This window comes from Algicella marina, assembly GCF_009931615.1.
Taxonomy (GTDB): domain Bacteria; phylum Pseudomonadota; class Alphaproteobacteria; order Rhodobacterales; family Rhodobacteraceae; genus Algicella; species Algicella marina.
Genome location: NZ_CP046620.1, coordinates 697,501 through 755,171 on the forward strand (window position 1 = coordinate 697,501; position 57,671 = coordinate 755,171).

Consider the following 57,671-nt stretch of genomic DNA (forward strand, 5'->3'; position numbering starts at 1 on the left):
ATAAGCGGGGGGGAACCGGTAATAGGTTTTGATCCCCCGATTTCCGAATGGGGCAACCCACCTGACAGTTTGTTATAATTTGCCATCGGCAATTTATAATGGGCTGAACCAGGTACTTAGGACCTGAATACATAGGGTTTTAAGAGCAAACCCGGGGAACTGAAACATCTCATTACCCGGAGGAAAGGACATCAACAGAGACTCCGTTAGTAGCGGCGAGCGAACGCGGACCAGCCGAGCATTGATCGTGAGCAGAACCAGTTGGAAAGCTGGGCAATATGGGTGACAGCCCCGTATGCGAAGCGAGATATGACGTATCAAGTAGGGCGGGACACGTGAAATCCTGTTCGAAGATGGGGGGACCACCCTCCAAGGCTAAGTACTCCTGACTGACCGATAGCGAACCAGTACCGTGAGGGAAAGGTGAAAAGCACCCCGACAAGGGGAGTGAAACAGATCCTGAAACCGGACGCCTACAAACAGTCGGAGCCTCCTTGCGAGGTGACGGCGTACCTTTTGTATAATGGGTCAACGACTTGGTCTCACTAGCAAGCTTAAGCCGATAGGTGTAGGCGCAGCGAAAGCGAGTCTTAATAGGGCGAATGAGTTAGTGGGATCAGACCCGAAACCGAGTGATCTAGGCATGGCCAGGCTGAAGATGCAGTAACATGCATTGGAGGGCCGAACCCACATCCGTTGAAAAGGATCGGGATGAGCTGTGCCTAGGGGTGAAAGGCCAATCAAACTCGGAGATAGCTGGTTCTCCGCGAAATCTATTTAGGTAGAGCGTCAGACGAATACTCTCGGGGGTAGAGCACTGGATGGGTAATGGGGACCCACAGTCTTACTGATCCTAACCAAACTCCGAATACCGAGAAGTACTATCTGGCAGACACACGGCGGATGCTAACGTCCGTCGTGGAGAGGGAAACAACCCTGACCTCCAGCTAAGGCCCCTAATTCATGGCTAAGTGGGAAAGCAGGTGAGACGACCAAAACAACCAGGAGGTTGGCTTAGAAGCAGCCATCCTTTAAAGATAGCGTAACAGCTCACTGGTCTAGATAAGTTGTCTTGCGGCGAAGATGTACCGGGGCTCAAGCCATGAGCCGAAGCTGAGGATGCACGTTGTAAAACGTGCGTGGTAGCGGAGCGTTCTGTTCATAAACCCTGACCTCTTTATTGTCCTTCGGGGCGATGCGGAGGTTGAGGGTTTTGCTGTGAAGCATCTCTGTAAGGGGGTGTGGAGCGTTCAGAAGTGAGAATGTTGACATGAGTAGCGATAAAGGGAGTGAGAGACTCCCTCGCCGAAAGTCCAAGGGTTCCTGCTTAAAGCTAATCTGAGCAGGGTAAGCCGACCCCTAAGGCGAGGCCGAAAGGCGTAGTCGATGGGAACCAGGTTAATATTCCTGGGCCAGGAGGATTGTGACGGATCCCGGATGTAGTTCACTCTTATCGGATTGAGTGGGCTGCTGAGGGGTCCCTGGAAATAGCCCTCCATTGGATCGTACCCGAAACCGACACAGGTGGACTGGTAGAGCATACCAAGGCGCTTGAGAGAACTGCATTGAAGGAACTCGGCAAAATACCTCCGTAAGTTCGCGAGAAGGAGGCCCAGTTCTTACGCAAGTATAGACTGGGGGCACAAACCAGGGGGTGGCGACTGTTTACTAAAAACACAGGGCTCTGCGAAGTCGCAAGACGACGTATAGGGTCTGACGCCTGCCCGGTGCCGGAAGGTTAAAAGGAGATGTGAGAGCGTCGAATTGAAGCCCCGGTAAACGGCGGCCGTAACTATAACGGTCCTAAGGTAGCGAAATTCCTTGTCGGGTAAGTTCCGACCTGCACGAATGGCGTAACGACTTCCCCGCTGTCTCCAATGCAGACTCAGCGAAATTGAATTCCCCGTGAAGATGCGGGGTTCCCGCGGTCAGACGGAAAGACCCCGTGCACCTTTACTACAGCTTCAGACTGGCATTAGCCTCTCGATGTGCAGGATAGGTGGTAGGCTTTGAAGCGGGAACGCCAGTTTCCGTGGAGCCATCCTTGAGATACCACCCTTCGCGTCGTTGATGTCTAACCGCGGACCGTTATCCGGTTCCGGGACCCTCTGTGGCGGGTAGTTTGACTGGGGCGGTCGCCTCCTAAAGAGTAACGGAGGCGCGCGATGGTGGGCTCAGGTTGGTCGGAAATCAACCGTCGAGTGCAATGGCATAAGCCCGCCTGACTGCGAGACTGACAAGTCGAGCAGAGACGAAAGTCGGCCATAGTGATCCGGTGGTCCCGAGTGGAAGGGCCATCGCTCAACGGATAAAAGGTACGCCGGGGATAACAGGCTGATACTGCCCAAGAGTCCATATCGACGGCAGTGTTTGGCACCTCGATGTCGGCTCATCTCATCCTGGGGCTGGAGCAGGTCCCAAGGGTACGGCTGTTCGCCGTTTAAAGAGGTACGTGAGCTGGGTTTAGAACGTCGTGAGACAGTTCGGTCCCTATCTGCCGTGGGTGTAGGAGACTTGAGAGGAGTTGCCCCTAGTACGAGAGGACCGGGGTGAACGCACCACTGGTGGACCAGTTGTCGTGCCAACGGCAGTGCTGGGTAGCTATGTGCGGACAGGATAACCGCTGAAAGCATCTAAGCGGGAAGCCCCCCTCAAAACCAGGTCTCCCTGAGGGCCGTGGTAGACCACCACGTCGATAGGCTGGAGATGTAAGCGCAGCAATGCGTTCAGTTGACCAGTACTAATTGCCCGATAGGCTTGATACCGATCCAGTAGCGATACGATACGCTTCAGGATCCGAAGTCAAAAGACACCGTTCAGAAAATCTTGGAACGCCGACACGAACGGCGAAACAGACAGTCTCGTGTACCCCGGAACGGCCCAATGCCTCTCCGGGGATGCAGCTTTTACCGGTTTGGTGGTCATAGCATGAGCGAAACACCCGATCCCATCCCGAACTCGGCCGTTAAGCGCCATCGCGCCGATGGTACTGCGTCTCAAGACGTGGGAGAGTAGGTCACCGCCAAACCTGTAAAAGCTGCAGATGCTCCGTGAACAATCCAACAAAAACCCCCGCCCGCAGAAATGCGCGCGGGGGTTTTTGTTTGTCCAACACCCCAAACACTTGCCTCCACCCGCACCGCCTCCCCGCGCCGCCAACACAACCTCAGTAAACATCAATCAAAAACAACCTCAAAACCCCTCTCGAATGAGGGGCGGCAGTATAAGCCGATGCGCTTTCCTGAAAGTTCTCGTGTGGAAAGGATGTCTGTTGTATCTCTCGCCTGCGGAATGTCACATCGGTAAAACCAACACCCAGATCCGGAAGCTTCAGTTGAAACGTATTGCCATGTGGTCCGGCCCCAGGAACCTCTCCACCGCCATGATGTATTCCTTCGGCAACCGGCCCGATTGCGCAGTCTGGGATGAGCCCTTTTACGCGGCCTATCTCGCGGAGACCGGGCTTGACCATCCGATGCGGGAAGAGATCATCGCCGCAGGCCCGGAGACGGCGGCCGACGCCGCGGCGCTGTGCGCCGGCGATCCGCCGAACGGACGGTCGATCTTCTATCAGAAACACATGACGCAGCACATTCTGCCGGGCTTTCCCAGAGCATGGTTCGACGACGTTACGCATGTCTTTCTTATCCGCCATCCGGCGCGGGTGCTGGCCAGCTATGACCGGAAGCGGGAGAACCCCGGGCTGGACGACATCGGTTTCCGTCAACAGGCCGAAATATTCGCCGAGGTTCGGGGCTTGGGCGGCCCGGCGTTGGTGATCGACAGCGCCGATATCCGCAATTCCCCGGAAGCGATGCTGCGAGCTCTGTGTGACGGTTTCGATATCACCTTCGATCCGGCAATGCTCTCTTGGCCGGCAGGGGGGCACAGCGGTGATGGTGTCTGGGCGGCTCATTGGTACGATGCCGTTCACCGCTCAACCGGGTTTGCCGGACCGGAAGGCGACTTGCCAGATCTGTCCCGCCCATTGCAGGCGGTCTGTACCCAGGCGCTTCCATTCTACGAGACGCTACTTGAGCACGCGATGCGCCCAGTCTGAACCCATAGGTGTCATGCAAGCCGCCATACCGAACCCATACCAAACCCATATCGAATCCATACGATTTGACCATTTGGTAAAATCCAGTCGCCGCCACACCTTTTTCTCGCTTTTGTGACAAAAGAATTGTCCGCACCGCCTTGCAGTCCCCGAAGCCATCCGTTACATAACCCGGACTTGGCGCGGGATGGAGCAGCCCGGTAGCTCGTCAGGCTCATAACCTGAAGGTCGTAGGTTCAAATCCTACTCCCGCAACCAAATTTTTGGTCTTCGGACCGACCAGAAAGCCGCCCGTTTGGGCGGCTTTTCTGTTTCGGAATCAGCCGGCTCAGCGCAGCTCAAGCCGCAGCCAGATGCCGTTGCGCGCCCGCTGTGTCAACCAAGCTACCGGTTCTGGTTCCCGGCCTTCGATCGGGTGGATGACAAAGGTGCCGAGGACTTCCGCCATGATTAGAAGTGTTTCCTGTGTCGCGAAGGCAGCCCCGGAGCAGACCCGTGGTCCGGTATTGAACGGCACGTAGGCGGCACGCATAGAGGCCTTCCCTTTAGCAGTGGAAAATCTATCAGGATCAAAGAGTTCCGGATGCGACCAGTTGCGTGGACTGCGCTGAATCAGCCACGGAGTCACAGCTACGAGATCCCGTGTCTCGACGCTCTCGTTGCCAAGCGGACAGGCCGTTGCAACATCGCGAATGTAAGTCGTAACGGGGGGATACAGCCGTAGCGCCTCGCGCCAGATATCGCGGTTGTAGCGCAGCTTGCGCAAAGCCGAGAAGTCCGCCTTGCCTCCAGGAATTTCCCGCGCGATCTCTTCAGCCGCCAGCGCCTGCGCTGTCCTGTCATTCGCGATGAGGTAGAACGACCATGACAAGGCGCTGGCGGTGGTTTCGTGCCCGGCAAGAAAGAAGAAGGCAACTTCATCAACCAGTTCCTCCTCCGTGAACCTGTGGCCCGTTTCTGGATCTTCTGCATCCACAAGGGCGGAAAGCAGGTCCTCGGGGTGCTGACCTTCCGCCATGGCCCTAATCCGCTCCGAAATCAGTGGTCGCAACAGGGACCGGATGCGCTGGCCTTCCCGCCTGGCGCGTATCGCGTGCAGAGGCAGGCACCATCGCGGTAGCATAGCCATTTCAAGCCCAATGAAGGCTGGTGTCAGCGCCTGATAGCGTCGGAACGCAGCTGAAAGTTCGTCAACAAAGCCATTGGGCACTTGTTCTGAAAAGACGGTACGGCACAGGATATCCGCCGTAACCCGCATGGTTTCCTGTTCGATATCGACTGGTTTCCCCACTTCCATTCGAAGGCGGTCCATCATTTCATCTACGGCTGCCTGCATCAGTGGCAGAAACGCCTTCAGACGCGAAAGCTCCAGTGTCGGATCTACCATCCGCCTTTGGCGCGCCCAGTGACTGCCGTTGGTCAGGAACATGCTCTGGCCGATCAGCGGTTCCAGTAACCGTTGCATGACCCGGCTTTTGGGAAAATTGGCCTGCTCTTCGACCAGCACTCGACGGACAATATCCGGCCCAGTCGGCATGTGTACGCGCCGCCTGATCACCGGTACCGAGTAAATTCCGCGTCTATAGGCCCGTTCGGGAAAGTGAGAAAAATCTGAGCGGAGGACGCCACGTATTGCCTCCAATCGTGAGCCGCGAATCCGTGGAGGCACCGGCGCAACAGGGCGAAACAGCGTACGCGTTTTCATCGGTCTGCCATCCTTCCAACGATGCTGTCGGCCGCGCTTTCGAAATCCCGTTCTCTAACGAGGGACGGGCCAAGAATAATATCGTACCAGTTCCATGCTGCCCGATTTTTGCTGGCATGAAAAAAGAGGAAGTGTGCACGTATCATGTTTCGGCCAGACCATCTGAGGGTGGCCCTATCGAAGAGATCAATGAAATTGCACTCTGTTATCAAGGGCTTGTCCAATGGCTTGTTGTGCTTCATATCGCGCGCCTGCACTGGGCTTAACAAAGCGAAGGAAATCCAGTCCTTCGTGCTGCTAACGTCTATCCAGGCGAAATAGTCCTGCCCGGCGACGGTCAGGACTGCATTTCGCTCTGATTCAGCAGCAGGCTGCAACGTTCGGAGAGAGAGGTTCTGACCGACTGTAAGGACGGTAACCGGGGTATTGCCGGCATTCGCGATCGCGACACCATGATCGGCGATGCAGTGGATCGCCTGCATCGCTCCGGCCGAGTGGCCGACAATCAGAATTTCATCGTAGCATTCGCTGGCTCTGGCTTCTGCGATGGCGTCGGCAAGCATTTTGCGCCGTGCCTCGATTTCCGCATGAATGGGAAGGTCGCGACGTATCGAGAAGTCAAAATAATGAGTGAGCCAGAATACGTAATGCGCGCCGTCCACGGAACGCAGCCAACGGAGGAAAATGATAGCAACCATGATACCTGCAACAACTCCAGTGATCCGTCCGATCGGGCCGTCGGGGAACACCGCGGCAACGAGCCAAGCAAGGCCAATCGACAATGCGACCATCACGCATGCCATCCAGTAGGGATAGATCAAACAGGCAAACATCTTCTTGTCTGCCTGCCATACCCTTCGGAGGGTACCGCTACGGATGTACAGGACTCCACTTCCGACCAATCTACGGAATGTCTCCAGCAGACCGACGTCCATCCAGTTGCTAATAAGATCTCGCCAAACGAAGAACTCATAGTCGGTTTGAACGACCTGAGCATCGTGATGCAGAGTCAGTGGCCAGCGCTCCAAACAAGGGCCGGTTGACCGACGGCGACCCATTTCGAAAGCATCACCGGCGTATTTCTGGCCTTCTGACTTGAGGAGAGCCCCGTAGGTTCCGATGCTTCGAGGGTCAAAGCCCGGTACGAAAAAAACCCGACGACGGAATGGTCTGCTGCAATGTCCATCGGTCAAATTTGCATGCCTCTCAAAGCTTGTCGCTCCGGTATGTCAGCGTGCCGACAAGGGCGCAACTCTTCGTGAACCGCAACTGATCGCAAAGACAAAAAGAATTCAGGGATCCTTGTCTGCGTTTCGACTGGAATCCGATTGCTGCGAGCTTCATGAAAATAGGTTACCGTTGTAAGCACGCATCAAGCCGTTCACAAAAGGCCTACTTTCTTGACGCACGAACTGTACGAAATTCACGCTCCGGAATTCACCCGTCTTATCCATCGCAACGCCCGGATGGACATGCTCTGGGAAGGTGGCAGGTGGTGCGAGGGGCCGGCCTATTTTCCGGCGGGCAAGTATCTCGTCTGGTCCGACATTCCAAACGATCGCGTCATGCGGTGGGACGAGTGCAGCGGCACCGTCTCTGTTTTCGAGTCTCCATGCCGAAATCAAAATGGCCATTCCGTGGATCTTCAGGGCCGGTTGATTTGCTGTGAACATCGCGGCCGCTGCGTCAGCAGGATAGAGCATGATGGCCGCCGGACGGTGCTTGTCAGCCACTTTGAGGGCAATCGCCTGAATTCACCGAACGATGTGATCGTCAAATCAGACGGTTCAGTCTGGTTCACTGACCCAACCTACGGCATTGATAGCAATTACGAGGGCGATGCTGCAAAATCTGAAATCGGCACCAATAATGTATACAGACTCGCACCAGACGGAACGCTGAGCGTTGTGGTTTCTGATCATGTTCAGCCGAACGGCCTAGCTTTCTCGCCGGATGAGGATCTGCTCTACGTCTCAGATACCGGTGCTACCCACGTACCGGATCACGCACCTCGAATTCGTTCCTATCCACTCTCCGAGGCGGGTGACGAGGTGGCGCGCGGCACGGATTTCGCATTTTCTGACGCGGGACTCTTCGATGGTTTCCGGGTTGATACGGCTGGCAACGTCTGGTCCTCGGCGGGTGATGGAATTCACTGCTACGATCCAACGGGCAAGCTGATGGGCAAAATTCTTACCGATGAACCGGTAGCCAACGTGGTTTTCGGTGGCGTCAAACGCAACAGATTGTTCATCTGCTCGACGACGACTTTACGGGCGATCTACGTCAACGCACAGGGCGCTGCGCGTTGACGTCTGCCTGATCAGGCGTTGCTGTTTCCTGCCAGAAGGCTGGCATTGCCGCCTGCGGCTGTTGTGTCGACGCAAAGGTGGCGTTCCAGCAGGGCATGGGCCCGATCTGGCTCACCAGTAATCAAGGGAATAATGGCTCCATCGCGCTGAGCGAGCGCGATGGCGTACTCTCGGGCTGTGCCTGTATCACCCCACCACAGCAGGCCGCCGATGGTGGGCAGGTCCTGAATTGCAGATGGCGCCAAAATTCCTTCTACGGCGATCGCTTGTCCGCCTAGGTCCTTGACTGTCGCGACTTGTCGCTCGCAGGCGGCGTTTCCCGGACCAAGGCATAGTATCGGCGGTCGGGCTCGAGTCGCTAAGCGGTTCAGTTCGCCTGTTGGTCCCGGCAGCAGAACCGAACTGTGATTTGTCTGATCGCCATTCGAATTGATCCGCTTGTGCAGCTTTGAAACGTCGGCAGGACTGGACTGTACGCTCTGGCATTGCGAAATATTCTTCCCGACAAATCGCAGCAGATAGTGTGGTCCGCCGGCCTTGGGGCCCGTGCCGGAAAGACCCTCGCCGCCAAAGGGTTGCGAGCCGACGATTGCTCCGATCTGGTTTCGGTTGGTATAGATGTTTCCTGCCTCGACCCTGTCCGCAACCATTTGCACCCTGTCGTCGATGCGAGTGTGGATGCCGAACGTCAGGCCGTAGCCAGTGGAGTTGACGTCATTGATCACCTTGTCGAGGTCGCGCGCCCTGAATGTGGCAATGTGCAGGACTGGACCGAAAACTTCACGATCCAGTTTCAATACACCGGACACGGAAATGAGGGACGGAGGAACGAAATTTCCTTTGTCTGGGCAGGAAAGGCGGTGAATGAGTCTGCCTTCCCACTCCGCCGTCGCAACGTAAGCGCAAATGTCATCCTTGGCAGCCTGCGTTATGACGGGCCCGACATCGGTGGAAAACTCCCACGGATCTCCAATCTGCAATTCGTTCATGGCACCGATGATCATTTCCTGAAAAGTGTCGGCGACATCCTCCTGAACGTAGAGACAGCGAAGGGCTGAGCAGCGTTGGCCGGCGGATTGAAAGGCGGAGGCAACGATGTCACGAACCGCTTGCTCGGGCAGCGCGGTGGAATCAACTATCATGCAGTTCAACCCACCGGTCTCAGCGATCAACGGCGTCCCGGGCGCCATGTTCTCGGCCATGGCTCGTTGAATATGACGGGCAGTGGCGGTGGAGCCTGTGAATGCCACGCCATTCACTTTGTTGCTTGAGGTAAGAGCCTTGCCGACCTTGTCGCCATCGCCGGGAAGCAGTTGCAGGGCGGACGCCGGCACACCCGCTGCCAGAAGGTGGCGGACGGCCCAGTCCGCGATTGCAGGCGTCGTCTCGGCGGGCTTCGCCAAAACGCCATTGCCGGTCGCGAGGGCGGCAGCAATCTGGCCGGTGAAGATGGCGAGAGGGAAGTTCCAGGGGCTGATACAGGTGAAAATACCGCGCGCCGGCGTGTTCAGCCTTTTCGCTTCGCTGGCGTAATAGCGTAGAAAATCGACGGCTTCCCTCAGTTCGGCCACGGAATCAGCCAGCGTCTTGCCTGCCTCAGTCGCCAAGAGGGCAAACAGGGTGGCGAAGTCCTCCTCGTAGCGCTTCGCTGCCTTCTTCAGGACATTTGATCTCTCTTCGACACTGGCATCCCACGGACTTGAATTGACCGTTGCGGCCTCCACATCCGCCTCGGATGCGCTGGTGACTGTGCCGATCCTTTCGCCGGTGGCTGGATTGTATGCCGGTTCAGCTTCGCCACCCTGCACGTCGGTGGCCAATATCGGTCCGACGTGCCATTTCGCGGGCCTTTTTCGCTGATCCCAAACGTCGCGCAGCTCAGTGACATCGAAGAGGTCGATCCCCATGGAATTTGTCCTCTCCGGCAAATACAGGTCCGTCCCCGGAGCGACCAATGGCTCGAAATCGTCTCTAGGGCCGGCGAGCGCCGTGAATGGGCATGCCGCGACGGCTTCTGCCGGGACGGATTTATCGACGATCCGGTTTACAAAGGAGGAGTTGGCCCCATTCTCGAGAAGACGGCGTACAAGATATGCGAGCAGATCGCGATGTGCACCGACAGGCGCGTAAATTCGGCAGCGTGTGTCGTGGCGTTTGTGAACAATGTCGTGCAGGGCCTCACCCATCCCGTGCAGGCGTTGAAATTCGAAAGTTTCGCGCCCCAGATACTGCGCCATATCCAACACGGCCGCGACGGTGTGCGCATTGTGGGTGGCAAACTGAGGGTAAATCCGGTCCGTCATTCTCAAGAGCTGGCGGGCGCATCCGAGGTAGCTAACGTCCGTTGCTGCCTTGCGGGTAAAGACGGGAAAATCCGTCAGCCCCTGAACCTGAGCATGCTTGATCTCGGTATCCCAGTAGGCGCCCTTGACCAATCGAACCATTATTCTGCGATCCAGTCGACTTGCCAGTTCGTAAAGGCCGGTGATGACTTCCGGCGCGCGTCGACCATATGCCTGCACAACCACGCCGAAACCGTCCCAGCCTTCCAACGTGTCGTCGGCAAGGACCGCTTCGATCACCTTCAGTGAAAGAGCGAGACGGTCGGCCTCTTCTGCGTCTATGTTCAACCCCATGCCACCTTTGGCGGCCGCACGTGCAAGCTTGCGCAGGACTGGGACCAGTTCATCCATCACTCGCTCCGTCTTTGCGACTTCGTAGCGCGGATGGAGCGCTGACAGCTTCACCGAGATGCCTGGGTTGGACGCGATTTCGCTGGAATTGCATCCAGCGGCAATTGATTCAATAGCTCTTGCATAGCTGTCTGCATAACGGCGGGCATCAGTTGCAGTCATTGCTGCCTCACCGAGCATGTCGTAGGAGTAAGTGAAGCCTTGAGCTTCTTTCGTGCGGGCGCGTTCCATGGCGGCGGAAATATCCTGGCCCAGCACGAATTGACGGCCCATTTCCCGCATGGCCTGGCCGACAGCACGGCGGATCACCGGCTCGCCTAGCCTGCGGACCATACCGCGGAGGGTGCCGGCGACACCGGGCTGATCATCATCCAGCACTTTGCCAGTCAGAAACAAACCCCAGGTCGAGGCATTGACTAGTGGCGAAGAAGAATGCCCGATGTGGCTGCTCCAGTCCGATGGAGCGATCTTGTCTTCGATCAAAGCGTCGATAGTGGCGGTGTCCGGCACTCTCAGCAGCGCTTCGGCCAAACACATTAGGGCGACACCTTCCTCTGTTGAAAGTCCGTACTCGGCCAAAAACACGTCCATCATCCCGGGGCGGGCATCGCGACGAATTGCAGTTACGAGATCCGCGGCACTGGCGACAATGCGCTTGCGGGCGGCGGCATCCAGATCCGCAGACTGTTCAAGAGCGTGCAGAGCTACCGTCTCGTCCAGACGCTTGTTCATGTCCCAACGTGGATCAATATCAATCATGCGGTTGCTCCTGACCGAAAGTGGTAGGGGCGTGTGCCCCTGCAACCTGAGAATAGCAAACCTGGAGTAGACGCTTTGACCAAAGTAGGTTCATTTGGTGGGCAGAACGTCCAAGTTTTGAGGAGAAAATGGAGGAGAAGCTGAATCTAGATCCGATTGACAGGAAAATACTCCGGGAACTTTCATTGAACGCCCGCGTGTCTACGACCGAACTGGCGAGGCGAGTCGGGCTTTCGAAGACACCCGTGGCGGCGCGCATCAGGATGATGGAGGAAAGCGGTCTGATTACCGGCTTTCGCGTCATGCTCTCGCCCCTCCAACTCGGGCTGACACATGTGACCTATGTCGAAGTGCGTCTGACTGAGACGCGCGAAAAGGCACTCGCCGCGTTCAATCTGGCGGTACGCGGGATACCGGAGGTGGAAGAATGCTACATGATTGCCGGCGGTTTCGACTACCTGATGAAGATCCGATCCCGGGACATTCAAGATTACCGGCGCGTAATGGGTGAGCAGATCTCTTCTTTGCCATATGTGGCGTCGACATCAAGTTACGTGGCTATGGAGGCGGTCGTGGAGAATGCCCACATCTCGATCGATTAATAGGAAAAAATTCTTAAGATAAAGTTGCCGGATGCGGACCAGGCCGCATCCGGCAAGAGACCATCAGTGAATATCGAACCGGTCGAGATTCATCACCTTGGTCCAGGCGTTGACAAAATCCTGAACGAAAGTCTCCTTCGCGTCGTCCTGAGCGTAGACTTCGGCAATTGCCCGCAACTGGGAATTGGAGCCGAAGATCAAGTCAACACGCGTTGCCGACCATTTGGTTTCTCCGCTCTGCCGATCACGGCCTTCGAAGGTAGATTCATCTTCCGTCGTGGCCTTCCACTCAGTGCTCATGTCCAGCAGGTTCACGAAGAAATCGTTGGTGAGCGTGCCGGGATTGGAGGTGAAAACGCCATCTTTGGTCCCGCCGAAGTTCGCGCCGATGCTCCGCAAGCCACCGACAAGCACCGTCATTTCTGGTGCTGAGAGAGTCAGCAACTGTGCCTTGTCGACCAGCATCTCTTCCGGCGACAGAGAATACTGCTTTTTCTGATAGTTGCGGAAACCGTCAGCTTGAGGTTCAAGAACATCGAATGCGTCAGTATCGGTCTGCTCTTCCGTTGCATCCATGCGACCCGGCGTGAACGATGCTTCCACCGAGTGACCGGCATCACTGGCGGCCTTTTCGACGGCTGCACTGCCGGCGAGGACGATGAGATCGGCCAGCGAAATCTTCTTTCCGCCGGCTGCGGAGGAATTGAACTCCGTCTGGATGCTCTCAAGCACACCAAGTACCTTTGCCAATTGGTGCGGTTGGTTGGCCTCCCAGTCCTTCTGCGGGGCGAGGCGGATGCGGGCACCGTTGGCGCCGCCTCTCTTGTCGGAGCCGCGGAATGTAGAGGCGGAGGACCATGCGGTGTAGACCAGTTCGGCGACCGAGAGACCGGAGGCGATGATTTTGGCTTTTAGATCGGCGATATCGCCCGCATCGACCAGCGGGTGATCAACGGCGGGAATCGGATCCTGCCAGATCAGGTCTTCGGCCGGCACCTCCTGGCCAAGGTAGCAGTCCTTCGGTCCCATGTCCCGGTGTGTCAGCTTGAACCATGCCCGGGCGAACGCATCGGCGAACTGATCGGGGTTCTCGAAGAACCGGCGCGAGATCTTCTCGTATTCCGGGTCCATCCGGAGCGAGAGATCGGTCGTCAGCATCGATGGTGCGTGAGTTTTACCCGGGATATGGGCGTCTGGCACGCGGCCTGCGCCTGCGCCTGCCTTCGGAGTCCATTGGTGGGCACCGGCCGGGCTCTTCGTCAGTTCCCACTCGTAGCCGAACAGATTCTCGAAGAAGTTGTTGGACCACTTGGTCGGCGTTTCCGTCCATGTGACTTCAAGGCCGGACGAAATGGTGTCCGCGCCCTTGCCGGTACCGAAAGTTCCTTTCCAGCCAAAGCCTTGCTCGGCAATACCGGCAGCTTCCGGTTCCACTCCGACGGTGGCGGCATCGGATGCACCGTGCGTTTTGCCGAAGGTATGGCCGCCGGCGATGAGGGCAACGGTTTCTTCATCGTTCATGGCCATGCGGGCGAAGGTCTCGCGGATATCGCGGGCAGCGGCCAGCGGGTCCGGGTTGCCATCGGGGCCTTCGGGATTGACGTAGATGAGGCCCATCTGCACGGCGGCCAGCGGGTTTTCGAGGTCGCGGTCACCGGAATAGCGGCTCTTCGGATTGTCACTCTGAGCCAGCCATTCGTCTTCCGAGCCCCAATAGACATCAAGCTCCGGCTCGAACACATCGGCGCGACCGCCACCGAAACCGAAAGTCTTGAAACCCATTGATTCTAAAGCGACATTGCCGGTGAGGATCATCAGGTCGGCCCAGGAAATCGCGTTGCCGTACTTGGCCTTGATCGGCCAGAGCAGGCGCCGGGCCTTGTCAAGGTTGACGTTGTCCGGCCACGAGTTGAGGGGAGCGAAGCGCTGGCTGCCGGAACAGGCGCCGCCGCGGCCGTCAGCGGTGCGGTAGGTACCGGCGCTGTGCCATGCCATACGGATGAAGAGAGGGCCGTAATGACCAAAATCTGCGGGCCACCATTCCTGGCTGTCTGTCATCAGTGCATGCAAGTCGGCCTTGATGGCGCCGAGGTCCAATTTCTTGAATGCTTCCGCGTAGTTGAAAGCCTTGGGCATCGGGCTGGACAGCGCCGTGTTCTGATGAAGAATGGAGAGATTGAGCTGGTTTGGCCACCAATCCCGGTTGGATCGCGCACCGAATGTGTGCATTACAGGGCATTTGCTGACGTCCTGAAGTTCTGCTCCGTCCATGATGTCCTCTCTGGAGTTTCTGGCTTGCCGGATCGCCCGGCTGCACTTTGCTGGAAGTCTTGAAGCGGGCGGTTGGCCCGACTCTCTAGAATCATTCTAGCAAAGCAGGAGCATTAGAATAAGTTGTATTTTGTGATGGTTTTGATGCGCTTGGATTATCGTGGATGCGCAGAAATTCCAGCGACAGCGATGTGAAACGCCAGAAAATTCATAGTAAACAGTGTGTTGAGGGCGATTAGCCCGTTCCCCGACTATAGCGGGGAACAGGCGCGTACCTACTCGGCTTCGTCCATCTTGGATGCGTTGAGATGGGCGTAGTTTTGCGGGCCGATCTTTTCCAGAAGATCAAGCTGTGTTTCAAGAAAATCAATGTGGCCTTCTTCATCGGCAAGAAGGTCGTCAAACAAGTGCTTTGAAACGTGATCCCCGACTTCGTGGCAATACTCACGAGCTTCCTTGTAAAGGGCGCGGGCATCCTGTTCGGCTGCCAGGTCACATTCGAGCGTTTCTTTTGGATTCTGGCCGATGCGCAATGGATCAAGCTTCTGAAGGTTTGGATGGCCCTCAAGGAAAACTATTCTGTCCATGAGTTTGTCCGCGTGATGCATCTCTTCGATGCTTTCTTCGCGGCTTTTCTTGGCCATGTGTCCAAGACCCCAGTCTTCCTGAAGCTTGTAGTGTAGCCAGTACTGGCTGATGGCCGTCAGTTCGCTGCGAAGTGCAGCATTCAGGTAGTCTATTACTTTTGAGTCGCCTTGCATTCCTGGTCTCCCTGTGAGGCTCCGGCTCTCAGGTTCCGGAGTTGCATGGGTACAACCAAGTTATCGTTTTGGCGCATGGTCGCAAGGAAAAGCGGCATGCAGTCGCCACAATCGGCGGACTTGCCAAGAGCCCGGTAAAGTTTGCCCGGAGTAATCAGGGTTTCAGGGTCTGAGGCGCGCATCCAGTCGATGGCGTTGTTGATGTCGTTGTCGGAGATGTTCTGGCAATGGCATACGATCATTGGGAAAATCTACCTCCGGCACAGGGGCAAACCCGTTCAGTCGGCGCTGTCGCTGGCGTTCTTTGGCAAGGGAGTGTCGGCCTGTCGTCGTTCATCTCGGGGTAACTCGAGCCTTGTATTGTTACCTGCAAAGCGTTCTCTGGCTTGGTGTCGTCTGACCTGAATCGGGGGCCATGCCGACAGCTCAAAGCTGAGTGAAACAGTCGGGAAAGTCAATCCGAGTTTTTTACTCGGATAATCACATTTTGCCGATATGGGTTTGGTATGGTTTTGGTATGGGTTTGGTATGGCTGATCGTCGGAATAGCAGCGTGTTTGCCCCCAAAATGGCCTTTTTCGGAGAACACTGCGCCAGGTAATCGTTTTTCTTACCCCGCAGGTAGTGGTTTTGATTACCTGTCTCACGGCCACGACGAAGGACGGGCTTGACCGGGCCGGGGTGTCTGCGGTCAGTTTCGTCGCCACGGCAACGGGAGGGCGGTCTTGGATCAGGCGCGGACATCGGAGGGCGGCTGGCGCGGGCTTTGGCCGCGGCTGAGCTTTCGCATCGGCATCGCATCAGCCTTGATCGGGCTGATAGCCGTGCTGGCTGGAATGCTGACCGTAACGGGCGCGGCGGCGATTTCCGACAGGCTGGATGCGGCGTTGCGGTCCGAGCGACGGATCGAGCGCTATTCGCTGTTGTCGACACAGGTCACCGGTTTCCTGGTGATCGCCGTGGAGGCGTTCCAGTCGGGTGTTGATGCCGAGTTGCGGGATTACCGGATGGGCATCCTGTCCGACCAGATCGAGGAGACATTCGGACGCATCCGCGCCGATCTGGCCGATGCGGTGGAGGAGGCGGTGGACCTGGGGCTGGATGAGCAGAGCCGGCGGGCGACGCTGAGCCTGAACGTCGCGCGGATGGAGGCGCTGCTGAACCGGTCGCTTGTGGAACTGGAAGGCGCGCAGGCGCCAGAGGCGGTGCAGGGTGCCGTCAACGAGTTCCTGCGGGCTTTCGACCCGATGCTCAACGGTGCAATCGCGCAGGAACGGCGGACGCGGGACCAGATTCTGGCGTCGATCAGTTCGACGCGAACGGCGCAGAGCCGCGCAGCGCTGGGCGTCGGTGCGGTGACGCTGCTGCTGCTGGCCGGTGTCTGGCTCGGGTTGATCCGTCCGGCGATGCGGCGGCTGGACCTGTTGCGCCAGGCGTCGCGGGAGATCGCACGGGAGAATTTTGCGGTCGCGCTGCCGGAAACGGGCCGCGACGAGATCGGGCAGGTGTTTGCCGAAACCAACCGGATGGCATCTGCCCTGGCCGCGCGGAAGGCGGCGGTGGATGCCGACTGGGCGCGGCTGAATTCAATCATCGATGAGCGGACGGCGGAGTTGCAGGCGGCGAACGCGGCGCTGGAGCGGACAGACAGGGACAGGCGAAGATTCTTTGCGGATGTGAGCCATGAGTTGCGCACGCCGCTGACGGTGATCCGGATGGAGGCGGAACTGGGCGAGGCCCAGCCGGAAGATGCGGGCGACAGCCTGAAGGTCATTCATAACCGGGCGGTGCGCCTGTCGCGGCGGATTGACGACCTGTTGCGCGTGGCGCGGTCGGAGACGGGGGAGATCGCGCTGGAGGCAGGGCGGGTGGACCTTGGCGACGTGGCCTCGGATGCGGTAGCTGAGTGCGCTGCCGAGCTGTCCGCCGCGGGAATCGTGGCGCGGGTTGAAGGCGGAGAGGTGCCGGACGTGACCGGCGATGCGAACTGGCTGCGGCAGGTGGTGACCGGCTTGTTGCAGAACACCTGCCGCCATGCTGCCGGAACCGCGGAGGCGGTGCTGCGGGTGCGTGCGGATGGCGGACGCGTGCGACTGGACGTAATTGACCGGGGACCGGGGATTGCCGATGTCAGCGCGGTGTTTGAACGGTTCGCCCAAGGCGAGGGCGTTGGCCGCTCCGCCGGGTTCGGGATCGGGCTGTCGCTGGCAAAATGGGTGGTGGAGCGGCAGGGCGGGACGATTGCCATCACCTCGCCGCTGGAGGACGGCACCGGGACGATGGTATCGCTGGTGTTTCCACGGGCCGGGGATAGCGTGCGGGCATGAGCGATACGATATTGATCGTGGATGACGATCCCGAGATCACCTCGGCGCTGGCGCGGGGCCTGGCGCGGCATGGATATGATGTGCTGGCGGAGCACCGGATCGCGCCGGCGCTGGACGTGCTGAAGGCGCAGCCGCCGAAAGCCGCAATTTTCGACGTGATGCTGGGAAGTGAAAGCGGGCTGGATCTGACACGGCGGGCCAGGGCTGCGGGCTTTGCCGGGCCGATCCTCATGTTGAGCGCGCTGGCGGAGGTCGAGGACCGGGCCGAGGGGCTGGAGGCCGGGGCGGACGACTATATCGTCAAGCCGTTCTCTTTCGATGAACTGGTGGCGCGGCTGAAGGTTCAGGAGCGACGGGTTTCGCGGCCGGCGCTGGTGCTGGACCGGGCCGGGCGCACGGTGCGCCACGGCCCGCGTGAGGCCGTGCTGACGGAAAGGGAATTCGCGCTGTTCGAAGCGCTGCACGGGCGGGCGGGGCAGGTCCTTTCCCGCTGGGAGTTGTTCGAAATGGTTTGGGCGGGCGAGGGCACGAGTTCGGAGAACGTGGTCGACGTCTACGTGGGCTACCTGCGCAGAAAGCTGGCGCCGATGACGGATTTCGGTTTCGAGATCCAGACGGTGCGCAACCGTGGTTTCGTGTTACAGCTGCTGGACGGTGGGAAGTCGTAACACTCTGAAAGTGTTTGGCTTTTATTTTTTCTTAGAACATCTGTTTTGACGGGTGCGGGGTGCAGGCGCATGCTGAAGACCACGATATAAACCTAGGAGAGGAGATTCCACATGGCTTGGACGAAACCGGAAATCCGCGAAATCGAATGCGGTATGGAAATCAACATGTACGGTCCGGACGGCGACGATCACGGCGTACTGTTCTGATACGGCTGCGCGGAGATACCAATGAATTTCCGCGCAAGAATACTTGGGGCAGCCGCCGGTGGCGGGCTGCCCCAATGGAATTGCGGTTGCGCTAATTGCAATGCCGCGCGGCGGGGGGAGATACCTGCACAATCACAATCCTCCCTCGCCGTCAGTGCCAATGGCACGGATTGGGCGATCCTCAACGCCTCGCCCGACATCCGGACCCAGATGGCAGATGCGCCGGTGTTGCATCCTACAGGTCTGCGGAATTTGCCGCTGAAATCGGTGCTGATTACCAATGGTGATATCGACCATATCGCGGGCTTGCTGACGCTGCGCGAGATGCAGGCTTTCGATTTGTACTCAACTTCGGAGATTCTCGATTTCATCGGCCAGAACACGGTGTTCGACGCGCTGCGCGAGGATGTGGTTGCCCGGCGGGCCATCCGCCTCGGCGAGACGTTCGAACTGGTTCCGGGGCTGGAGTGCAGTCTCTTCTCCGTGCCGGGAAAGGTGCCGCTTTATCTGGAGGGTGAGGAGGTTCAGACGGACCTTGAGGGCGAGCAGACGGTGGGCGTGGAGATGCAGGCTGGCGGGCAAAAAGTCTATTACATTCCGGGCTGTGCGGCCTTTCCTTCAAGCTTGGAAGAGCGGGTGCGCGGCGCGGACGCGGTGTTCTTCGACGGAACGCTCTGGGCCGATGACGAGATGGTGCGCGCGGGCCTGAGCCAGAAGACGGGCAAGCGGATGGGGCATATGTCGATCAGCGGAGCCGATGGTACGATGGTTGCTTTCGCGGGGCTGGATGTGGGGCGCAAGGTGTTTGTGCACATGAACAACACGAACCCGGTGCTGCGTCCCGGCGCGCCCGAGCGGCGCGAGGCCGAGGCGGCGGGCTGGGTGATCGGGCAGGACGGGATGGAGATGAGCCTATGACGGCGACACGTGAGGAATTCGAGGCACGACTGCGGCAGATCGGGGCGGATCGCTACCACGACAAGCACCCGTTTCATGCGCGGTTGCACGGTGGGCAGTGTTCGCCGGACGAGGTGCGGGCATGGGTGGTGAACCGCTGGTATTACCAAAGCCGCATCCCGATGAAGGACGCGGCATTCATGAGCCGGGTGACGGACCCCGCCCTGCGCCGGGCATGGCGGAGCCGGATCGAGGATCACGACGGGCGCGAAGGCAACGAGGGTGGCATCCGGCGCTGGCTGCGGCTGGCGGAAGCCGTGGGGCTGGACCCTGATTACGTGGCCAGCGGCGAGGGAGTGATGCCTGCCACCCGCTTTGCCGTCGATGCCTATGTGCGCTTCGTGCGGGATGAGACGCTGCTGGAGGCGATTGCCGCCTCGCTGACGGAGCTGTTCGCGCCGAAGATTCATGCACAGCGGATCGAGGGGCTTTTGCAACACTACGATTTTGCGGATGACAGCTCGCTCTCCTATTTTCGCAACCGGCTGGGTGAAGCGCCGAAGGATGTGGCTTTCGGGCTGCAATACGTGCTGGACCACGCGGACACGGCCGAGAAGCAGGATGCGGCGGCGGCGGCGTTGACGTTCAAGACGGATGTGCTGTGGTCGCAGCTCGATGCGCTGTGGTCGGCCTATGTCGAGCCTGCGCGCATCCCGCCCGGGGCATGGCGGCCGGGGCAGGGGCTGCTGATTTCGGCGGAGGCCTCATGATCGCGGAGAAGGCCATTCCCTACCTGCCGCGCGGGGTTCGGCTGCATTTCGACCGGGTGCGGGAGAAGTGGGTGCTGCTGGCGCCGGAGCGGGCGGTGGCGCTGGATGCGGTGGGCCACGCGGTGCTGAGCGAGATCGATGGGGCGCGGAGTTATGGCGAGGTCGTGAGCGGGCTGGCGGAAAAATACGCGGCGCCGCGCGAACAGATCGCCAAGGACAGCGCGCAGTTCCTTCAGGGGCTTCTCAACCGGCGTTTCCTGGAGCTGGCGCCATGACCGTTCGGCCCCCCATTGCGATGCTGGCGGAACTGACGCATCGCTGCCCATTGTCCTGCCCCTACTGTTCCAACCCGCTTGAGTTGGCGAAGAAGGAGCAGGAGCTGGATACGGCGACCTGGGTGGATGCGTTCCGGCAGGCCGCCGACCTTGGCGTTCTGCAACTTCATCTTTCGGGCGGTGAGCCTGCCAGCCGGCGCGACCTCGTGGAACTGGTGGAGGCCGCGCGGACGGCGGCGCTTTATACCAACCTCATCACTTCCGGCATCGGGCTGACGGAGCGGCGATTGCGGGAACTGGACGCGGCGGGGCTGGACCATGTCCAGCTTTCGTTGCAGGGCACGGACGCGGAGATGGCAGACCATATCGGCGGCTATCGGGGCGGGTTCGCACGGAAGATGCAGGTGGCGGAGTGGATCGGCGAAATCGGTTTTCCGCTGACGCTGAACGCCGTGCTGCACCGGCAGAACCTGCACCAGTTGCCGCGGGCGCTGGAGATGGCGGTGGAGATGGGCGCGCGGCGGATCGAGGTGGCCACGGTGCAGTTCCATGGCTGGGCCTTGAAGAACCGCGGTGCGATGATGCCGACGCGCGCGCAGGCGGCGGAGGCAACGAAAATCGTCGGCGAGGCCCGGAAGCGGCTGGAGGGTGTGCTGGTGATCGACTACGTGCCGGCTGACTATCATTCCGACTATCCCAAGCGCTGCATGGGCGGCTGGGGTTCCACCGGGCTGAACATCAACCCGGAGGGTAAAGTTCTGCCATGCCACGCGGCGGAGAGCATTCCGCATCTCACGTTTGACAATATCGCCGAAAAGTCGCTGCGGGAAATCTGGTACGAGGGCGCCGCCTTCAATGCCTATCGCGGCGACGACTGGATGCAGGAGCCGTGTTCGAGTTGCGAGCGCAAGGCGGTGGATTTCGGCGGTTGCCGCTGCCAGGCGATGGCGATTGCGGGCGATCCGAATGCCACCGACCCGGTGTGCATCAAATCGCCCGACCATGAAAAGCTGCGACGGATGGCCGAGGACTTCGCCGGCGATGATGCGGAGCTAATTTACCGCGGGTAGGATTTTCCTGTTTTGTTAACAGGTGTTTGCAGCGGTTTTTTCGCGTAGAATGACAGCAGGTTCTCGCGCTGCAGTGCGCCCATGTCCTGCCGGGTTTCAGCCGTGGCCGAGGCTTGGTGCGGCTGAAGAACTGCGTTCTTCAGCTTCAGGAAGCGCGGGTCTATTTTCGGCTCATTCTCAAAGACGTCGAGGCCGGCGCCGCCAAGACGGCCGGATTCCAGGGCGTCGAGCAGCGCGGGCTCATCGACTGTGGACCCCCGTGAGATGTTGACGAGAATGCCGCGGGGACCGATGGCCTCGATCACCTGTTTCGACACCAGCCCGGCGGTTCCAGGGCCGCCGGCGAGAGCGATGACAACGTGATCGGCCCAGTCGGCGAGGGCGACGTGATCGTCGAAATACTGCCAGCCGGGTGTTTCTTTCCGCGACCGGGATGAATAGCCGATCTCGCACTTGAAGGCGGCAAGGCGGGAGGCAATTTCATGGCCGATGCGGCCAAGGCCGATGATGCCGATGCGGCTGCCCGAAACCTTCTGCTTCAGTGGATAGGCGCCCTGCGTACCCCAGTTGCCGCTGCGGACCCAGGCCTCGGCGCCCATCATGTCGCGGGCCTGGGCGATCAGCATGGCGACGGCGAGGTCGGCGACATCATCGGAGAGGACATCGGGGGTGTTGGTGACGGCGATGCCGCGGGCGTCGGCCGCTTCAACGTCAATCGCATCGTAGCCGACGCCGAAGTTGGCAATCATCTTCAGGTTGGGCAGCGCATCCATGTAGGCGCCGTCTATCGGGGCGTGGCCCTTCATTGCCAGCGCGGTGATCTTGTCTGCCACATCACGGGGCAGGGAAGTGGCGCTGGCATCGGCGGCAAGTTCGTGCACGGTGAAGGCTTCCTGCATCGGCTGCATGTCCCATTCCGGATAGCTGCCGGTGATCAGTACGTCTGGCTTTGTCATATCGCTCCCTCGCGTTTTTGCCCTTGGTAAAGCAACGGCGCGGGTGATCAAGCCCGGGATGCGCTTGACAGGCGGTGCAGTGCAGGAAAGCCTGACGCGCAAACAGGGGAGGCGGCGATGGTTCAGCACAACAGGTTCAAGGCACGACTGAAGGCGGGCGAGGCGCAACTGGGGCTCTGGCTGAGCCTGTGCAGCCCGGTGGTTGCCGATGCAGTGGCCGATTCCGGCATGGACTGGGTGCTGCTGGACATGGAGCATGCGGCCAACAGCGAACAGACGGTGCTGGCGCAATTGCATGCCGGACAGGCTGGCTGCCCGGCGGTGGTGCGGCCGTGGTGGAACGACACGGTGCTGGTGAAGAGGTTGCTGGACATGGGCGCGGAGACGCTGCTGTTTCCGATGGTGCAGACGCCCGAGGAAGCGGCCGCGGCGGTGGCGGCGACGCGCTATCCGCCGGAGGGGGTGCGCGGGGTGAGCATGTCCCAGCGCGGCAACCGCTACGGGCGCGATGCAGGGTATCACGGGCGGGCCAATGCGGAGGTGTGCGTGCTGGTGCAGGTGGAAACGCGAGAGGCAATGGCGCGTATCGAGGAAATCGCAGCGGTGGACGGCGTGGACGGCGTATTTTTCGGCCCGGCGGACATTGCAGCCAGCCTCGGGCGGATCGGTGATCTGAACCATCAGGCTGTCTGGGATGAAATCTTCGCCGCCGCCGACAGGGTGCTGGCGATGGGCGTGCCGGTGGGAACGCTGATCGCCGTGCCGGACCGGGTGCGGGAATGCGTGGACAGGGGGTTTACATTCACCGCCTGCGGCAGTGATTTGAACCTCGTGGCGCGGGGCGCCGACAACCTGGTGAAGATGTACAAGGGAGACTGACCGTGACGGTGATAGCGCTGACGGGGGCCGCGGGACGGCTGGGTGGATATCTGCGCGAGGCGCTGGCGAAACGGGCGGACAAGGTGATCCTGACCGACCGGGTGTCGCCGGAAGGGTTGCGGGCAAACGAGGAGTTCCGGCAGGCCGAACTGGATGACTATGACGCGGTGCATGCGGCGTTGGCCGGAGCGGACGTGGTGCTGCATTTCGGCGCGATTGCCGATGAGGCGCCGTGGGACGAGATTTGGGGGCCGAACTTCGTCGGCGCGCGCAATGTCTGGGAAGCGGCGCATCAGCACGGGATCAGGCGGGTGATCTATGCCTCGTCCATCCATGCGGTGGGCATGTACCCGCGTACGCAGCGGATCGGTGTGGACACGCCGCATTATCCGGACAGTTTCTACGGGCTTTCCAAGTGTTTCGCCGAGAACCTCGGACGGCTGTACTGGGAGAAGCGGGGGATCGAGAGCGTGATGCTGCGGATCTATTCCTGCGCCCAGCCGAACAACGAGCGCAGCCTCGGCGTGTGGCTGAGCCCGCGCGATCTTGTGCAACTGGTGGAGAAGTCGCTGGATTGCCCGATTGTCGGCTGTTCGGTCGTCTACGGCGTCTCGGCCAACTCGCGCTGCCCGGTGAGCAACGAGGGGGCGAAGTTCCTTGGCTACGAGCCGGTGGACAATGCCGAGGAGTTTGCGCCGGAGATCCTGGCAGCCGCCAAGCCCGACCCGAGCGACAAGGCGCAACTGCATCATGGCAACGTCTTCGCCACCGGTGATCTGGGCGTGTCCGCCGTGGCGCTTATGGGGCGCGCGGAAGACGGGGAGGGCTGAGACGATGGCGACGGTACTGCTAGTCGGCGCGGGCAACATGGGCTTTGCAATGTTGAAGGGCTGGGCAAAGGATGGTGGCCTGCGGCTGATGGTCGTGGACCCGACGGAGGCCCTGCGGGATCGGGCGGCGGCCGTGGGCGCGGAAGTGTACGCCGATGTGGCGGAGGTGCCTCGGGAGACGGACATGATCGTGCTGGCGGTGAAACCGCAGGTGATGGACAAGGTCGCCCCGCCTTACGCGGAGTTTCCCGGCGCGGTGATGAGTGTCGCCGCCGGCGTCGGCGTGGCGCGGCTGCGGGGGCTGGTGGGTGAGCGGCCGATCGTGCGGGTGATGCCGAACACGCCTGCTGCCATCGGGCAGGGGATGAGCGTGGGCTATGCCGAAGGCGCGGATGACACCTTGCGGGCGCTGGTGGAGCGGCTGACGGGCGTGGTGGGCGAGACGGCGTGGATCGAGGACGAGGGGCTGATGGACGCGGTGACGGCGATCAGCGGCTCCGGCCCGGCCTACGTGTTCCACTTCATCGAGTGCCTCGCATCGGCCGGTGAGAAACTGGGGCTGGCGCCGGAGCTTGCCTTGCAGTTGGCCCGGCAGACGGTGGCCGGGGCAGGGGCACTGGCGCGCGAGGCGGGCGAGGCGCCGGGCGTGCTGCGTGAACAGGTGACGAGCCCGGGCGGAACGACGGCGGCGGCACTGGCGGTGCTGCGCGAGACGGGCGCGCTGGAGCGGTTGGTAAACGAGGCGGCGGAAGCTGCACGGGACCGGGGGCGGGAGTTGGGGTGAGGTTGGCCGTGCGCGCGGGGCGGTGGGGGCCAGCCTCTCCGACGGACCGGATCAAAAGCGCAACCCCGGCCGCAACCGGCGCGGAATAGAGGCCGCAGGCCGCCGCGCCCACGCCGACTCGCCCCATTGGGGCAGCGCTTTTGGCGGATGTTGGCGCGTTGGTTGGATGTCCAGAGATTGGGCGAGAATAAAGTGCGGTGATCGGACGGTGCGTGCGCCTATCCGCGGGTCGGCGCTGGCGCGGCTTGCGACGGGGTAGGCCGGGATGGTGGTTGAAAGCCACGCTACGATTTACGGAAAGTTCAAGGGCAAAAGGCGCGCCGGGTTGGGGCGCGCCTTTCGATTTTTGTCGGTGTCGGCCCTTCAGGCCGCAATCTTACTCCGCCGCGATCTGTTGTTCGCCGACGATCACCCGGCAGGCCGAGAACTTGAACTCGGGGATCTTGCCGAACGGGTCGAGCTGCGGGTTGGTCAGCGTGTTGGCCGCGGCCTCGACGAAGGCGAAGGGGATGAAGACCATGTCCTTGGCGATGGCCCTGTCCGCCCGCGCGGCGAGGGTGATCTGGCCGCGGCGCGTCTCCACCGTGATCATCTCTCCCGCCTCGACACCGAGCATCTTCAGGGTGCCGGGGTGCAGGGCGGCCGTCGCCTCCGGTTCCAGCGCGTCGAGCGTGCCGGCGCGGCGGGTCATGGAGCCGGTGTGCCAGTGCTCCAGCATCCGCCCCGTCGTCAGGATCATCGGGAACTTCTCGTCCGGTACCTCGGCGGGCGAGGTGACGCGGGCCGGAGTGAACTTGGCCCGGCCGGCGCGGCGGGGAAAGCCATCGCCGAACACGACTGCCTGGCCCGGATCGTCGTTGGAGTTACACGGATAGGTGATCGCGTTCTCGTTCTCGAGCCGGTTCCAGGTGATGTGGTGGAGGCTGCGCATGCTCATCTTCATCTCGTTGAAGACCATGCGCGGCGTGTCGTAATCCCAGTCCAGCCCGAGGCGACGGGCAAGTTCGACGGTGATCTCCCAATCCTCCCGCGCCTCGCCGGGGGCGTCGACGGCCTTGCGGCCCATCTGCACCTGCCGGTTGGTGTTGGTCACCGTGCCGGTTTTCTCCGGCCATGCGGAGGAGGGCAGGATGACATCGGCGAAGTTGGCCGTTTCCGTCAGGAAGATGTCCTGCACGACGAGATGATCGAGCGAGGCCAAAGCCTGGCGGGCGTGTTCGACATCGGGGTCGGACATCGCCGGGTTCTCGCCCATGACATACATGCCCTTGATTTCGCCGCGATACATGGCGTCGATGATCTCCACGACCGTCAGGCCCGGCTTCTCCTGGATCTCGGTGCCCTGCCAGATATGGCGGAAGAGTTCGCGCACCTCCGGATCGGCGACGGACTGGTAATCGGGCAGCACCTGGGGGATGAGGCCCGCGTCGGATGCGCCCTGCACGTTGTTCTGGCCACGCAGCGGGTGCAGACCGGAGCCGGGGCGGCCGATCTGGCCGCAGAGCAGGGCCAGCGAGATCAGGCAGCGGGCATTGTCCGTGCCGTGGATGTGCTGGGAGACGCCCATGCCCCAGAAGATCATCGCGCCGCGGGCGCTGGCGAACTTGCGGGCAACGGTTCGCAGCGTCTCGGCGTCGATGCCGCAGAGATCGGCCATCCGCTCCGGTGGGAAGGCGCGGATGTGGTCGCGGAACTCGAAGAAGCCTTCGGTGAAGCCCTCGATGTAGTTGCGGTCGTAGAGCTTCTCCTCGACGATGACGTGCATGATGGCGTTGAGCATCGCCACGTCGGTGCCCGGCCGGAACTGGAGCATGTGGGTGGCGTGACGCTTCAGGCCCATGCCGCGCGGGTCCATCACGATCAGCTCTCCGCCGCGCTTGACGAATTGCTTGAAATAGGTGGCGGCGACGGGGTGGTTCTCCGTCGGGTTGGAGCCGATGACGATGGCGAGATCGGCGTTCTCGATTTCGTTGAAGGTCGCGGTCACGGCCCCGGAGCCGACATTCTCCATCAGCGCGGCCACGGAAGAGGCGTGGCAGAGCCGGGTGCAGTGGTCGACGTTGTTGTGCTTGAAGCCCTGGCGGATGAGCTTCTGGAAGAGATAGGCTTCCTCGTTGGAACACTTGGCCGAGCCGAAGCCGGCGACGGACTGACCGCCGTAGTAGCTGCGCAGATCGGCGAGGCCGCCGGCAGCCCTGTCGAGCGCTTCCTCCCACGTGGCCTCGCGGAAATGGGTCCACGGGTTGGATGGATCGACGTTCAGGCCCTTGTCGGGCGCGTCATCGCGGCGGATCAGCGGCACCGTCAGGCGGTGGGGGTGGTTGATGTAGTCGAAGCCGAAGCGGCCCTTGACGCAGAGCCGGTTTTCGTTGGCGGGGCCATCGACACCATCGACCCAGGCGATCTTCTCGTCCTTGATCTTGAAGGACAGCTGGCAGCCGACGCCGCAATACGGGCAGACGGACCGGACTTCGCGATCATAGGCCTTGCTGTCGCCGATCTGGGTTTCCTCGTCGACGGCGGCGGCCTCCATCAGGGCGCCGGTGGGGCAGGCCTGCACGCATTCGCCACAGGCGACGCAGGTGCTGTCGCCCATCGGGTCGTCGAGGTCGAATGTGATCTGGCTGGTGGCGCCACGGCCCGAGAGGCCGATGACATCGTTGACCTGCACATCGCGGCAGGCGCGGACGCAGAGATTGCACTGGATGCAGGCATCCAGATTGACGCGCATGGCGACATGAGAATTGTCGAGCAGCGGCACGACCGCGGGGTCCTTGCGCGGGAACCGGCTTTCGCTGACGCCGTTCATGTCCGCCATGTCCCAGAAATGGGCCGATTTGTCATGCGCGACCTCGCGCTCCGGCTGGTCGGTGACGAGCAGTTCCATGACCATGTTGCGGGCCTTCTCGGCCCGGTCCGTGGCGGTGTTCACGACCATGCCGTCGGCAATCTCGCGGATGCAGGAAGCGACGAGCGTGCGTTCGCCTTCGACCTCGACCATGCAGGCGCGGCAGTTGCCGTCAGGTTTGTAGCCGGGTGCGGGCTTGTGGCAGAGATGCGGGATCTTCAACCCGGTGCCATGCGCTGCATCCCAGATCGTGGTGCCTTCCACGCCGGTCGTCTCCACGCCGTTGAGGGTGAAGGTGACGAGTTTCGGGGCTGTTCCGTCTAACATGATCGTCTCCGGTCTGTGTTTGCTGGCGTTGGCGTGCTTGGCTGGCGGAGGAGTGCCTCCGGCGGGACTATGTGCCGGAAGTGGCAAGGGTCATTTCCGTTTTCTGCGCGGAGATAACCCGGGGCGTGCAAGGGGCTGGCCCCTCGGTTCCAGTGGTTGCGGCACATCAGAGTTCATCCCCGAAATGCTTCATCGTCAGGCGGATCGGGTTCGGGGCGGCCTGTCCGAGGCCGCAGATCGAGGCGTCGGCCATGACCTGGCAAAGGTCTTCGAGGAGGGGTTGGTCCCAACGATCCTGGCTCATCAGCTTGACGGCCTTCTCGCAGCCCGTGCGACAGGGAGTGCATTGCCCACAGGACTCATCCTCGAAGAACTTCAGCATGTTCAGGGCGGCATCCCGGGCGCTGTCCTTGTCCGACAGCACCACCACGGCCGCGGAGCCGATGAAGGTGCCGTGCGGCTGGAGCGTGTCGAAGTCCAGCGGGATGTCGTTCATGCTGGCAGGCAGCAGGCCGGAGGACGGGCCGCCGGGCTGGTATGCCTTGAATGTGTGGCCGTCCAGCATGCCGCCGCAGGCCTCGATGATGTCCGTGATCGTCGAGCCGGCCGGCAGAAGGTGGACGCCGGGATTGTTCACCCGCCCGGAGACGGAGTAGGAGCGCAGACCCTTGCGGCCATTCTTTTCCGTGGAGGAAAGAACTTCGGGGCCTTCGGCTGCGACCTTGCGGACCCAGTAGAGTGTCTCGATGTTGTGGACGAGCGTCGGCCGGTCGAAGATGCCTACCTGGGCCACGAAGGGCGGGCGGTGGCGGGGGAGGCCGCGTTTGCCCTCGATGCTTTCGATCATCGCGCTTTCTTCGCCGCAGATGTAGGCGCCGGCGCCACGGCGCAGGTCTATATAGCCTTTGGGTACGATACCGGCTTCCTCGATCGCCGCGATTTCGCGACGGAGGATTTCCAGTACGGCGGGGTATTCGTCGCGCATGTAGATGAAGGCTTTCTCGGCCTCCACCGCCCAGGCGGCGATCAGCATACCTTCGAGGAATACGTGCGGGGTGCGTTCGAGGTAGTAGCGATCCTTGAACGTGCCCGGCTCTCCTTCGTCGCCGTTGACGGCAAGGTAGCGCGGGCCGGGGTTGGCGCGGACGAAGCCCCATTTCTTGCCTGACGGGAAGCCGGCGCCGCCGAGGCCGCGGAGGCCGGAGGTGAGTATTTGCTCCTGCAGCGCTTCCCAATCACCGTTTTCGCGCAGATTCTTCAACGTCGTGTAGTCGCCATGCCGGGCGAAAGTCTCGTAATCGGGGATATGGGTGTGGGTGTCGGCGTTCGTGATCGCCGCCTGCACCTTTTCCGGTGTCGCGTGATCGATGTGGTTGTGGCCGATTTCCAGCACCGGCGCGGTATCGCAGCGGCCCATGCAGGGGGCGCGGAGCACGCGCACTGCCGATGGGTCCAGCCCGTCTTCGAGCGCGGCCTTGAGTTGCTGGGCGCCAGCCATCTCGCACGATAGACTGTCGCAGACGCGGATGGTGAGGGCGGGCGGCGGGGTTTCGCCTTCCTTCACAACGTCGAAATGGGCATAGAAGGTCGCGACCTCGTAGACTTCCGCCTGCGACAGGCGCATCTCTTCTGCCAGAGCGCGAAGGTGGGCGGCGGAGAGATGACCGTGCTTGTCCTGGATCAGGTGCAGGAATTCGATCAGCAGATCGCTGCGGCGGGGCGCGTCGCCGAGGAGAGACTGGATTTCCGCCAGTGCCTCATCGAAGAACGGGCGGCCCTTCGGTTTGTGTTTGCCTTTGCCTTGGCCCTGTTTCCAGACGCCTGGGAGGTCGAGCGGTGCCATTTGGGTCTCCTGCTGATTTGACAAACTGTCGCAGGCATGGCGCGACGACGCAAATACCGATGCACGAAGGCACGATTTGTTTTGGTTATCGTGGAGAATGGACGCCTTCGCGGGCCGGTACCCTCAGCCTTCAGGCGGCATCCGGAAGGATGGCAGACTGGGGCGGGCCGAGGTGGACGGTGAAGGTGCTGCCTGTGCCGGGGGTCGACTGGACGGTGATGAATCCGCCGTGATTGTGGGCGATGCGGTCGCAGATGGCGAGGCCGAGACCCGAGCCGGGGAAGCTCTCTCGCAAGTGCAGGCGCTGGAAGAGACCGAAGATTCGGCGCTGGTCTTCCGGTTCGATGCCTATGCCGTTGTCCTCGACCGTCAGGACGACCGTTTGCGGCTCTGCGCCTGGCTGGCAGCGAATGCCGATCACCGGCTTGCCTGATGCGGGCTGAAATTTCAGCGCATTGCCGAGGAGGTCATGGACGAGGCGGCCCAGCTGCGATGGAAACCCAGTGTGGACACAGCAGGGCCCGATGGTGACGGTGGCGCCGGTGCGGGTAATGGTGGTGTTCTGGCTGTCCACCGCCGCTTCGATGCAGGCGCGCATGTCGATGGCCACAGGGCGCTCGCGGTCACCCGTTGCCCAGGAGTAGGCGAGAACATCCTCGATGAGATCGTGCATCTGTTGGACGGATGTGAGCGCCATGGTCAGCATTTCGCGGACATCTTCGGGGAGCGTGTCGGGTTCGTGCATGATCTCGCTGAGGAGAAGCTGAATGCTGTTGGCCGGGGATTTGAGGTCGTGGCTGACAGCGTAGGTGAATTCGGCCTGTTCACGGCGCAGCCGCTCACTCTGCCGGAGGGCGCGTTCGAGGCGGGCGCGCTTGCTCTCGATGAGGATGTTGCGGTGGCGAAGATCGTCGTCGCGGGCGTATAGCGTGCTGCTGGTTTCGGCGAGGTCGGCGCGCGCATCGCTGAGGGCACGAAAAGTGCTGCGCAGGAGCCGGTGGCCGGGGCGAAACACCATGAAGGTCTGGCACATCAGCATCAGACCGATGGCCAGAGGAGTGACGTGGGCCAGTGTTTGCCGGCGTTGAGATGTTTGCGCGGCTTCGTCCCGGAAGGCGTTGGCGAGTTGCTCCAACTTGGCCGTGAACTGGCCATTGGTAGCCGCGGCGAGGCGGTCCGGCGCCGGGCCGCCGCCGCGCAGCCGTGTGCGGGCATCGGTGACCAGCCTTCGCCCGGCGAACTCGAGCGTTTCACCGTCCTCGGCGGTAAAGAAATGACGGTGAAGGCCGGGGGTGAGGGTGGCATGGCGGCCAAGTTGCCGGTGGGCCCGCTCAAAACTGTCGACAATGTTGCGTAAGCCATGGGGCGCGCTCACGGTTCTGTCGCCGGGCAGGCTGACGAGATCGGCAATGTGACGGACGAGTATGGCCTGGCTGTCGGCAAGGTCGGCAGCATGTTCCGCCTCGACGATGCGCCGGGTCATGCCGGACGCCAAGATCACGGCGAGGGCAAGGACGCAAAGCATCCCGGCGGTGAGCGCGAAATAGGCTATGGCCAGCCTACGTGCATGACGGACGGGCGAGGCAGGTGTGAGGCTGCGCCGCGGGTGACCGGTCGAAGGTCGGGCTGATCCCGCACTTTCCCGCATGGGCCTTTCCCTGTCCGAAAACGACCGATGGTAGAGCGACGATGTTACCGGAACCTTAATGCCGCGGGCACGGATTCAGAAAGGCTGGCTGCGGGCGCGCGCCTCTTCCTGCAGGTGGTGTTTCAGGACCGGGTGCAGCGCCGGTTCGGGGGTTCGGTCCGGCAGAAGCAGAGCAATCGGGCGGGAAATGTCCGGTTCGGTCAGGCGAAGCGTGACCGTACCCGGCAGGCTGGGCTGCACGCTGACCGTGCGCTCGGGCATGATCGTCGCTGTGGTGCCGGTTCGCAGTTGCAGCCATGCGACGCTGAGGGCGTTGGTTTCCGTCACGGCGTTGGGACGCACACCCTGGCCGGCGAAAATCCGTTCCAGAATGCGGCGGTTCTGCATGGTCGGCGTCAGCAGGCAGAGCGGCAGGCGTGCGGCCTCGCTCCAGGTGATTTCAGTCTGGCCATCTTCCACCAGTCCGGCGGGGGCGACCAGAAGATAGGTTTCTTCGTAGAGATGTGTCTCGGACAGCGCGGGATCACGGCCTTCGAGATAGGAAATCCCGGCGCTGAAGGTGAAGTTCTGGAGGCCGCGGCGTATCTCATCGGAGGTGGTGGAATGGATGTTGAGGCGCAGGCCGGGATGGGCGGCACCTATGCGGGCGGGCAGGGCCGAAGCGAAAGCGAGGGCGGTGGGAACGACACCTATGGAAACGGTGCCGGTGAGGGCGCCGGAGGCGGCGCTGACCTCCTGTTTCAGGCCCTCGAGATCGGCCAGCATCTTCTGGCCCCAGCGCAGGACGATCTCGCCTTCCTCGGTGAAGCCGCGAAAGCGGTTGCCGCGGTTGACGATGGTGATGCCGAGGTCAAGCTCCAGGTTGCGGATACGGGCGGAAAAGGCTGGTTGCGAGATGCCCGTCGCCTCGGCCGCGCGAGCGAAGTGTCGGTGGCGGTCGAGCGCCGTGAGCAATTGCATGTCGCGGAGATTGAGCACGGAGTTCAGAGCTTTCGACAAGTGGATTGCCGGGGAGAGTAGGCGCGCCGACGGGACAGCGCAACTGTGCGATGGCGATGGACGGGGCGCTGGGGCCGGAAAGGTGCGTTTGCGTTAGGGGATCAGGAGCGAGGGGGGACGGATCGGAGCAAATACCTGTCTCCACGCTTTTGGCGGGACGGAGACCACAAGGATGCGGCGGAAGAACGCGGTGCAGGTCAGTCCGAGCAGGCGTAGGGGAGGAACGAGCCGGCCATGCCCTCGGCGACGGCCATCAGGGTGAGGGTGTCGGCGAGGGCGAGATCCTGCGGGCTGCGAGGGCAGACGGCGCCGGTCGCGCAGCCCGAGGCGATGAAGCTGTCGGTTTCATCGGTGAATCCGGGTGAGAGGCCGGGGGGCGGCGGATCTGTCACCTCCGCCCACGCGCTGGCAAAGAGGGCGCACTTTTGCTCGGCCCATGTGTCGGGCTGGGCGGGGGATGAGAGACCGGCGAGAGTAGCGGCTAGGGCGGGGATCAGGCGGGACAAGTCGCTGCTCCTGTAGGTAGCGTCCGGTCAGAACGGACGAGGAAAGATTTCGAGGGCCTGATCGCCGGGCCATGTCAGGTCATAGCCGAAGTCGATCACCTGTTCCTCGCCGGGCTGGAGCGCAAGTTCCCACGTGACCACGCCGCGTTTGCCTTCCTCATCCACGGGCTTCGGGCGGGGGGTGGCGACGGTCTTTATCTCCAGGTCCTCCTGTTCGGAGACCGGGGCCCTGTCCGTGACGACGAGGGTGACCGGCGCGTCCATCAGGCTTCTGGCTGTGATCTTGAAGCGCTCGATGCGGCGGTTGGTGGTGCCGATCAGGCCGAAATCGCCATCCTCGCGTTCCAGTGTGCGATAGCTGACGAGGATTTCATCCAGCGCGCCGAAGGGGAGTTTGGCGATGTCACCGGCGGGCGTGAAGGGTATGAAAGCGGTGCCCATGAAAGTGCCATCGCGGAACATCGACGCCTGACCAGGCAGGATCGGACCGCCAAAATCATTGGTGAGATCGGCGGAGAGGAAGGCGGTGGTGTCGAACTGGGGCGTCGTCAGGGCCTTGAGATCCACGGGGAAGCTCTGCTGGTCGATGCGAACCTGGCGCATCGTCTGGTCCCCGGCGATGTCGACCGGTTCGTTGAGTTGATAGACGACCGTTTGGCCTTGGGTGAGCTGAGTGAAGCCGGGAACGGGGGCCTCGGCCTCCATCATCACAGGTTCCGACGGGGCGAGGGCATCGGATTCCATACGGTTTTCCATGACAGCGGCGCTGTCGGAAAAACCGAGGGTGGCCGCGCGTTTTGGCGACGGGACCGGGAAGATTCGGGCGATCTGTTCGTGGATTTCAGGTGCCATGATCGCACCGGTCGGGCGGGCGGTGGAGAGGGTGAGGCGGATGTCGTCCCAGTCCTCGCCCGTCCATTGCGTGACCTGGGCATGGCGCGTGACCTTGACCTCCGGTGCTGAGCCGCGGTCCAGCCGCATGTCGTAGACCGGGCTCCAGCCGGCCTGGCCGGTGCGGTAGACGATGGCGAGTTCGGTGTCGAGCGGCGTCTGTGCGGCGATCTCGATCGTGGCGACCGAGCGGGGCGGCGGTGGCAGGTCGAGAGCGGCGAGTGCCTGTTCGGCCTTTTCCAGATCTTTCTCCACATCTTCGCGTTCGCGCCGGAGGCGGGCGATTTCCTGCTCGGCCAGACGTTTGGCATCGAGCGCGGTCTCGGTGGCGGTGGCAAGCGTGTCGATGGCGCTGACCCATGTTTCCAGACCGGCGCCGGCGCTGTCTGCGTCATCGACCATGTCCTGCGCCTCGCGTTCGATCAGGGCGTCGATGAATTCCACGCGCTTGTTGGCGACGGCGATGCGCGTCATCTGGGCGGCAATGGCTTCATCAATGTCGCGCAGATCCTGCTGCACGGCCTCGACAGCGGCTTCGGCGGCCTGATGCTCGGGCGAACGATTCTCTTCCCGCGGGGGAAGGCGATCGATGCGGTGGTTGACGGAGAGGATGGTGAGGCTGTCCTCGCCGGTGACGCGCAGGCTGTCGGCGTCGAAGTCCAGCGGCAGGTCGCTGACGGTAATGGTGTGGCTTCCGGCCCCGGCAGTCACCGGCACGGTGCGGGTGACGGTGGCGCCGCCCGGATAGACGGTGGCGGCGGCGATGGTGCTGGCGGCGGTGATGTCGTCGGCGATGGCGGCGCTGGTGGAGAGCAGCAGGGCCGCGGTGGGCAGGGCGAAACGCATGGTGGTTCCTCTGTATTTCGTTGATGTCTGCCTATCAGACGTGCGTCGTCGGGAAAAGCTTGGGCAAACCTTTGCATTTTTCTTGCAGACCGCAAAAAGGCGACGCACCATTGTGCAGTGCAGCGCAATCCGCTAGCGATAGAGCAAAAGACAGGGAGAGGGCTGACCCCATGCGCACCATCAAGAAAATCCTGATTGCCAACCGTGGCGAGATCGCCATCCGCGTGATGCGCGCCGCCAACGAGATGGGCAAGAAGACGGTTGCCGTTTACGCCGAGGAAGACAAGCTGGGTCTGCACCGCTTCAAGGCGGATGAGGCCTACCGGATCGGCGAGGGGCTGGGCCCGGTGGCGGCGTATCTGGCCATCGACGAGATCATCCGGGTGGCGAAGATGAGCGGTGCGGATGCGGTGCATCCGGGCTATGGGCTGCTTTCCGAAAACCCCGACCTGGTTGATGCCTGCGTGGCCAATGGCATCGCCTTCATCGGGCCGAAGGCGGAGACGATGCGGGCGCTGGGCGACAAGGCGAGCGCGCGGAAGGTGGCTATGGAAGCCGGGGTGCCGGTGATTCCGGCAACCGAGGTGCTGCCTGATGACATGGATGAGGTGCGCCGGATGGCCGACGAGATCGGCTATCCGTTCATGCTCAAGGCCTCCTGGGGTGGTGGTGGCCGGGGGATGCGGCCGATCATGAGCGCGGACGAGTTGGAAGAGAAGGTGCTGGAGGGCCGGCGCGAGGCCGAGAACGCCTTCGGCAACGGCGAGGGGTACCTCGAAAAACTGGTGCAGAGGGCGCGGCACGTCGAAGTGCAGATCCTCGGTGACGAGATGGGCGGCATGTACCATCTGTGGGAGCGGGACTGTTCGGTTCAGCGCCGCAACCAGAAGGTGGTGGAGCGCGCGCCGGCGCCGTATCTTTCCGACGTGCAGCGCGAGGAATTGTGTGCGCTGGGCAAGAAGATCTGTGCGCATGTCGGCTATCGCTGCGCGGGTACCGTCGAATTCCTGATGGATATGGACGAGGGCAAGTTCTACTTCATCGAAGTGAACCCCCGTGTGCAGGTGGAGCACACCGTTACCGAGGAGGTGACGGGCATCGACATTGTTCGGGCGCAAATTCTGCTGGCCGAGGGCAAGAGCATTTCGGAGGCGACGGGCAAGGCCAGCCAGTATGACGTGACGCTGAACGGCCATGCGTTGCAATGCCGGATCACCACGGAAGATCCGCAGAACAACTTCATCCCTGATTACGGACGTATCACTGCCTACCGCGGTGCGACTGGCATGGGCATCCGACTCGATGGCGGTACGGCTTATTCCGGCGCGGTGATCACGCGCTACTACGACAGCCTTCTGGAGAAGGTGACGGCGTGGGCGCCGACGCCGGAGGCGGCCATCCGGCGGATGGACCGGGCGTTGCGCGAGTTCCGAATTCGCGGGGTCTCGACCAATATCGCCTTTGTCGAGAATCTTCTGAAGCATCCGACGTTCCTCGACAACAGCTACACGACCAAGTTCATCGATACGACGCCGGAACTTTACGACTTCGCGCCGCGGCGCGACCGGGCGACGCGGATCCTGAACTATATCGCTGACATCAGTGTCAACGGGCATCCGGAAACGGTGGGCCGGGCGAAGCCGCCGGCGCATGCCAAGGCGCCGAAGCCGCCGGTGCTGCCGGGGACGACCCCGCCAGCAGGGTCACGGACACTGCTGGAGGAAAAGGGGCCGAAGGCTGTTGCCGACTGGATGCTGGCGCAGGACCGTTTGCTGATTACGGATACGGCGATGCGGGACGGGCACCAGAGCCTGCTTGCCACGCGGATGCGCAGCTATGACATGATCCAGATCGCGCCGGCGTATTCAGAGATGTTGCCGGAGTTGTTTTCCGTCGAATGCTGGGGCGGGGCGACCTTCGACGTGGCCTATCGCTTCCTGCAGGAATGCCCGTGGCAGCGGTTGCGGGATATTCGGGACAAGATGCCGAACCTGATGACGCAGATGCTGCTGCGCGCGTCCAACGGGGTCGGCTACACCAACTACCCCGACAACGTGGTCGAGAAATTCGTGGCGCAGGCCGCGGACAGCGGCATGGACCTCTTCCGCGTGTTCGACCCGCTGAACTGGGTGGAGAACATGCGGCTTTCGATGGATGCCGTGCTGGAGACGGGGAAGGTGCTGGAGGCGGCGATCTGCTACACTGGCGACATTCTGGACCCGGACCGGCAGAAATACTCGCTGAAGTATTATGTCGATCTGGCCAAGGAGCTGGAGGCGGCGGGCACGCATATCCTCTGCCTGAAGGACATGGGTGGGCTGGTGAAGCCCGAGGCTGCGCGCGCGCTGGTGAAGGCGTTAAAGGACGAGATCTCCATTCCGATCCACTTCCATACACACGATACTTCGGGCGTCTCGGCGGCTTCGGTGCTGGCGGCGGCAGAGGCAGGTGTTGATGCGGTGGACGCGGCGATGGACGCGTTCTCCGGCCTCACTTCACAGCCCTGTCTCGGGTCCATTGTCGAAGCGCTACGCAATACGGGCCGCGACACGAAACTGTCGCCGGACGCGATCCGCGAGATTTCGACCTATTGGGAGGACGTTCGCAACCAGTACGCGGCCTTCGAGTCCGACATGAAATCCGGTACGGCGGAAGTGTATCTGCACGAGATGCCTGGCGGGCAGGTCACCAACCTGCGCGCGCAGGCGCGGAGCATGGGCCTGGAGGACCGCTGGCATGAGGTCGCCAAGACCTATGCCGACGTGAACCAGATGTTCGGTGATGTGATCAAGGTGACGCCGATCGCCAAGACGGTTGGTGACATGGCGCTGACGATGGTTTCCGGCGGGCTGAGCAAGGAAGACGTGCTGAACCCGGACAAGGATGTGTCCTTCCCGGATTCCGTGGTCACCTTCATGAAAGGGGAGGTCGGCCAGCCGTATGGCGGTTTCCCCAAAGCATTGCAGAAGAAGGTGCTGAAGGGGGCGAAGCCTATCAAGGTGCGCCCCGGTTCGCTGATGGAGCCGGTCGATCTGGAAGCGACGCGCAAGGCTTTGAGCGAGGAACTGGACGGCGTGGAGATCGACGACGAGGATCTGTGCGGTTACCTGATGTATCCCAAGGTCTTTACGGATTACATGACGCGCCATGCCGTCTATGGGCCGGTACGGGCGCTGCCGACGCCGGTGTTTTTCTACGGGATGGAGCCGGGCCAGGAGATAAGTGCGGAGATCGATCCGGGCAAAACGCTGGAGGTGCGGCTGTCGGCCATCGGCGAGACCAACCACGAGGGCGAGGTGCGGGTTTTCTTCGAACTCAACGGTCAGCCGAGGACGGTGCGGGTTTCCGACCGCTCGGTGACGGCGACGCTGGAGACGCGGCCCAAGGCGGACCCGACCAATGCGGACCACATCGCCGCACCGATGCCGGGGCTGATTGCCTCGGTTGCCGTGACCGTGGGGCAGGAGGTTGCGGAAGGTGATCTTCTGTGCACCATGGAGGCCATGAAAATGGAGACCGGCATCTACGCCGATCGCGCCGCAAAGGTGAAAGCCGTGCATGTGAGCGCGGCGGCGCAGGTGGATGCCAAGGATCTGCTGATCGAGCTGGAATGAACCGGCTCGCAAGGGCCGGAGGAAATGAATGCCTGACTGCAGTTTGACGGCCCGGTTCCGGGGACGGCGATGAGCCGGATCGTGGTGCTGGGCGTGTTCGCCGCCGACGCGATCTATCGCGGGTCGCGGCTGCCGGCGATGGGCGAGACAGTGCTTGGCTCCGCTTTTGCGCTGGGGCCGGGAGGCAAGGGTTCGAACCAGGCGGTGGCGGCCGGCAAGCTGGGGGCCGATGTTTCGCTGATCACCCGACTGGGCAAGGATGCCTTCGCGAAGATCGCCTATGACACCTGGGCAGACGCCGGTGTGACACCGGTGGTCGTCGAGGATCCGGAAGCCTATACCGGATCGGCGTTCATTTTCGTCGATGACCGGAGCGGAGAGAACGCGATCATCATCTGTCCGGGCGCGGCGGGCGATCTTGGCCCGGAAGATATCCTGCGAGCGGAGGAGCTGGTGCGTGGGGCGGACGTGTTTCTGGCGCAGCTGGAGCAGCCGCTGGCGGCGGCGCTGGCGGGTGTGCGGATCGCGGCGGATTCCGGGGTGACGACGATCCTGAACCCGGCGCCAGCGCAGCGGTTGCCGGCAAATCTATTGCGTGACCTGACCTATATTACGCCGAACGAGAGCGAGGCCGAAGCGCTGACAGGCGTGGCCGTACACGATCTGGCGACGGCGCGGCAGGCGGGGGACGCCTTGCTGGCGCTGGGCGTTTCGGCGGCGGTGATCACGCTGGGCGCGGAGGGAGCCTTGCTGCATTCGGCGGAACGCTCCGAACACGTGCCGGGGGTTTCGGCCGGGCCGGTCGTGGATACGACCGGGGCAGGCGATGCCTTCAACGGGGCGTTCGCTGTGGCGCTGTCGGAAGGTGCGGAGCCGGTCGAAGCTGCGCGGTTCGCCTGTGCGGCTGCCGGCTTGAGCGTGACACGCAAAGGCGCGGCGACTTCCAGCCCGCGGCGGACGGAAGTCGATGCCTTGCTGGCGGGGTAACGCCTTCGCAGCGGGGGCGTTGCGATGATGGACCTGCCGCGGACACCTTCGTTCCGACTGGACGGGAGACGGGCGCTGGTGACTGGGGCCTCCTCCGGGATCGGATTGGGTTGTGCGGTCGCGCTGGCGGAGGTGGGGGCTCATGTGGTGCTTGCGGCCCGGCGGGCGGCGATGCTGGACGACGCGGTAAGGGCCATGCGCGACGCGGGCTGGAGTGCCGAGGCGCTGGTGCTGGATGTCGCCGATGTGGCGGCGACTGCTGCGGCAGTGGCCGCCGGTGGGCCGTTTGACGTACTTGTGAATTCGGCGGGGCTGGCGCGGCACGGGGCGAGCCTCGAAACTACGGAAGCGGATTACGATGCGGTTTCGGCGCTGAACCAGAAGGGCGCGTATTTTCTGGCTCAGGCGGTGGCGAAAGGGTTGGTGGCGGCCGGGCGATCCGGATCGCTTATCACTATTTCCAGCCAGATGGCGCATGTCTCGGGACCCGAACGTGCCGTCTATTCGGGTACGAAGCATGGCGTGGAAGGGTTCACCAAGGGGATGGCGATCGAGTGGGGCCGGTACGGGATCCGCGTCAACACGATTTGCCCGACCTTCATCCGCACGGCGCTGACCGAGAGCACGTTTCGAAACCCGGACTTGCTGGCGTGGCTGGAGGAAAAGATCAAACTGGGCCGGGTGGGCCGGGTCGAGGATATCATGGGGGCGGTGGTTTTCCTCGCCTCCGATGCGTCGGCGTTGGTCACCGGCACCTCGCTGTTGGTCGATGGCGGCTGGACTGCGGAGTAACGCCGCAGAAATCAGCCGCGCCTATTCGCGGTACTCGAATTTCGGGGTGGCGGTGCGGCGTTCGCGGTAGTTCGAGGGGCTGGCCCCTATGTGGCGCTTGAACATGCGGGAGAAGAAGTAGGGGTCGGAATAGCCAAGTTCCGCTGCGACTTCCTTGACCGACAGGCCCATGCCGAGGCGATGGACGGCGAATTCCATACGTTTGAATTCCCGGTATTTCTGCGGCGTCATGCCGATCCTGTCGCGGAACGCGCGGCGGAAGTAGTCGGGGTTGTAGAGGACCGACGACATCGCCTCCTCCACCGCGCCTTCGCCAAGCGGATCGGCGGACAGGCGGGAGGCGACGAGCATGATCTGGAGCGAAAGCTGATCCTGTGATTGGGTGTCGGTGCGGTCGGTGCGCCAGCCTTCGAACGCTTCCTCGAGGAAGGCGAGCAGCAGAACCATGAACTGGTGATGCTGGGCGGGGGTAGTCACCGATGGTGACGAGGCGTTGCGATAATGGTGGACGAGAGGGGCAAGGACATCCCATGGACGCAGGGTGACCTTCCGCCGCAACTGCATCTGGCCGATGATGTCGCCGCGGCCGAAGAGATCGAGCGTGAAATGCTGGGCAACACCGGTGTAGGGGGCATCGCCGCCGCCGTGGCGGCCGCGAAATCGTTGATATGCGGGGATCAGCATCGATTCGCCGGGGCTGAGGGTGACGCGATCATCGCCAATCTCATAGTGGCCCGAGCCGGTGAGGCAGATCAGGAGATCGTGCGTGGGGTTGAGCTTGTTGATCCGCCACGTGGGAGCGTGTTGCATGCGGATGGTGGTGCGGGCGAGACGCAGGGAAAGCGCGTGGACCGGCATGAGGGCGAATGGGGAATGTTCGGTTTTATCCATCATTTTGTTATGTTGCGTTCATTCAAGCGGGAGGGGCAAGTGATTTACAGTGGTGAACAAGAAAATGATGCGGGTGACACCCGTCAAAACAACGGCTGGGAGGAAAATCGGCCATCGGGAAGTTGCTGCTCGCAGGAATGCGTGCAGCCTGAGCGTGTGCCGGAGTAGCCATTGATGAAACATTCCGAACATCAAAGCCTGTCGAAAGGCGCAGTTCCGGTACGGATCGCTTATATCGGCGGCGGCTCGCTGAACTGGGCTCCGAACCTGATGGCTGATCTCGCGCATGACGCGAGGCTGGCGGCGGAGGTGCGGCTGTACGATATCGATTTCGATGCAGCCGAGCGTAATGCGCGGATGGGGGCGCGGTTTGCCGAGGTTTCCGAGGGTGTCGCGGCACGATACCGGGCCTGTACGGAAATCGGTGAGGCGCTGGACGGCGCGGATATTGTTGTCATCTCCATCCTGCCGGGGCGGTTCGAGGACATGGCGGAGGATATCGGCATCCCGGCCCGCTACGGTATTCCACAGGCGGTGGGCGATACGGTGGGGCCGGGCGGGTTTGTGCGCGCGCTGCGGGCCATCCCGATGATGCTGGAGATCGGGGAGGCCATCCGGGCACATGCGCCCGACGCCTATGTCTGCAACCTGACCAACCCGATGAGCGTGCTGACCGGTGCGCTTCATGCGGCCTATCCCGGCATCCGCTGCTGGGGCGAGTGCCACGAGGTGACGAAGCTGCGCAAGCAGGTGGCGTGGATCGCCAACCAACGGGATGGCCACGCGGCATGGAGCCATCGCGATGTCGAGGTGAACGTGCTCGGCATCAACCATTTCACCTTCGTGGACAGGATCGCCCTGGCAGGGCAGGACATGATGCCGGCCTATCGCGCGTTCGCCTCTGCGCATTCCAACAGTGGCTGGCGCGCGCAGGAGCCGGATCCGGCGGACGAGAAGGCGCGTTATTTCGAAGATCGATCCCGCGTGAAATTCGACCTCTTGCGGCACTACGGTATCGCCGCGGCTGCCGGAGACCGGCACCTTGTTGAATTCCTGCCGACGCAGATGTACCTCGCCGATCCGGCGGGCTGGGATTTCGGACTGACGCCGGTGGAGTTCCGCATCCGTGAACGGGCGGAGCGGCAGGCGAAGGCCGAGGCGCTGGCCGATGGCCGCGCGCAGCCTGTCGCAAACCGATCCGACGAGGCGCTGGTCGATCAGATCGTGGCGCTGATGGGCGGTGCCGCCCATGTCTCCAACGTGAACCTGCCCAACAGGGGCCAGCTTCGCGGCATCGCCGAAGGGGCGATCGTGGAGACGAACGCCCTGTTCTCGGGCCTCGGGGTAACGCCGCTGGTGGCCGGGCGGATGCCGCAGGCGCTGGAAGCGGTGGTCGCCGACCATGCGAACCGGCAGTCGGCGCTCTTGCGGGCGGTGGTGGATGGCGACTTCGCAGCGCTGTTTCCGTTGTTCCACGGCGACCCGCTGGTGGCGCCGCTGGCTGAGGCGGCGGCGCGGGCGATGTTTGGCGAGATGGTCGCGGCGACTGCGGCATGGCTGCCAGATGCACTGGTGCGGGGGGCGGCCTGATGGGTGGCGACAGCAAGTTTCTCGGCCTGTGGTACATCTCGCCCTACCTGATCGGGCTCCTGATGTTCACCGCCTTTCCGTTTGCGGCGTCGCTCTACCTCAGTTTCACCGATTACGACCTGTTCTCGGCGCCGAAATGGGTCGGGCTGGACAATTACAAGAAGCTGTTCACCCGCGACCGTACCTTCGACAAATCTTTGAAGGTCACGCTGATCTACGTGTTCACGACGGTGCCGTTGAAGCTGACCTTCGCATTGTTTATTGCAGTGGTGCTGAATTACCGGTTGCGGGGGATAAACCTCTTCCGTACCGCATACTACGTTCCGTCAATCCTCGGCGGCTCCATCGCCATCGCGGTTCTGTGGCGCTACATCTTCGCCGAGGCCGGGCTGGTCAACATGCTGCTGGGCCTGTTCGGGGTGGAGCCGGTGAACTGGTTCGGCGACCCCGAGAACGCGCTGTTCACCATCACGCTGCTGCGCTGCTGGCAGTTCGGCTCCGCCATGGTGATCTTCCTCGCCGCGCTGCAATCAGTGGACAAGACGCTGTATGAGGCGGCCGCAATCGACGGGGCGGGGCCGTGGGCGATCTTCCGCAACATCACCCTGCCGCTGATAACGCCGGTGATTTTCTTCAACCTGATCATGCAGACGGTGCAGGCGTTCCAGGAATTCAACGGTCCCTACATCATCACGCAGGGCGGGCCACTGAAATCGACCTACCTGCTGCCACTCTACATCTATGACGAGGCGTTCAAGAGTTTCGACATGGGCTATGCATCGGCCATCGCATGGGTGCTCTTCACGATCATCATGGTGCTGACGCTGGTGGCGTTCTGGTCGTCGAAGAAGTGGGTCTATTACGCCGGCGACAGGAGGAACTGAGCGATGGTATCCCTGTCTCCGACAAATGTGGCCGCACAGGTCAACCCCGAGCCGCCGACAGCGCTGGATATCAAGCTGCGCCGCAAGTCACGCTGGAACGCTGCCATCCGCTACTCGCTGCTGATCATCGTCGGCTTCATCATGATCTATCCGCTGCTCTGGCTGATCGGCGCGTCGTTCAAGACCAATGCCGAGATGTTCTCCAGCCCGTGGTTCTGGCCGAAGGAGCCGACGGTGGACGGCTACATTCAGGGGTGGAAAACCTCCACGCCGTATACGTTCGCGACCTTCTTCTTCAACTCCATGCAGATCGCGATACCCAAGGTGATCGGCACGGCGATCTCCTCCACGCTGGTGGCCTACGGCTTCGCGCGGTTCGAGTTTCCGGGCAAGAAGATCGTCTTTGCGATCCTGATCGCCACGCTGCTGCTGCCCGATGTGGTAACGCGCATCCCTCAGTACCTGCTGTTCCGTGAGCTGGGTTGGCTCGATACCTACCTGCCGCTGTTCGTGCCGCAGTGGTTCGCGTGGGAGGCGTTCTTCGTTTTCATGCTGATCCAGTTCCTGCGCGCAATCCCGCGCGAGATGGAGGAGGCGGCGCGGGTCGATGGAGCGACGACCCTGCAAACCCTGATCTACGTGGTGGTGCCGATGCTGCTGCCGGCGCTGGTGTCTGTCTGCCTCTTCCAGTTCATGTGGACGATGAACGATTTCCTCGGGCCGCTGATTTACATCTCGACGGTGGAAAAATACCCGATCAGCCTGGCGCTGAAACTGTCGATCGACGCCACCGAAGCGTTCAACTGGAATTCGATCCTCGCGATGACCGTTCTGGCGCTGACGCCCTCTCTCATCGTGTTCTTCCTGGCCCAGAAGTCCTTCATCGAAGGCATATCGAGCGGAGGCGTGAAAGGCTGATGGCTGAGTTGCATCTGAGATCCGTGCAGAAGGTCTATGGCAACGGCTTCAAGGCGGTGCACGGCATCGACCTGGAGGTGGCCGAGGGCGAATTCATGGTGCTGGTGGGGCCGTCTGGCTGCGCCAAATCGACGACGCTGCGCATGATCGCGGGGCTGGAGACGATTTCCGGCGGCGAGGTGCGGATCGGTGACCGCGTGGTCAACGATCTGGTCCCGGGCAAGCGGGGCATCGCGATGGTGTTCCAGAACTACGCGCTCTATCCGCACATGAAGGTGCGGCGGAACCTCAGCTTCGGGCTGAAACTGAAGCGCAAGCCGAAGCCCGAGATCGAGCGGGCGACGGGCGAGGTATCTGGCATTCTGGAAATCGAGGAATTGCTGGAGCGGTTGCCCAAACAGCTTTCGGGTGGGCAGGCGCAGCGGGTGGCGCTTGGTCGGGCCTTGATCAAGCACCCGGAGGTGTTCCTGTTCGACGAGCCGCTCTCGAATCTCGATGCCAAGCTGCGCGCCTCGATGCGGGTACGGATCACCGACCTGCACAAGCGCCTGCGCGACGAGGGGCGGCCGGCGACTGTTGTCTACGTGACCCACGACCAGGTGGAAGCGATGACGATGGGAGACAGGATCTGCGTCATGAAGGATGGGAAGATCATGCAGGTGGCCGATCCGGTAACGCTGTATGAACGGCCCGCCAATGCCTTCGTTGCCGGGTTCATCGGAATGCCGGAAATGAACCTCGCCGATGCGGTGCTGACCCGCGAGGGCGGGACGCCGCGGCTGACGCTGGCGGGTCAGACGGTGACGGTGGCGGACGGGCTGGCGCATCGGCTGACGCTGGCCGACGGACCGGTAACACTCGGCATCCGTCCGCAGCATGTGAGCGTGGAGGCAGACGGTGCTGCCGATGCCTTCAGCGGCGAGATCACGAACCTGGAATTCATGGGGCACGAGGTGAACCTGCACGTGAAGATCGGCGGTGCCGTCTTTGTGGCGGTCGTGCCATCGGACCGGTTCGACAGGAACTTGCAGCGCCGGGACCGCGTGGCGCTGCGCCCGAACGGAGCGACGATCCATCTGTTCGAGGCGGAAAGCGGGGAGAATGTCTCGCTGGGCGGGGCAGAGAACGGAAGCATCAGGACAACTGAATCATCAGGGAGGAAACGATGAAACTTACCAAATTACTGCTGGGTACAGCACTGGCTTCGTCTTCGCTGGCCGGCGCCGCCGCTGCCGAGGAACTGCGGATGAGCTGGTGGGGGGGTGACAGCCGCCACGAGGCGACGCAGGCGGCGCTGATCGCCTGCGGCGAGAAGCATGGCCACACGATCAATCCCGAGTTCACGGGTTGGTCCGGCCACCTAGAAAAGGTTACCACTCAGATCGCCGGTGGCACCGAGGCCGACATCATGCAGATCAACTGGCCGTGGCTGCCGCTGTTCTCTGCCAATGGCGACGGGTTCGCCGATCTGCGGGAGTTCTCCGACACCATCGACCTTTCCAACTGGACGGATGCCCAGCTTGAGGCGGCTTCAATGGCGGGCAAGCTGAACGGCCTGCCGCTTTCCACCACCGGCCGGGTGTTCATGTTCAACAAGACGATGTTCGACAAGGCCGGAGTCGCGGTGCCGACGACATGGGAAGAGCTGAAGGCGTCTGCCCCGAAAGTGAAGGAGGCGATGGGCGAGAAGGCGTACCCGTTCTACGCCACCGGGCTCGATGCGCTGCTGATCGTATCGCTGGTGGCGACGCAGAACACCGGGAAGGACCTGATTGATCCGGAGACAATGCAGGTGGCTTGGTCGCAGAACGAACTGGCGGCGGCGATCAGCTTCTATCAGGAACTGGTGGACAGCGGCGTGATCCAGAGCTGGAAGGAAGCGGCTTCCGAGGGCAACATTGCCCTGCATGAGAATGCCAACTGGTCCAAGGGCACGATCGGCGGCGCGTATCAGTGGGATTCGACATATTTCAAATATGCCGACCCCTTGGAAGAGGGCCAGGAACTGGTGCCTGTCGAGTTGCTGACGGTAGACGGAGCGAAGACGGGCGGTGTCTACCGCAAGCCGTCGATGGTGTTCTCGATCTCTGCCAATTCCGAAAAGCAGCAGGCGGCGGCGGAGATCGTCAATTGCTTGCTGAACGAGGAAGAGGGCATTGATGCGCTGGGCACCACGCGCGGCCTTCCGGCCTCCAGCGCGGCGTCCGGCAAGTTGCAGGCGGATGGGGCGATCGAGCCCGTGCTGGTCGAGAGCAACAAGATCGTCATGGACAGTGAAGGGCCGAACGTCTCGCCGCTGAATGAGCACCCGGAAGTGCGGGGCATCTTCACGGATACGCTGGAGCTTTTCGCCTACGGCGAGATCGATGCGCAGACGGCGGCCGAGGAGATCATCCTCGGAGTGAACGAGGCGCTGGAAGACTTCCAGTCCTGATGAAGCCGGCGCGCGCGGGCACAGACCCGCGCGCGCTGTTCCCAGACATTCCCTTTTCCGGACCTGCCATGCCGATCCTGTCCATCATTGCCACCAGTTCGCGCACGGCAACGCTGCTGATCGCGCCGCCGGGCACGCGCTACGGGCTTGCCGCACCGATGGCGTGGCAGGTGACGGGTGCCGACGGCAGTGTTGCTGCTGCCGGGGTGGCGACGGTGGCGCCGCTGTTTGTCGAGGGGCTGGAGCCGGATCGCAATTACGTGCTGGAAGTGGCAGGAGAGGCACTGGCGTTTCGCACGCGGGCCTGTGCCGGGCTCGTGCATGCGACCGACTTCGGCGCCGACCCGACGGCGGCAGACAATGCCGCGGCTCTGGCGCGCGCGATTGCGGCGGTGCCCGAGGGTGGAACACTGCTGATTCCGCCAGGCCGGTACGTGACCGGACCGATTTTTCTGAAACCGAGAGTGACCCTGTACCTGCCGGACAGAACCGAGCTTGCTGCACGTGCCGACCGTGCCGGTTGGCCGCTACTGCCCGAGCGGGACGAGCATGGCCGCGTCGTTGGCACTTGGGAGGGGTTGCCGGAGACGTCCTTCGCCGCACCGGTGACGGCGGTCGGCTGCGAGGACGTGACGCTGACGGGCCGGGGCACGATTGATGGCGGCGGCGACCGGGGCGACTGGTGGCAATGGCCGAAAGAAACACGGGACGGTGCGCGGCGGCCACGGACGGTGTTTCTGGCCCATTGCCGAAACGCGCAGATCACCGGGCTGACGGTGCGCAATTCGCCATCTTGGACCGTGCATCCATATCGCTGTGACGGACTGGTGGCGGCGGCGCTGAAGATCGAGAATCCCGCTGACAGCCCGAACACCGACGGGCTGAACCCGGAGTGTTGCGAGGATGTCCGGCTGATCGGGCTGTCCTTCTCCGTCGGTGACGATTGTATTGCAGTAAAGGCGGGCAAGCGCGCCCGGGGGCAGACGGAGCATCTGGCGCCGACACGGCGGCTGGCGATCCGGCATTGCCGGATGGCGAGGGGGCATGGCGCGGTTGTCCTCGGCTCCGAGATGAGCGGTGACATCACGGATGTCGAGATCACCGGGTGCGAATTCGTTGGCACTGACCGCGGACTGCGGATCAAGACACGGCGCGGCAGGGGCGGTTGTGTGGCGCGGGTGCGGATGCGCGACGTAATGATGGACGGGGTGATGACGCCATTGGCGATCAACGCGTTCTATTTCTGCGACCCGGACGGAAAATCAACTGCCGTGCAATCGCGTGATCCGGCCTCGGTGGACGAAACCACGCCGCAGATCTCCGACATCTTGCTTGAGGATGTGGTGGCGGAGAATGTGCACAATGCCTGCGTCGCCGTGCTGGGCCTGCCGGAAGCGCCGGTAAGCGGTGTTCGGCTGGAGCGGGTGCGCTTCGGCTTTGCGCCGGGGGCGGAAGCGGGGGTGCCGCTGATGGCCTGCGGCATTGCGCCGGTGCGCCACGCCAGCGTTCTGGCCCGCTTCGCCGACATAACCACCGATCTCGAAATCAAACCCGTTCCCGAGGAAACCGAGACATGCTGACCGACTTTTTCGACGCCTATGCCCGCAACTACGCGCCGTACAAGGGCGGGAGCTGGTGCTATGAAGATGGCTGCATTTATCGCGGGTTGGAACTTCTGCATCGGGCGACGGAGGAAGACCGCTGGTTGGGGCATCTGCAACGGCTGGTGGACGCGCGGATCGGCGACGGGAGTGAATTGCCGGGGTATGATCCTTCGGAATACAACATCGACAATATCAAGGCGGGGCGCGGACTGTTGTACCTGCACGAAGTCACCGGCGCACCGCGATACCTGCGGGCCGCGGCACATCTGCGGGGGCAACTGGATACCCATCCGCGCACCAAATCCGGCGTCTACTGGCACAAGCTGCGCTATCCCTGGCAAGTGTGGCTGGATGGGCTGTACATGGGGCTGCCGTTCCAGATCGGCTTTGCGCAGGTGACGGATGACAGTAAGGCGGTGGCCGATGCGCTGACGCAGATGGACACGGCATTGCGCCTGACGCATGTGCCGGAGACGGGGCTTTATGCCCATGCCTACGACGAGGCGCGCAAGCAGGCCTGGGCCGACCGGGTGACAGGACATTCGCGGGCGCACTGGGCGCGGGCGCTGGGCTGGCTGGCGATGGCGCTGGTCGATGTGCGGGAACTGGTGGGCGAGGCGGCGTTCGCGCCCCTGCGGGAACGGACAGCGACACTGCTGGCGGACCTGCTGGCACTGCGGCGAGCCGACGGCCTGTGGTTGCAGGTCATCGACCAGCCGAAGCTGGAGGGCAACTACGGCGAGACGTCGGCCTCGGCCATGTTCGTCTATGCCCTGTTGAAGGGCCGGGCGCTGGGGCTGGTGAACGCGCCTGTTGCGGGGCTGCTACCTGCGCTGGAGCGTCGGGCGGTGCGGGATGTGCCGGGCAAGGGAATGCAGATGGTCGAAATCTGCGAAGTGGCGGGACTGGGCATGTTCCAGAACCGCTATCGCGACGGCAGCGCCGGATACTATGTGTCCGAAAGGTTGTGCGCCGATGACGCCAAGGGCGTGGGTCCGCTGATGATGGCCTGTGCGGAAGGGGCGCGGGAGACGGCGGAACTGCGGACGGCGATGAACTGAGCGAATGCCTCAGTAATCCGATTGCAGGATGTGGGCGAGTTGGCCGAGGCCGTCTTCGAGGCGGGGGCGGTCAATCTCTCCGCCGAGACAGACGCGCAGCGCTTCGGTGGGGGTGCCGAGAATGGTAAAGACGTCGGACGGCATGATGCCGATGCTGGCGCCTGCCATGCGACCGACGACATCGGCACGGGAGCGGCCCTCCGGCAGGGTCAGCCAGATGTTGAAGGCGTGGGGATCGGCGGCAAAGGTGAAGCCTTCGAAAACGCGGGCGGCGATCTTCTGACGCTCCGACGTTTCGGTGCGGACGAAGCGGCGGATCTGGTCGGCGGTGCCGTCCTCGATCCAGCGGGTGGCCAGCGCCATCGACACGGGCGAGGGCATCACCGAGATGGATTTCAGGCACTGGGCGAGATCACGGGCAAGCCGTGCGCTGGGCGCCACCGTATATGCCAGCCGCAGCCCCGCGCCGATGCATTTCGCCAGCCCGCCGATATGCCATGTAAGCCCCGGCGCCATGCTGGCGATGGGCGCGGGCGGATGCGGCGGGATGAAGCCGTAGGCATCGTCCTCGATCAGCGGCAGGTCATGCGCCAGCAGAATCTCGGCGATGGCCTGCCGGCGGGCCAGCGAAACCGTGCGCGTGGTCGGGTTGTTGAGCGTGGGGTTGAGGTAGAGCAGCTTGGGGCGATGCGCGGCAATCGCGGCCTCCAGTGCGTCGGGCAGGATGCCCTCGTCATCCTCCGCCAGCCCGACCTGTTGCAACCGCAGCCGCGCGGCGATACCCCGCGTGCCCGAATAGCTGACGCCTTCGGAAAGAATGCAGTCACCCGGTTCGGTCAACAGCATCAGGATCGCCATGATCGTTGGGTGTGCGCCGGGGGTGATGGCGACACGATCCAGCGTCGGCACCATGCCGCGCAGCGACAGCCATGAAGAGGCCGCCTCCTTGTCCACCTGCCCGCCGGTGGAGGACTGGTAGCGCAGCAGGTCGACCATGTTCACCGCCACCGTTTCCAACCCTTCGCGCATCCGTCGCAGAAGATCCGGGTCGGTCGGCTCGGGCGGCAGGTTCATCGTCAGGTCGCGGTCGCCGCTGCGGCGCAACTCGCGCGTCTGGATACGGGCGGAGGCATCGGAAATGAAGGTGCCGCGACCAACATGGCTTTCCACCAACCCGCGGGCGCGCGCTTCGGCGTAGCCGCGCGAGACGGTGGTGAAGTCGACGCCCAGCCGTTCTGCCAGCTTGCGCTGCGGCGGCAGCCTGTCGCCGGGGCGCAGACGGCCGGCGGTGACATCGCGCGCGATGGCGTCGGCGAGTTCCAGATAGCGCGGCTTGCCGCTGCGGTCGGTTGGTGGAGCCCAGTTCAACATTCGCCCTTGATAGACGAGATTCGCCGGTAATTGAAGCGTATTGTATGGAAATAGTTGCGGGAGATATGGCCGCACCAAATGCACTGGGTTCTTTTTTGGCAAGACAGCCCACAACTGCTCAACAAGCGTACAGATTGAGGTAAAAATGATGGATTATTGTATGGAATAATTGACTGGATATCCGCCGGCTCTCACGTTGGGTTCATAACGGATCGCACAACAGGAGAGCCAAGATGCCGGCAGTCACCAAGGAAATGCACAAGGACGGGGACTTTTTCGTCGACTACGAAGAGAAGGTGTTCGAGGACGTGAAGGCCGATGAGGGCGAGAAGGCGCTCGTCACCTTCCACACGGTCGCCTTCGAGGGCTCCATCGGGCTCGTCAACATCCTCAACGCCATCCGCCTCAACCGCAAGGGCTACGAAACCTCGATCCTGCTCTACGGCCCCGGCGTGACGCTGGGCATCCAGCGCGGCTTCCCGACCTTGGGTGATGAAGCCTTTCCCGGCCACCAGAACTTCGCGACCAACCTCAACAAGTTCATGGGCGAAGGCGGCAAGGTCTACGCCTGCCGCTTCGCGCTTCAGGCGCTCTACGGCCACGGCGAGCCGTCGCTGTTGCCGGGCATTACGCCGATCGCCCCGCAGGACGTGCTCGATTGCATCCTGATCCACAAGAAGGCCAACGCCGTCATCCTTGATACCTGGACCGTCTGACCCCCCCCACGGATCCGGGGCGCGCTTGCCCCGGATCCGGCCCCGAAAACCGAAAGAGACCGACATGAGTTCACGCACCGTTCGCGCTGCCGCCGTGCAGATCGCGCCGGATCTAACAAGCCGCGCCGGCACGATGGCCCGGGTGCTGGGCGCGATCGCCGACGCGGCGTCGCAGGGGGCCGAGCTGATCGTCTTTCCCGAAACCTTCGTGCCGTTTTACCCGTATTTCTCTTTCGTCCTGCCGCCGATCAAGCAGGGCAAGCCGCACCTGCATCTCTACGAGGAAGCGGTCACCGTGCCGTCCGACGAAACTCGCGCCGTGGCCGAGGCGGCGGCGCAGGCCGGTGCCGTGGTGGTGCTGGGCGTGAACGAGCGCGATCACGGATCGCTCTACAACGCGCAACTGATCTTCGATGCAGATGGCACGCTGCTGCTCAAGCGCCGCAAGATCACGCCGACCTATCACGAGCGGATGATCTGGGGGCAGGGCGATGGCTCTGGCCTCAAGGTGGTCGAGACGGCGGTGGGCCGCGTCGGCGCGCTGGCCTGCTGGGAGCATTACAACCCGCTGGCCCGCTACGCGCTGATGACCCAGCACGAGGAAATCCACGTCGCCCAGTTTCCCGGCAGCCTCGTCGGACCGATTTTCGGCGAACAGATCGAGGTGACGATGCGCCACCACGCACTTGAATCGGGGTGCTTCGTGGTGAACGCCACCGGCTGGCTGACGCCCGAACAGATCGCCTCCGTCACACCGGATGAGGGCCTGCAGAAGGGCCTGCGCGATGGCTGCATGACCTGCATCATCACGCCCGAAGGCCGCCATGCCGTACCGCCGCTGACGGAAGGAGAGGGCATCCTGATGGCCGATCTCGACATGAGCCTCATCACCAAGCGCAAGCGCATGATGGACAGCGTCGGCCACTACGCACGGCCAGAGCTTCTCAGCCTGCTGCACGACCCCTCACCCACGGTGACGCGCCGCACAAGCGCACCCGAGACCCCGTTTACCCCCATTCCGCTGGAGGCAGAGGCATGAGCACCGGCAGCATCATCAACGACCTGCAGACGCGCGGCATGAGGCTGGTGGACCCGCGCGCCGGCGTCGAGAGCCGCCGCGGCGGCGCCGGCCCGACCGACCACAAGGCAGTGACCATCGGCGACATGACCGTGATGATCCCCGTGCACACCGCCCCGGCCTTCGACAGCCCATACATCGTCGAGGCACCCGATGCGCAAGGCCGCGCGCGGGTGCTGAAGGATGGCGAGTTCTTCGCCGATGTCAGCTTTCCGGCGCGCCCGCGCTTCTACGACCTCAGCACCGCCGATGGCGTACCGTATGGCCATATCGCCCAGCTTCATTCGCGCGATGTGCTGGCCACCACAGTGCTGCAAACCTGCATCCGCTACGAGAGCCGCAAGAAGACCTGCAAGTTCTGCGCCATCGGCCAGAGCCTCGCCGCCGGGCGCACCATCGCCCACAAGAGCCCCGAGCAACTGGCGGAGGTGGCCAAGGCTGCGGTGGAACTCGACGGCGTGAAGCACATGGTGATGACCACGGGCACGCCACCCGGCAAGGATCGCGGCGCAGGCGTGCTGGCCGACAGCGCCGAGGCGATCCGCGCCGCGGTGGACCTGCCGCTGCAGGGCCAGTGCGAGCCGCCGGAGGATGATGCGTGGCTGCGGCGAATGCGCGATGCGGGCATCGACTCGCTGGGCATGCACCTTGAAGTGGTCACGCCGGAACTGCGCGAGGCGATCATGCCCGGCAAGGCGCAGGTGCCGCTGTCGAAATACTTCGACAGTTTCGCCGCGGCGGTCGAGGTGTTCGGGCGCGCGCAGGTCTCCACCTACATCCTCGCGGGTCTGGGCGACACCGAGGAGGCCATCCTGGAGATGTGCGAGAAGCTGGTGGCGCTCGGCGTCTACCCCTTCGTCGTGCCCTTCGTGCCCGTCTCCGGCACCCCGATGGAAAGCCACCCCGCGCCAAGCTCCGATTTCATGGCCCGCGTGCTCGGCCCGCTGGCGCAGATGATCGTCGATGCCGGGCTGCGCTCCGAAGAGATCAAGGCGGGCTGCGGGCGCTGCGGGGCCTGCTCGGCGCTCTCGGCCTTCGAGAAGTTCAGGGTGCCGGCGGGCGAGAGGGTGACGGCATGATCATCGAAAAACCACAGCAGTTCATCACACCGGAATTCCTGATCCGCGCGGCCACGGCGGCGTGGGAAGTCGGAGGCGCAGCATCACTTCGCCACCGGGTGTTCGTTGAGGAGCAAGGGATATTCCAGACCCACGACCGCGACGAAATCGACCACGTGGCGCTGCCGCTGGTGGCGATCTCGACCATTGCTTCGGAGGCCGATGAGGTAGTGGGGACCGTCCGCATCTACGAGGCCGAGCCGGGGCTTTGGTGGGGGTCGCGACTGGCGGTGGCGCCAGCGTACCGGCGCATCGGGCGATTGGGGGCGGAACTGATCCGGCTGGCGGTTTCGTCGGCGCACGGAGCGGGGTGCGAGACATTCCTTGCCCATGTGCAGATGCAGAACGTGCCAATGTTCCAGGCCCTGCACTGGGAAGCCGTTGAAGAGGCGGACCTGCATGGGGTCGCGCACATGAAGATGCGGGCAGATCTGGACTTCTATCCGCCTTTTCTGGAGCCTGAGACTGGCTGGATGGCGCTGACACGGCGGAAGGCCGCGTGACCATGGATTTGCCGGCGCTGGCGGCGACGCTGCGGGCCAACCCCAACATCCGCAGCAAACGGGCGATAGACGTGACCTGCGCCGGACTGGGGTTGACGGCAGCGAGTGCCGGACGACCGGGCGATGACGCGGCGGCGCTGCCCGATGGCGATGGCTGGCTGTTGTTCGCGGCCGAAGGTTTCATGAACGAGTTCGTCAATGCCGCGCCGTGGTTCGCTGGCTGGTGCGCGGTAATGGTCAATGTGTCGGACATCCTGGCAATGGGCGGACGGCCGCTGGCGGTGACCGATGCGGTCTGGGCCCCGGACGGGGCGGCGGCGGCGGAGATCCTGGCGGGAATGAAGGCGGCGAGCGAGGCCTATGGTGTGCCGATCGTCGGTGGGCATTCGAACCTCGACACCGACCGGCGCCAGTTGGCTGCGGCGATCATCGGGCGGGCGAAAGCGTTGATCACGAGTTTCGATGCGCAGCCGGGCGACGTGCTGATCGCGGCGGTGGATCTGCGCGGGGATTATGCCGAAGGCAGCGACAACTTCCCCGCGTTCATGAACGCGCCCCATTCGCGGCTGCGTGGTGACATGGCGATCCTGCCGGAACTGGCGGAGGCCGGGCTGGCGCATGCGGGCAAGGATATCAGCCAGGGAGGGATCGCCGGAACGGCGGTGATGCTGGCCGAATGTTCCGGCGTAGGTATCGAGATCGACGTGACGGCTTTGCCGAAGCCTGACGGGGCGGACGTGGCGCGGTGGATGGCAACGTTTCCGAGTTTTGGTTTCCTGCTGGTAGCGCGGCGCGAGGATGCGACGGCCGTGGTGGAGAAGTTCACCCGGCGCGGTGTTGCGGCGGCGCTGGCCGGCCGGGTGACGGCTGGGACGCAGGTGGTGCTGCGGGACGGCGATGCCTGCGAGGTTTTCTGGGATCATGCGGCCAACCCCTACCTGGGACTGGTGCGAAAGGAGCCGGCGAATGCCTGAGATAGAGTTTTCCATACGTTGGCCCGATGGCTCGGAGGAGTTGTGCTACTCCCCCTCGACAGTGCTGCGTGAATTCTTCCGGCCCGGGGCGGAGTACAGCATCGCCGATTTCCTGAAACGCTGCCGCTCCGGCCTCGGTATGGCCTCGCAACGGGTGGAGGCGAAGTTCGGTTTTCGCTGCACGTCTGCCGACGCTCAACTGAAGCGGCTGGAGACGGTCGCGGCCCGCTACAAACCCGAGGAGATCGTGCGATGTCTGTCCATCAGTTGAATGCCGAGACGCGGAGCCGGACGGATGTCATCGTCATCGGCGCGGGGCAGGCCGGCATGTCAGCCAGCTATTATCTGTGCCGCGCCGGCATCGAGCATGTGGTTTTCGAGCGCAGTGAACGGTTTCATACATGGAAGAACGAGCGCTGGGATACTTTCTGCCTTGTGACGCCGAACTGGCAGTGCCGCCTGCCGGACTTTCCCTATCGCGGGAAGGATCCCGAGGGTTTCATGCTGAAGGACGAGATCGTCGACTACGTCGAGGGGTTCGCCGGGAGTTTCGACGCGCCGCTGTGGGAAGGTGTGCGGGTAACGCGGGTGGCGGAACTGGCCGAGGGTGGTTTCGAGGTGGATACGACGGCGGGCAACTGGCATGCGGCGCATGTGATTGTCGCGAGCGGCGGCTATGACACCCCGATATTGCCAGCCTTTGCCGGACGGCTCGATGACGGTATCAAGCAACTGCATTCGCGCCATTACAAGCGGCCGGAGGACGTGCCGGAGGGCACCTGTCTTGTCGTCGGCACGGGCCAGTCCGGCGTGCAGATGATGGAGGACCTTTGGATCGCCGGCCGCGACGTGCGGCTGGCGGTCGGGCCCGCGCCCCGGTCTCCGCGCCGGTATCGCGGGCGGGATGCGACGGACTGGCTGTACGAGATGGGGCATTACGATCAGACGATCGACCAGCAGCCGGATCCGAAGGCGACGGAGGCCAAGACCAACCACTACATGAGTGGGCGTGACGGTGGCCACGAGATCGACCTGCGGCAGTTCGCGCGGGACGGATTGCAGCTTTATGGTTCGGTCTCGGACATGGAGGGTGGGGTGATCCGGTTCCTCCCGGATCTGGAGAAAAACCTTGATGAGGCCGACAGAAGCTACATGGGCATTCGCGATGCAATCGATGTTCATATCTCGGGGCAGGGGCTGGATGTGGCCCCGGCACCAGCGTTCGAGAAGGTCTGGCGGCCGGAGCGGGAGGTGACGGAGATCGACGCGGTGGCGGAGGGGATCACCTCTGTCCTGTGGTGTATCGGCTTCCGTCCGGACTATTCATGGCTGAAGGTCGATTGCCTTGACGAGCGCGGCAAGCCGGTACACCGGCGCGGGGTTTGCGCGCGGGAAGGAGTTTATTTCCTCGGCCTCGGCTGGTTGAACAAGTGGGGCTCCGGTCGGTTCCTGTCGGTTGCGGAGGATGCGGAATTCGTCGTGGGATGTATTGCCGAGCGCCTGCGAGGTGGCGCGGAACGGCGGGCGCGGGGGTGATCAATGCGCCATCGGCCGCGTATCGGGGTTTGAGAACTCAGTAAGTTGGATGACGGGCGCGGGGTGAGGCCGCGCCCGTCAGCTTTGCATTCGCCGATGTCAGTGGTCGGCGATATGTTTTGCCTTTTCCACCAGCACTTCCGCCTGCCGGATCGAGGCATAATCGATCAGCCGGCCATCGAGCGAGACGGCACCCTTGCCGGCCTTCTCGGCCTCAGCCATCGCTTCGAGGATGCGCTTGGCCTTGGTGATGTCCTCTTCCGAGGGGCTCATGACCTCGTTGGCCAGCGCGATCTGGCTGGGGTGGATCGCCCATTTGCCTTCGCAGCCCAGCACGGCGGCGCGGTTGGCGGCGGCGATGTAGCCCTCCTTGTCCTGGAAATCGCCGAACGGGCCGTCAATGGGCCGCAGGCCGTTGGCACGGCAGGCGACGACCATGCGGGCGAGGGCGTAGTGCCACATGTCGCCCCAGTGCACGGCGCGGCTGCCGTCATCTGCTGGATCGGTCAGCACGGAATAATCCTTGTTGACGCCGCCGATGATCGTGGTGCGCGCGCGGGTCGAGGCGGCATAGTCGGCGACACCGAAATGCAGGCTCTCGTTCCGCTTCGACGCGGATGCGATCTCGTGCACGTTCTGCATCCCCAGCGCGGTCTCGATGATGTGCTCGAAGCCGATGCGCTTCTTGTAGCCCTTGGCGTCCTCGATCTGGGTCACCAGCATGTCGACGGCATAGACATCCGCCGCAGTGCCGACCTTGGGCACCATGATGAGGTCGAGGCGTTCGCCCGCCTGTTCGACGATGTCGACCACGTCGCGATACATGTAATGGGTGTCGAGGCCGTTGATGCGGATCGACATGGTTTT

Annotated in this window: 46 protein-coding genes, 1 tRNA gene and 2 rRNA genes (2 of these 49 only partly in view); 33 read left to right on the plus strand and 16 right to left on the minus strand. The window is 62.6% G+C overall.

Annotation, left to right across the window (positions count from 1 at the left end):
- The 4 genes from GO499_RS03485 to GO499_RS03500 all read left to right on the plus strand — a co-directional run.
- Window positions 1–2,765: ribosomal RNA gene (locus GO499_RS03485) — 23S ribosomal RNA — on the plus strand (it extends 71 nt beyond the left edge of the window).
- A 148-nt stretch (window positions 2,766–2,913) separates the two neighbouring features.
- Window positions 2,914–3,028 (plus strand): 5S ribosomal RNA (gene rrf / locus GO499_RS03490).
- 321 nt (window positions 3,029–3,349) lie between these two features.
- Window positions 3,350–4,060: a sulfotransferase-like domain-containing protein gene (locus GO499_RS03495; protein ID WP_161863819.1), complete on the plus strand. Its 711-nt coding sequence runs from the start codon at window positions 3,350–3,352 to the stop codon at window positions 4,058–4,060.
- Window positions 4,061–4,241: 181 nt separating this feature from the next.
- Window positions 4,242–4,318 (plus strand) — tRNA-Met (locus GO499_RS03500).
- Between the two features lie 70 nt (window positions 4,319–4,388).
- Here GO499_RS03500 and GO499_RS03505 read toward each other — a convergent pair.
- Entirely contained in the window at window positions 4,389–5,765 is a 1,377-nt protein-coding gene (locus tag GO499_RS03505) for a cytochrome P450 (protein WP_348520797.1), read from the minus strand.
- Window positions 5,762–6,958: a hypothetical protein gene (locus tag GO499_RS03510; protein WP_161860889.1), complete on the minus strand. Its 1,197-nt coding sequence runs from the start codon at window positions 6,956–6,958 to the stop codon at window positions 5,762–5,764. Before GO499_RS03510 ends, GO499_RS03505 begins: the two co-directional genes overlap by 4 nt.
- A 207-nt stretch (window positions 6,959–7,165) precedes the next feature.
- Between GO499_RS03510 and GO499_RS03515 the strand changes: the two genes are divergently transcribed.
- Complete coding sequence (locus GO499_RS03515) at window positions 7,166–8,077, plus strand: SMP-30/gluconolactonase/LRE family protein (protein WP_284154878.1); 912 nt, start codon at window positions 7,166–7,168, stop codon at window positions 8,075–8,077.
- A gap of 11 nt (window positions 8,078–8,088) precedes the next feature.
- On the opposite strand, the gene putA is transcribed toward GO499_RS03515, so the two are convergent.
- Window positions 8,089–11,529 (minus strand): bifunctional proline dehydrogenase/L-glutamate gamma-semialdehyde dehydrogenase PutA, encoded by a 3,441-nt coding sequence (gene putA, locus GO499_RS03520; RefSeq protein ID WP_161860890.1) that lies wholly within the window; start codon window positions 11,527–11,529, stop codon window positions 8,089–8,091.
- A gap of 128 nt (window positions 11,530–11,657) precedes the next feature.
- Between putA and GO499_RS03525 the strand changes: the two genes are divergently transcribed.
- A complete protein-coding gene (locus GO499_RS03525; protein WP_161860891.1) occupies window positions 11,658–12,131 on the plus strand; it encodes an Lrp/AsnC family transcriptional regulator in 474 nt (157 codons plus the stop codon).
- A gap of 63 nt (window positions 12,132–12,194) precedes the next feature.
- Here GO499_RS03525 and katG read toward each other — a convergent pair whose 3' ends face one another.
- From katG to GO499_RS03540, 3 genes are all read right to left on the minus strand, one after another.
- Complete coding sequence (katG, locus tag GO499_RS03530) at window positions 12,195–14,402, minus strand: catalase/peroxidase HPI (RefSeq protein ID WP_161860892.1); 2,208 nt, start codon at window positions 14,400–14,402, stop codon at window positions 12,195–12,197.
- A 275-nt stretch (window positions 14,403–14,677) separates the two neighbouring features.
- Entirely contained in the window at window positions 14,678–15,163 is a 486-nt protein-coding gene (bfr, locus tag GO499_RS03535; protein WP_161860893.1) for a bacterioferritin, read from the minus strand.
- The gene (locus tag GO499_RS03540) at window positions 15,142–15,405 is read right to left on the minus strand and encodes a (2Fe-2S)-binding protein (protein ID WP_161860894.1); all 264 of its coding nucleotides are present in this window, start codon (window positions 15,403–15,405) and stop codon (window positions 15,142–15,144) included. Before GO499_RS03540 ends, bfr begins: the two co-directional genes overlap by 22 nt.
- A 482-nt stretch (window positions 15,406–15,887) precedes the next feature.
- On the opposite strand from GO499_RS03540, the gene GO499_RS03545 reads away from it, so the two are divergent.
- From GO499_RS03545 to pqqE, 7 genes are all read left to right on the plus strand, one after another.
- Complete coding sequence (locus GO499_RS03545; protein ID WP_284154879.1) at window positions 15,888–17,489, plus strand: sensor histidine kinase; 1,602 nt, start codon at window positions 15,888–15,890, stop codon at window positions 17,487–17,489.
- Window positions 17,486–18,157: a response regulator transcription factor gene (locus GO499_RS03550; RefSeq protein ID WP_161860895.1), complete on the plus strand. Its 672-nt coding sequence runs from the start codon at window positions 17,486–17,488 to the stop codon at window positions 18,155–18,157. The genes GO499_RS03545 and GO499_RS03550 overlap by 4 nt, the downstream gene beginning before the upstream one ends.
- Before the next feature lie 111 nt (window positions 18,158–18,268).
- Complete coding sequence (pqqA, locus tag GO499_RS03555) at window positions 18,269–18,364, plus strand: pyrroloquinoline quinone precursor peptide PqqA (protein ID WP_161860896.1); 96 nt, start codon at window positions 18,269–18,271, stop codon at window positions 18,362–18,364.
- A gap of 21 nt (window positions 18,365–18,385) precedes the next feature.
- Window positions 18,386–19,282: a pyrroloquinoline quinone biosynthesis protein PqqB gene (gene pqqB, locus GO499_RS03560; RefSeq protein WP_161860897.1), complete on the plus strand. Its 897-nt coding sequence runs from the start codon at window positions 18,386–18,388 to the stop codon at window positions 19,280–19,282.
- Window positions 19,279–20,031 (plus strand): pyrroloquinoline-quinone synthase PqqC, encoded by a 753-nt coding sequence (gene pqqC, locus GO499_RS03565; RefSeq protein ID WP_161860898.1) that lies wholly within the window; start codon window positions 19,279–19,281, stop codon window positions 20,029–20,031. Before pqqB ends, pqqC begins: the two co-directional genes overlap by 4 nt.
- A complete protein-coding gene (gene pqqD, locus GO499_RS03570) occupies window positions 20,028–20,306 on the plus strand; it encodes a pyrroloquinoline quinone biosynthesis peptide chaperone PqqD (RefSeq protein WP_161860899.1) in 279 nt (92 codons plus the stop codon). Before pqqC ends, pqqD begins: the two co-directional genes overlap by 4 nt.
- The gene (gene pqqE / locus GO499_RS03575) at window positions 20,303–21,376 is read left to right on the plus strand and encodes a pyrroloquinoline quinone biosynthesis protein PqqE (protein WP_161860900.1); all 1,074 of its coding nucleotides are present in this window, start codon (window positions 20,303–20,305) and stop codon (window positions 21,374–21,376) included. The genes pqqD and pqqE overlap by 4 nt, the downstream gene beginning before the upstream one ends.
- Here pqqE and GO499_RS03580 read toward each other — a convergent pair.
- Window positions 21,364–22,332 (minus strand): 2-hydroxyacid dehydrogenase, encoded by a 969-nt coding sequence (locus tag GO499_RS03580; protein WP_161860901.1) that lies wholly within the window; start codon window positions 22,330–22,332, stop codon window positions 21,364–21,366. The genes pqqE and GO499_RS03580 overlap by 13 nt on opposite strands.
- Before the next feature lie 117 nt (window positions 22,333–22,449).
- Here GO499_RS03580 and GO499_RS03585 point away from each other — a divergent pair, with 117 nt between their 5' ends.
- The 3 genes from GO499_RS03585 to proC are packed head-to-tail and all read left to right on the plus strand — an operon-like array spanning window position 22,450 to window position 24,825.
- On the plus strand, window positions 22,450–23,211 hold the full coding sequence (locus tag GO499_RS03585) for an HpcH/HpaI aldolase family protein (protein ID WP_161860902.1): 762 nt from the start codon (window positions 22,450–22,452) through the stop codon (window positions 23,209–23,211).
- Window positions 23,212–23,213: 2 nt separating this feature from the next.
- Window positions 23,214–24,041: an NAD-dependent epimerase/dehydratase family protein gene (locus tag GO499_RS03590; RefSeq protein ID WP_161860903.1), complete on the plus strand. Its 828-nt coding sequence runs from the start codon at window positions 23,214–23,216 to the stop codon at window positions 24,039–24,041.
- 4 nt (window positions 24,042–24,045) lie between these two features.
- Window positions 24,046–24,825: a pyrroline-5-carboxylate reductase gene (gene proC, locus GO499_RS03595; RefSeq protein WP_284154880.1), complete on the plus strand. Its 780-nt coding sequence runs from the start codon at window positions 24,046–24,048 to the stop codon at window positions 24,823–24,825.
- A gap of 376 nt (window positions 24,826–25,201) precedes the next feature.
- Here the strand turns inward: proC and fdhF are convergent, their stop codons facing one another.
- The 6 genes from fdhF to GO499_RS03625 form a co-directional block, all read right to left on the minus strand.
- On the minus strand, window positions 25,202–28,000 hold the full coding sequence (gene fdhF / locus GO499_RS03600) for a formate dehydrogenase subunit alpha (RefSeq protein WP_161860905.1): 2,799 nt from the start codon (window positions 27,998–28,000) through the stop codon (window positions 25,202–25,204).
- A 166-nt stretch (window positions 28,001–28,166) separates the two neighbouring features.
- Window positions 28,167–29,843 (minus strand): NAD(P)H-dependent oxidoreductase subunit E, encoded by a 1,677-nt coding sequence (locus GO499_RS03605; RefSeq protein ID WP_161860906.1) that lies wholly within the window; start codon window positions 29,841–29,843, stop codon window positions 28,167–28,169.
- A 130-nt stretch (window positions 29,844–29,973) separates the two neighbouring features.
- A complete protein-coding gene (locus GO499_RS03610) occupies window positions 29,974–31,491 on the minus strand; it encodes a sensor histidine kinase (protein WP_161860907.1) in 1,518 nt (505 codons plus the stop codon).
- A 75-nt stretch (window positions 31,492–31,566) separates the two neighbouring features.
- Complete coding sequence (locus GO499_RS03615) at window positions 31,567–32,490, minus strand: LysR family transcriptional regulator (protein ID WP_161860908.1); 924 nt, start codon at window positions 32,488–32,490, stop codon at window positions 31,567–31,569.
- A 197-nt stretch (window positions 32,491–32,687) separates the two neighbouring features.
- The gene (locus tag GO499_RS03620; protein WP_161860909.1) at window positions 32,688–32,996 is read right to left on the minus strand and encodes a hypothetical protein; all 309 of its coding nucleotides are present in this window, start codon (window positions 32,994–32,996) and stop codon (window positions 32,688–32,690) included.
- 27 nt (window positions 32,997–33,023) lie between these two features.
- Window positions 33,024–34,733 carry a mucoidy inhibitor MuiA family protein gene (locus GO499_RS03625; protein WP_161860910.1) on the minus strand — a complete coding sequence of 570 codons (1,710 nt, stop codon included), beginning with the start codon at window positions 34,731–34,733 and terminating at the stop codon, window positions 33,024–33,026.
- A 170-nt stretch (window positions 34,734–34,903) separates the two neighbouring features.
- On the opposite strand from GO499_RS03625, the gene pyc reads away from it, so the two are divergent.
- The 3 genes from pyc to GO499_RS03640 all read left to right on the plus strand — a co-directional run bounded on the left by pyc (window position 34,904) and on the right by GO499_RS03640 (window position 40,126).
- Complete coding sequence (gene pyc, locus GO499_RS03630; RefSeq protein ID WP_161860911.1) at window positions 34,904–38,347, plus strand: pyruvate carboxylase; 3,444 nt, start codon at window positions 34,904–34,906, stop codon at window positions 38,345–38,347.
- A 69-nt stretch (window positions 38,348–38,416) separates the two neighbouring features.
- Window positions 38,417–39,334, plus strand: a complete 918-nt coding sequence (gene rbsK / locus GO499_RS03635; protein WP_161860912.1) for a ribokinase — start codon at window positions 38,417–38,419, stop codon at window positions 39,332–39,334.
- A 27-nt stretch (window positions 39,335–39,361) separates the two neighbouring features.
- Window positions 39,362–40,126 (plus strand): SDR family NAD(P)-dependent oxidoreductase, encoded by a 765-nt coding sequence (locus tag GO499_RS03640; RefSeq protein ID WP_161863822.1) that lies wholly within the window; start codon window positions 39,362–39,364, stop codon window positions 40,124–40,126.
- 21 nt (window positions 40,127–40,147) lie between these two features.
- On the opposite strand, the gene GO499_RS03645 is transcribed toward GO499_RS03640, so the two are convergent.
- Window positions 40,148–41,020 (minus strand): AraC family transcriptional regulator, encoded by an 873-nt coding sequence (locus tag GO499_RS03645; RefSeq protein ID WP_161860913.1) that lies wholly within the window; start codon window positions 41,018–41,020, stop codon window positions 40,148–40,150.
- A gap of 171 nt (window positions 41,021–41,191) precedes the next feature.
- Here GO499_RS03645 and GO499_RS03650 point away from each other — a divergent pair, with 171 nt between their 5' ends.
- Genes GO499_RS03650 through GO499_RS03680 form a run of 7 tightly spaced genes read left to right on the plus strand, consistent with a single transcriptional unit; the run spans window position 41,192 to window position 49,508 of the window.
- A complete protein-coding gene (locus tag GO499_RS03650; protein WP_161860914.1) occupies window positions 41,192–42,607 on the plus strand; it encodes a family 4 glycosyl hydrolase in 1,416 nt (471 codons plus the stop codon).
- Window positions 42,571–43,491: a carbohydrate ABC transporter permease gene (locus GO499_RS03655; RefSeq protein ID WP_284154881.1), complete on the plus strand. Its 921-nt coding sequence runs from the start codon at window positions 42,571–42,573 to the stop codon at window positions 43,489–43,491. Before GO499_RS03650 ends, GO499_RS03655 begins: the two co-directional genes overlap by 37 nt.
- 3 nt (window positions 43,492–43,494) lie before the next feature.
- Window positions 43,495–44,409 (plus strand): carbohydrate ABC transporter permease, encoded by a 915-nt coding sequence (locus GO499_RS03660; protein ID WP_161860915.1) that lies wholly within the window; start codon window positions 43,495–43,497, stop codon window positions 44,407–44,409.
- On the plus strand, window positions 44,409–45,578 hold the full coding sequence (locus GO499_RS03665; RefSeq protein WP_161860916.1) for an ABC transporter ATP-binding protein: 1,170 nt from the start codon (window positions 44,409–44,411) through the stop codon (window positions 45,576–45,578). Before GO499_RS03660 ends, GO499_RS03665 begins: the two co-directional genes overlap by 1 nt.
- Window positions 45,575–46,843 carry an ABC transporter substrate-binding protein gene (locus GO499_RS03670; protein ID WP_161860917.1) on the plus strand — a complete coding sequence of 423 codons (1,269 nt, stop codon included), beginning with the start codon at window positions 45,575–45,577 and terminating at the stop codon, window positions 46,841–46,843. The genes GO499_RS03665 and GO499_RS03670 overlap by 4 nt, the downstream gene beginning before the upstream one ends.
- The gene (gene pglA / locus GO499_RS03675) at window positions 46,843–48,423 is read left to right on the plus strand and encodes a polygalacturonase PglA (protein ID WP_284154882.1); all 1,581 of its coding nucleotides are present in this window, start codon (window positions 46,843–46,845) and stop codon (window positions 48,421–48,423) included. Before GO499_RS03670 ends, pglA begins: the two co-directional genes overlap by 1 nt.
- Complete coding sequence (locus tag GO499_RS03680) at window positions 48,417–49,508, plus strand: glycoside hydrolase family 88/105 protein (protein ID WP_161860918.1); 1,092 nt, start codon at window positions 48,417–48,419, stop codon at window positions 49,506–49,508. The genes pglA and GO499_RS03680 overlap by 7 nt, the downstream gene beginning before the upstream one ends.
- Window positions 49,509–49,517: 9 nt before the next feature.
- On the opposite strand, the gene GO499_RS03685 is transcribed toward GO499_RS03680, so the two are convergent.
- Window positions 49,518–50,879 carry an aminotransferase-like domain-containing protein gene (locus GO499_RS03685; protein ID WP_161860919.1) on the minus strand — a complete coding sequence of 454 codons (1,362 nt, stop codon included), beginning with the start codon at window positions 50,877–50,879 and terminating at the stop codon, window positions 49,518–49,520.
- 233 nt (window positions 50,880–51,112) lie between these two features.
- Between GO499_RS03685 and GO499_RS03690 the strand changes: the two genes are divergently transcribed.
- The 7 genes from GO499_RS03690 to GO499_RS03720 all read left to right on the plus strand — a co-directional run bounded on the left by GO499_RS03690 (window position 51,113) and on the right by GO499_RS03720 (window position 56,804).
- Window positions 51,113–51,595: an MSMEG_0572/Sll0783 family nitrogen starvation response protein gene (locus GO499_RS03690; protein WP_161860920.1), complete on the plus strand. Its 483-nt coding sequence runs from the start codon at window positions 51,113–51,115 to the stop codon at window positions 51,593–51,595.
- 64 nt (window positions 51,596–51,659) lie between these two features.
- The gene (locus tag GO499_RS03695) at window positions 51,660–52,634 is read left to right on the plus strand and encodes a Nit6803 family nitrilase (protein WP_161860921.1); all 975 of its coding nucleotides are present in this window, start codon (window positions 51,660–51,662) and stop codon (window positions 52,632–52,634) included.
- The gene (locus GO499_RS03700) at window positions 52,631–53,752 is read left to right on the plus strand and encodes an MSMEG_0568 family radical SAM protein (RefSeq protein ID WP_161860922.1); all 1,122 of its coding nucleotides are present in this window, start codon (window positions 52,631–52,633) and stop codon (window positions 53,750–53,752) included. Before GO499_RS03695 ends, GO499_RS03700 begins: the two co-directional genes overlap by 4 nt.
- A complete protein-coding gene (locus GO499_RS03705; protein ID WP_161860923.1) occupies window positions 53,749–54,294 on the plus strand; it encodes an MSMEG_0567/Sll0786 family nitrogen starvation N-acetyltransferase in 546 nt (181 codons plus the stop codon). The genes GO499_RS03700 and GO499_RS03705 overlap by 4 nt, the downstream gene beginning before the upstream one ends.
- Window positions 54,295–54,296: 2 nt before the next feature.
- Entirely contained in the window at window positions 54,297–55,268 is a 972-nt protein-coding gene (locus GO499_RS03710) for a sll0787 family AIR synthase-like protein (protein ID WP_161863825.1), read from the plus strand.
- Window positions 55,261–55,539, plus strand: coding sequence for an MSMEG_0570 family nitrogen starvation response protein (locus GO499_RS03715; RefSeq protein WP_161860924.1), 279 nt, complete (start codon window positions 55,261–55,263; stop codon window positions 55,537–55,539). The genes GO499_RS03710 and GO499_RS03715 overlap by 8 nt, the downstream gene beginning before the upstream one ends.
- Window positions 55,521–56,804: an MSMEG_0569 family flavin-dependent oxidoreductase gene (locus GO499_RS03720; RefSeq protein ID WP_161860925.1), complete on the plus strand. Its 1,284-nt coding sequence runs from the start codon at window positions 55,521–55,523 to the stop codon at window positions 56,802–56,804. Before GO499_RS03715 ends, GO499_RS03720 begins: the two co-directional genes overlap by 19 nt.
- Window positions 56,805–56,903: 99 nt before the next feature.
- Here the strand turns inward: GO499_RS03720 and GO499_RS03725 are convergent, their stop codons facing one another.
- On the minus strand, window positions 56,904–57,671 hold the 3' portion of the coding sequence (locus tag GO499_RS03725) for an HpcH/HpaI aldolase/citrate lyase family protein (protein WP_161860926.1). 210 nt of this gene lie beyond the right edge of the window; 768 of the gene's 978 nt are visible here — the last part of the coding sequence; the start codon falls outside the window, past its right edge — the gene reads right to left on this strand; the stop codon is at window positions 56,904–56,906.

Bases quoted from the DNA above. Each gene is read 5' to 3' on its own strand.
- GO499_RS03495 (WP_161863819.1), top strand. From the start codon at position 3,350: ATGTGGTCCGGCCCCAGGAACCTCTCCACCGCCATGATGTATTCCTTC.
- GO499_RS03505 (WP_348520797.1), bottom strand. From the start codon at position 5,765: ATGAAAACGCGTACGCTGTTTCGCCCTGTTGCGCCGGTGCCTCCACGG.
- putA (WP_161860890.1), bottom strand. From the start codon at position 11,529: ATGATTGATATTGATCCACGTTGGGACATGAACAAGCGTCTGGACGAG.
- GO499_RS03525 (WP_161860891.1), top strand. From the start codon at position 11,658: ATGGAGGAGAAGCTGAATCTAGATCCGATTGACAGGAAAATACTCCGG.
- katG (WP_161860892.1), bottom strand. From the start codon at position 14,402: ATGGACGGAGCAGAACTTCAGGACGTCAGCAAATGCCCTGTAATGCAC.
- bfr (WP_161860893.1), bottom strand. From the start codon at position 15,163: ATGCAAGGCGACTCAAAAGTAATAGACTACCTGAATGCTGCACTTCGC.
- GO499_RS03540 (WP_161860894.1), bottom strand. From the start codon at position 15,405: ATGATCGTATGCCATTGCCAGAACATCTCCGACAACGACATCAACAAC.
- GO499_RS03550 (WP_161860895.1), top strand. From the start codon at position 17,486: ATGAGCGATACGATATTGATCGTGGATGACGATCCCGAGATCACCTCG.
- pqqA (WP_161860896.1), top strand. From the start codon at position 18,269: ATGGCTTGGACGAAACCGGAAATCCGCGAAATCGAATGCGGTATGGAA.
- pqqB (WP_161860897.1), top strand. From the start codon at position 18,386: ATGAATTTCCGCGCAAGAATACTTGGGGCAGCCGCCGGTGGCGGGCTG.
- pqqC (WP_161860898.1), top strand. From the start codon at position 19,279: ATGACGGCGACACGTGAGGAATTCGAGGCACGACTGCGGCAGATCGGG.
- pqqD (WP_161860899.1), top strand. From the start codon at position 20,028: ATGATCGCGGAGAAGGCCATTCCCTACCTGCCGCGCGGGGTTCGGCTG.
- pqqE (WP_161860900.1), top strand. From the start codon at position 20,303: ATGACCGTTCGGCCCCCCATTGCGATGCTGGCGGAACTGACGCATCGC.
- GO499_RS03580 (WP_161860901.1), bottom strand. From the start codon at position 22,332: ATGACAAAGCCAGACGTACTGATCACCGGCAGCTATCCGGAATGGGAC.
- GO499_RS03585 (WP_161860902.1), top strand. From the start codon at position 22,450: ATGGTTCAGCACAACAGGTTCAAGGCACGACTGAAGGCGGGCGAGGCG.
- proC (WP_284154880.1), top strand. From the start codon at position 24,046: ATGGCGACGGTACTGCTAGTCGGCGCGGGCAACATGGGCTTTGCAATG.
- fdhF (WP_161860905.1), bottom strand. From the start codon at position 28,000: ATGTTAGACGGAACAGCCCCGAAACTCGTCACCTTCACCCTCAACGGC.
- GO499_RS03605 (WP_161860906.1), bottom strand. From the start codon at position 29,843: ATGGCACCGCTCGACCTCCCAGGCGTCTGGAAACAGGGCCAAGGCAAA.
- GO499_RS03610 (WP_161860907.1), bottom strand. From the start codon at position 31,491: ATGCGGGAAAGTGCGGGATCAGCCCGACCTTCGACCGGTCACCCGCGG.
- GO499_RS03625 (WP_161860910.1), bottom strand. From the start codon at position 34,733: ATGCGTTTCGCCCTGCCCACCGCGGCCCTGCTGCTCTCCACCAGCGCC.
- pyc (WP_161860911.1), top strand. From the start codon at position 34,904: ATGCGCACCATCAAGAAAATCCTGATTGCCAACCGTGGCGAGATCGCC.
- rbsK (WP_161860912.1), top strand. From the start codon at position 38,417: ATGAGCCGGATCGTGGTGCTGGGCGTGTTCGCCGCCGACGCGATCTAT.
- GO499_RS03640 (WP_161863822.1), top strand. From the start codon at position 39,362: ATGGACCTGCCGCGGACACCTTCGTTCCGACTGGACGGGAGACGGGCG.
- GO499_RS03645 (WP_161860913.1), bottom strand. From the start codon at position 41,020: ATGATGGATAAAACCGAACATTCCCCATTCGCCCTCATGCCGGTCCAC.
- GO499_RS03650 (WP_161860914.1), top strand. From the start codon at position 41,192: ATGAAACATTCCGAACATCAAAGCCTGTCGAAAGGCGCAGTTCCGGTA.
- GO499_RS03655 (WP_284154881.1), top strand. From the start codon at position 42,571: ATGGCTGCCAGATGCACTGGTGCGGGGGGCGGCCTGATGGGTGGCGAC.
- GO499_RS03660 (WP_161860915.1), top strand. From the start codon at position 43,495: ATGGTATCCCTGTCTCCGACAAATGTGGCCGCACAGGTCAACCCCGAG.
- GO499_RS03665 (WP_161860916.1), top strand. From the start codon at position 44,409: ATGGCTGAGTTGCATCTGAGATCCGTGCAGAAGGTCTATGGCAACGGC.
- GO499_RS03670 (WP_161860917.1), top strand. From the start codon at position 45,575: ATGAAACTTACCAAATTACTGCTGGGTACAGCACTGGCTTCGTCTTCG.
- pglA (WP_284154882.1), top strand. From the start codon at position 46,843: ATGAAGCCGGCGCGCGCGGGCACAGACCCGCGCGCGCTGTTCCCAGAC.
- GO499_RS03680 (WP_161860918.1), top strand. From the start codon at position 48,417: ATGCTGACCGACTTTTTCGACGCCTATGCCCGCAACTACGCGCCGTAC.
- GO499_RS03685 (WP_161860919.1), bottom strand. From the start codon at position 50,879: ATGTTGAACTGGGCTCCACCAACCGACCGCAGCGGCAAGCCGCGCTAT.
- GO499_RS03690 (WP_161860920.1), top strand. From the start codon at position 51,113: ATGCCGGCAGTCACCAAGGAAATGCACAAGGACGGGGACTTTTTCGTC.
- GO499_RS03695 (WP_161860921.1), top strand. From the start codon at position 51,660: ATGAGTTCACGCACCGTTCGCGCTGCCGCCGTGCAGATCGCGCCGGAT.
- GO499_RS03700 (WP_161860922.1), top strand. From the start codon at position 52,631: ATGAGCACCGGCAGCATCATCAACGACCTGCAGACGCGCGGCATGAGG.
- GO499_RS03705 (WP_161860923.1), top strand. From the start codon at position 53,749: ATGATCATCGAAAAACCACAGCAGTTCATCACACCGGAATTCCTGATC.
- GO499_RS03710 (WP_161863825.1), top strand. From the start codon at position 54,297: ATGGATTTGCCGGCGCTGGCGGCGACGCTGCGGGCCAACCCCAACATC.
- GO499_RS03715 (WP_161860924.1), top strand. From the start codon at position 55,261: ATGCCTGAGATAGAGTTTTCCATACGTTGGCCCGATGGCTCGGAGGAG.
- GO499_RS03720 (WP_161860925.1), top strand. From the start codon at position 55,521: ATGTCTGTCCATCAGTTGAATGCCGAGACGCGGAGCCGGACGGATGTC.